The sequence below is a fragment of the Brevibacillus migulae genome (genome assembly GCF_004521915.1).
Lineage (GTDB): Bacteria > Bacillota > Bacilli > Brevibacillales > Brevibacillaceae > Brevibacillus_F > Brevibacillus_F migulae.
The window spans coordinates 343,245-400,915 of the sequence record NZ_SDKD01000001.1; the positions used below are offsets into that span (position 1 = coordinate 343,245).

General features: G+C 51.2%; 55 protein-coding genes and 1 pseudogene (2 of these 56 cut by a window edge). 45 read left to right on the plus strand and 11 right to left on the minus strand.

Annotated features, from left to right (window positions below):
* The 5 genes from galE to EIZ37_RS01645 form a co-directional block, all read left to right on the plus strand.
* A protein-coding gene (gene galE / locus EIZ37_RS01625) for a UDP-glucose 4-epimerase GalE (protein ID WP_134682795.1) crosses the window boundary here: on the plus strand, positions 1–495 show its 3' portion. It extends 510 nt beyond the left edge of the window; only the last 495 of its 1,005 coding nucleotides appear in the window; the start codon falls outside the window, past its left edge; its stop codon occupies positions 493–495.
* Positions 492–1,604 carry a M24 family metallopeptidase gene (locus EIZ37_RS01630; RefSeq protein ID WP_205683762.1) on the plus strand — a complete coding sequence of 371 codons (1,113 nt, stop codon included), beginning with the start codon at positions 492–494 and terminating at the stop codon, positions 1,602–1,604. Before galE ends, EIZ37_RS01630 begins: the two co-directional genes overlap by 4 nt.
* Before the next feature lie 10 nt (positions 1,605–1,614).
* Complete coding sequence (locus EIZ37_RS01635) at positions 1,615–2,844, plus strand: ROK family transcriptional regulator (protein WP_134682796.1); 1,230 nt, start codon at positions 1,615–1,617, stop codon at positions 2,842–2,844.
* A gap of 171 nt (positions 2,845–3,015) precedes the next feature.
* Positions 3,016–3,501, plus strand: a complete 486-nt coding sequence (locus EIZ37_RS01640) for a GNAT family N-acetyltransferase (RefSeq protein ID WP_134682797.1) — start codon at positions 3,016–3,018, stop codon at positions 3,499–3,501.
* 239 nt (positions 3,502–3,740) lie between these two features.
* Complete coding sequence (locus EIZ37_RS01645) at positions 3,741–4,478, plus strand: cyclase family protein (RefSeq protein WP_134682798.1); 738 nt, start codon at positions 3,741–3,743, stop codon at positions 4,476–4,478.
* A 100-nt stretch (positions 4,479–4,578) separates the two neighbouring features.
* Here the strand turns inward: EIZ37_RS01645 and EIZ37_RS01650 are convergent, their stop codons facing one another.
* The 5 genes from EIZ37_RS01650 to EIZ37_RS01670 all read right to left on the minus strand — a co-directional run bounded on the left by EIZ37_RS01650 (position 4,579) and on the right by EIZ37_RS01670 (position 8,869).
* Positions 4,579–5,109, minus strand: coding sequence for a hypothetical protein (locus EIZ37_RS01650; protein WP_235827859.1), 531 nt, complete (start codon positions 5,107–5,109; stop codon positions 4,579–4,581).
* A gap of 143 nt (positions 5,110–5,252) precedes the next feature.
* Positions 5,253–6,110, minus strand: a complete 858-nt coding sequence (locus tag EIZ37_RS01655) for a sugar nucleotide-binding protein (RefSeq protein WP_134682799.1) — start codon at positions 6,108–6,110, stop codon at positions 5,253–5,255.
* Positions 6,111–6,125: 15 nt separating this feature from the next.
* Positions 6,126–7,358, minus strand: coding sequence for an MFS transporter (locus EIZ37_RS01660; RefSeq protein WP_134682800.1), 1,233 nt, complete (start codon positions 7,356–7,358; stop codon positions 6,126–6,128).
* A 138-nt stretch (positions 7,359–7,496) separates the two neighbouring features.
* A complete protein-coding gene (locus tag EIZ37_RS01665) occupies positions 7,497–8,399 on the minus strand; it encodes a hypothetical protein (protein WP_134682801.1) in 903 nt (300 codons plus the stop codon).
* Entirely contained in the window at positions 8,390–8,869 is a 480-nt protein-coding gene (locus EIZ37_RS01670) for an RNA polymerase sigma factor (protein WP_134682802.1), read from the minus strand. Before EIZ37_RS01670 ends, EIZ37_RS01665 begins: the two co-directional genes overlap by 10 nt.
* Positions 8,870–9,083: 214 nt before the next feature.
* Here EIZ37_RS01670 and EIZ37_RS01675 point away from each other — a divergent pair, with 214 nt between their 5' ends.
* From EIZ37_RS01675 to EIZ37_RS01685, 3 genes are all read left to right on the plus strand, one after another.
* Positions 9,084–10,718, plus strand: a complete 1,635-nt coding sequence (locus EIZ37_RS01675) for a GAF domain-containing sensor histidine kinase (protein WP_134682803.1) — start codon at positions 9,084–9,086, stop codon at positions 10,716–10,718.
* 113 nt (positions 10,719–10,831) lie between these two features.
* Positions 10,832–11,506 (plus strand): response regulator, encoded by a 675-nt coding sequence (locus tag EIZ37_RS01680; RefSeq protein ID WP_134682804.1) that lies wholly within the window; start codon positions 10,832–10,834, stop codon positions 11,504–11,506.
* A gap of 169 nt (positions 11,507–11,675) precedes the next feature.
* Complete coding sequence (locus EIZ37_RS01685; RefSeq protein WP_167568602.1) at positions 11,676–13,124, plus strand: YheC/YheD family protein; 1,449 nt, start codon at positions 11,676–11,678, stop codon at positions 13,122–13,124.
* A gap of 13 nt (positions 13,125–13,137) precedes the next feature.
* Here EIZ37_RS01685 and EIZ37_RS01690 read toward each other — a convergent pair whose 3' ends face one another.
* A complete protein-coding gene (locus tag EIZ37_RS01690; RefSeq protein WP_134682806.1) occupies positions 13,138–14,277 on the minus strand; it encodes a YheC/YheD family endospore coat-associated protein in 1,140 nt (379 codons plus the stop codon).
* Positions 14,278–14,501: 224 nt separating this feature from the next.
* Here EIZ37_RS01690 and EIZ37_RS01695 point away from each other — a divergent pair, with 224 nt between their 5' ends.
* From EIZ37_RS01695 to EIZ37_RS01720, 6 genes are all read left to right on the plus strand, one after another.
* Positions 14,502–15,041: an NADPH-dependent FMN reductase gene (locus tag EIZ37_RS01695; protein ID WP_134682807.1), complete on the plus strand. Its 540-nt coding sequence runs from the start codon at positions 14,502–14,504 to the stop codon at positions 15,039–15,041.
* A 21-nt stretch (positions 15,042–15,062) separates the two neighbouring features.
* Positions 15,063–15,740 carry a VOC family protein gene (locus EIZ37_RS01700; RefSeq protein ID WP_134682808.1) on the plus strand — a complete coding sequence of 226 codons (678 nt, stop codon included), beginning with the start codon at positions 15,063–15,065 and terminating at the stop codon, positions 15,738–15,740.
* 200 nt (positions 15,741–15,940) lie between these two features.
* Positions 15,941–16,927 (plus strand): ABC transporter ATP-binding protein, encoded by a 987-nt coding sequence (locus tag EIZ37_RS01705; RefSeq protein WP_134682809.1) that lies wholly within the window; start codon positions 15,941–15,943, stop codon positions 16,925–16,927.
* Entirely contained in the window at positions 16,927–17,772 is an 846-nt protein-coding gene (locus tag EIZ37_RS01710; RefSeq protein ID WP_205683767.1) for an ABC transporter permease, read from the plus strand. Before EIZ37_RS01705 ends, EIZ37_RS01710 begins: the two co-directional genes overlap by 1 nt.
* Complete coding sequence (locus tag EIZ37_RS01715) at positions 17,772–18,578, plus strand: ABC transporter permease (protein ID WP_134682811.1); 807 nt, start codon at positions 17,772–17,774, stop codon at positions 18,576–18,578. Before EIZ37_RS01710 ends, EIZ37_RS01715 begins: the two co-directional genes overlap by 1 nt.
* Positions 18,579–18,692: 114 nt before the next feature.
* The gene (locus EIZ37_RS01720) at positions 18,693–19,712 is read left to right on the plus strand and encodes an ABC transporter substrate-binding protein (RefSeq protein ID WP_167568620.1); all 1,020 of its coding nucleotides are present in this window, start codon (positions 18,693–18,695) and stop codon (positions 19,710–19,712) included.
* 51 nt (positions 19,713–19,763) lie between these two features.
* Here the strand turns inward: EIZ37_RS01720 and EIZ37_RS01725 are convergent, their stop codons facing one another.
* Entirely contained in the window at positions 19,764–20,378 is a 615-nt protein-coding gene (locus EIZ37_RS01725) for a hypothetical protein (protein ID WP_134682813.1), read from the minus strand.
* 184 nt (positions 20,379–20,562) lie between these two features.
* Between EIZ37_RS01725 and EIZ37_RS01730 the strand changes: the two genes are divergently transcribed.
* Together EIZ37_RS01730 and EIZ37_RS01735 are read left to right on the plus strand one after the other, a co-directional pair.
* Positions 20,563–21,021, plus strand: a complete 459-nt coding sequence (locus EIZ37_RS01730; RefSeq protein ID WP_134682814.1) for a cupin domain-containing protein — start codon at positions 20,563–20,565, stop codon at positions 21,019–21,021.
* Between the two features lie 27 nt (positions 21,022–21,048).
* Positions 21,049–21,612 carry an FAD-dependent oxidoreductase gene (locus EIZ37_RS01735; RefSeq protein WP_134682815.1) on the plus strand — a complete coding sequence of 188 codons (564 nt, stop codon included), beginning with the start codon at positions 21,049–21,051 and terminating at the stop codon, positions 21,610–21,612.
* A gap of 190 nt (positions 21,613–21,802) precedes the next feature.
* Here the strand turns inward: EIZ37_RS01735 and EIZ37_RS01740 are convergent, their stop codons facing one another.
* Positions 21,803–22,327: a hypothetical protein gene (locus EIZ37_RS01740; RefSeq protein ID WP_134682816.1), complete on the minus strand. Its 525-nt coding sequence runs from the start codon at positions 22,325–22,327 to the stop codon at positions 21,803–21,805.
* A gap of 161 nt (positions 22,328–22,488) precedes the next feature.
* Entirely contained in the window at positions 22,489–22,617 is a 129-nt protein-coding gene (locus EIZ37_RS26505; protein ID WP_268898730.1) for a hypothetical protein, read from the minus strand.
* Positions 22,618–22,727: 110 nt separating this feature from the next.
* Between EIZ37_RS26505 and EIZ37_RS01745 the strand changes: the two genes are divergently transcribed.
* Positions 22,728–23,705, plus strand: coding sequence for a LacI family DNA-binding transcriptional regulator (locus EIZ37_RS01745; RefSeq protein ID WP_134682817.1), 978 nt, complete (start codon positions 22,728–22,730; stop codon positions 23,703–23,705).
* Positions 23,706–23,752: 47 nt separating this feature from the next.
* Here the strand turns inward: EIZ37_RS01745 and EIZ37_RS01750 are convergent, their stop codons facing one another.
* Entirely contained in the window at positions 23,753–25,531 is a 1,779-nt protein-coding gene (locus EIZ37_RS01750) for an SH3 domain-containing protein (protein WP_167568604.1), read from the minus strand.
* Between the two features lie 15 nt (positions 25,532–25,546).
* Entirely contained in the window at positions 25,547–26,512 is a 966-nt protein-coding gene (locus EIZ37_RS01755; RefSeq protein WP_134682819.1) for a hypothetical protein, read from the minus strand.
* Between the two features lie 439 nt (positions 26,513–26,951).
* Between EIZ37_RS01755 and EIZ37_RS01760 the strand changes: the two genes are divergently transcribed.
* The 28 genes and pseudogenes from EIZ37_RS01760 to EIZ37_RS01895 form a co-directional block, all read left to right on the plus strand.
* On the plus strand, positions 26,952–28,670 hold the full coding sequence (locus EIZ37_RS01760) for a VWA domain-containing protein (RefSeq protein WP_407921107.1): 1,719 nt from the start codon (positions 26,952–26,954) through the stop codon (positions 28,668–28,670).
* A 13-nt stretch (positions 28,671–28,683) separates the two neighbouring features.
* Positions 28,684–32,073 carry a tubulin-like doman-containing protein gene (locus EIZ37_RS01765; protein ID WP_134682821.1) on the plus strand — a complete coding sequence of 1,130 codons (3,390 nt, stop codon included), beginning with the start codon at positions 28,684–28,686 and terminating at the stop codon, positions 32,071–32,073.
* 20 nt (positions 32,074–32,093) lie between these two features.
* Positions 32,094–34,445: a hypothetical protein gene (locus EIZ37_RS01770; RefSeq protein WP_134682822.1), complete on the plus strand. Its 2,352-nt coding sequence runs from the start codon at positions 32,094–32,096 to the stop codon at positions 34,443–34,445.
* A 25-nt stretch (positions 34,446–34,470) separates the two neighbouring features.
* Positions 34,471–35,757: a vWA domain-containing protein gene (locus EIZ37_RS01775; RefSeq protein WP_134682823.1), complete on the plus strand. Its 1,287-nt coding sequence runs from the start codon at positions 34,471–34,473 to the stop codon at positions 35,755–35,757.
* A 6-nt stretch (positions 35,758–35,763) separates the two neighbouring features.
* A complete protein-coding gene (locus tag EIZ37_RS01780; protein WP_235827860.1) occupies positions 35,764–36,402 on the plus strand; it encodes a beta-mannanase in 639 nt (212 codons plus the stop codon).
* 12 nt (positions 36,403–36,414) lie between these two features.
* The gene (locus EIZ37_RS01785; protein ID WP_134682825.1) at positions 36,415–37,680 is read left to right on the plus strand and encodes a TRAFAC clade GTPase domain-containing protein; all 1,266 of its coding nucleotides are present in this window, start codon (positions 36,415–36,417) and stop codon (positions 37,678–37,680) included.
* Positions 37,680–40,184, plus strand: coding sequence for a GAP1-N2 domain-containing protein (locus EIZ37_RS01790; RefSeq protein ID WP_134682826.1), 2,505 nt, complete (start codon positions 37,680–37,682; stop codon positions 40,182–40,184). The genes EIZ37_RS01785 and EIZ37_RS01790 overlap by 1 nt, the downstream gene beginning before the upstream one ends.
* A 122-nt stretch (positions 40,185–40,306) precedes the next feature.
* Positions 40,307–40,558, plus strand: a pseudogene (locus tag EIZ37_RS26300) (terminase B); the annotation flags it as partial.
* A 107-nt stretch (positions 40,559–40,665) separates the two neighbouring features.
* Positions 40,666–41,226, plus strand: a complete 561-nt coding sequence (locus EIZ37_RS01800) for a papain-like cysteine protease family protein (protein WP_167568606.1) — start codon at positions 40,666–40,668, stop codon at positions 41,224–41,226.
* A gap of 18 nt (positions 41,227–41,244) precedes the next feature.
* Positions 41,245–41,913: a hypothetical protein gene (locus EIZ37_RS01805; RefSeq protein WP_134682828.1), complete on the plus strand. Its 669-nt coding sequence runs from the start codon at positions 41,245–41,247 to the stop codon at positions 41,911–41,913.
* A 182-nt stretch (positions 41,914–42,095) separates the two neighbouring features.
* Positions 42,096–42,413, plus strand: coding sequence for a helix-turn-helix domain-containing protein (locus EIZ37_RS01810; protein WP_134682829.1), 318 nt, complete (start codon positions 42,096–42,098; stop codon positions 42,411–42,413).
* Between the two features lie 118 nt (positions 42,414–42,531).
* Positions 42,532–42,849: an IS3 family transposase gene (locus tag EIZ37_RS01815; RefSeq protein WP_167568608.1), complete on the plus strand. Its 318-nt coding sequence runs from the start codon at positions 42,532–42,534 to the stop codon at positions 42,847–42,849.
* A 98-nt stretch (positions 42,850–42,947) separates the two neighbouring features.
* Entirely contained in the window at positions 42,948–43,763 is an 816-nt protein-coding gene (locus EIZ37_RS01820; protein WP_134682831.1) for an IS3 family transposase, read from the plus strand.
* On the plus strand, positions 43,744–43,854 hold the full coding sequence (locus EIZ37_RS26680; protein ID WP_167568610.1) for an IS3 family transposase: 111 nt from the start codon (positions 43,744–43,746) through the stop codon (positions 43,852–43,854). Before EIZ37_RS01820 ends, EIZ37_RS26680 begins: the two co-directional genes overlap by 20 nt.
* 936 nt (positions 43,855–44,790) lie before the next feature.
* Positions 44,791–45,876 (plus strand): carbohydrate kinase, encoded by a 1,086-nt coding sequence (locus EIZ37_RS01830; protein ID WP_134682898.1) that lies wholly within the window; start codon positions 44,791–44,793, stop codon positions 45,874–45,876.
* 19 nt (positions 45,877–45,895) lie between these two features.
* On the plus strand, positions 45,896–46,810 hold the full coding sequence (locus EIZ37_RS01835; protein ID WP_134682899.1) for a pseudouridine-5'-phosphate glycosidase: 915 nt from the start codon (positions 45,896–45,898) through the stop codon (positions 46,808–46,810).
* 252 nt (positions 46,811–47,062) lie between these two features.
* Positions 47,063–47,452 (plus strand): tautomerase family protein, encoded by a 390-nt coding sequence (locus EIZ37_RS01840; RefSeq protein ID WP_134682833.1) that lies wholly within the window; start codon positions 47,063–47,065, stop codon positions 47,450–47,452.
* A gap of 88 nt (positions 47,453–47,540) precedes the next feature.
* Positions 47,541–47,963 (plus strand): SRPBCC domain-containing protein, encoded by a 423-nt coding sequence (locus tag EIZ37_RS01845; RefSeq protein WP_134682834.1) that lies wholly within the window; start codon positions 47,541–47,543, stop codon positions 47,961–47,963.
* A gap of 33 nt (positions 47,964–47,996) precedes the next feature.
* Positions 47,997–48,461: an SRPBCC family protein gene (locus EIZ37_RS01850; RefSeq protein ID WP_134682835.1), complete on the plus strand. Its 465-nt coding sequence runs from the start codon at positions 47,997–47,999 to the stop codon at positions 48,459–48,461.
* A gap of 16 nt (positions 48,462–48,477) precedes the next feature.
* Entirely contained in the window at positions 48,478–48,957 is a 480-nt protein-coding gene (locus tag EIZ37_RS01855) for a GNAT family N-acetyltransferase (RefSeq protein WP_134682836.1), read from the plus strand.
* A 166-nt stretch (positions 48,958–49,123) separates the two neighbouring features.
* Positions 49,124–49,717, plus strand: coding sequence for a YdeI/OmpD-associated family protein (locus EIZ37_RS01860; RefSeq protein WP_134682837.1), 594 nt, complete (start codon positions 49,124–49,126; stop codon positions 49,715–49,717).
* Positions 49,718–49,906: 189 nt separating this feature from the next.
* Positions 49,907–51,766, plus strand: coding sequence for a cache domain-containing sensor histidine kinase (locus EIZ37_RS01865; protein ID WP_235827861.1), 1,860 nt, complete (start codon positions 49,907–49,909; stop codon positions 51,764–51,766).
* Positions 51,738–52,493 carry a response regulator transcription factor gene (locus EIZ37_RS01870; RefSeq protein WP_134682838.1) on the plus strand — a complete coding sequence of 252 codons (756 nt, stop codon included), beginning with the start codon at positions 51,738–51,740 and terminating at the stop codon, positions 52,491–52,493. The genes EIZ37_RS01865 and EIZ37_RS01870 overlap by 29 nt, the downstream gene beginning before the upstream one ends.
* Before the next feature lie 100 nt (positions 52,494–52,593).
* Entirely contained in the window at positions 52,594–53,886 is a 1,293-nt protein-coding gene (locus EIZ37_RS01875; RefSeq protein WP_134682839.1) for an ABC transporter substrate-binding protein, read from the plus strand.
* Positions 53,887–53,960: 74 nt separating this feature from the next.
* Positions 53,961–54,653, plus strand: coding sequence for a hypothetical protein (locus EIZ37_RS01880; protein WP_134682840.1), 693 nt, complete (start codon positions 53,961–53,963; stop codon positions 54,651–54,653).
* A gap of 2 nt (positions 54,654–54,655) precedes the next feature.
* Positions 54,656–55,594: a carbohydrate ABC transporter permease gene (locus EIZ37_RS01885; RefSeq protein ID WP_134682841.1), complete on the plus strand. Its 939-nt coding sequence runs from the start codon at positions 54,656–54,658 to the stop codon at positions 55,592–55,594.
* On the plus strand, positions 55,584–56,441 hold the full coding sequence (locus tag EIZ37_RS01890) for a carbohydrate ABC transporter permease (protein WP_134682842.1): 858 nt from the start codon (positions 55,584–55,586) through the stop codon (positions 56,439–56,441). The genes EIZ37_RS01885 and EIZ37_RS01890 overlap by 11 nt, the downstream gene beginning before the upstream one ends.
* A 16-nt stretch (positions 56,442–56,457) precedes the next feature.
* On the plus strand, positions 56,458–57,671 hold the 5' portion of the coding sequence (locus tag EIZ37_RS01895; RefSeq protein WP_134682843.1) for an FAD-dependent oxidoreductase. It continues 127 nt past the right edge of the window; only the first 1,214 of its 1,341 coding nucleotides appear in the window; its start codon is at positions 56,458–56,460; its stop codon lies beyond the right edge, outside the window.

The following is a 57,671-nucleotide window of genomic DNA, read 5'->3' on the forward strand; positions in this document are numbered from 1 at the left end:
GCGGGGGCCCATCCGGACGGAAAGATCGGGGAGGATCACCAGCCGGAAAGCCATCTGATTCCGATCGTACTGCAGGTAGCGCTCGGACAGCGAGAGCATATCGCGATCTTCGGCGATGATTTCCCGACCGAGGATGGCACGTGCATCCGCGATTACATCCACGTGATGGATCTGGCACAGGCGCATTATCTCGCCGTAGAGCATCTGCGCAAGGGCGGAGCGACGGAAGTCTTCAATCTGGGCAACGGCAGCGGCTTCTCTGTGAAGCAGGTCATTGAAAAAGCGCGTGAAGTGACCGGACACCCGATCCCTGTGAAAGTAGCCGAGCGCCGTGCAGGCGACCCTGCGATCCTGATCGCCTCCAATGAAAAGGCGAAGCGGGTATTGGGCTGGAAGCCGCAACACGAAGACCTTGGCACCATCATCGAGAGTGCCTGGAAATGGCATTCGGCTCATCCAAACGGTTATGCGGGCGAAGGGAGCGAGGCAAAATGAGCAGACGTGCAGTAATGGAAACTCGTGTGGCGAAGATACGTGCATTTATTCAGGAAAAAGGGCTGGACGGGGTGCTGCTGCGCAAACGCCGCAATTTTTCCTGGCTTTCCGGAGGCGGCCATGCCCATATCGTCTTATCCTCGGATCTGGCAGTAGCGGATCTGTTGATCATGCCCGATCAGGTGTACGCCGTGACGAGTCAAATGGAAGCAAGACGGATTCAGGAAGAGGAGCTGGCCGAGCTGGACTGCACATGGGTCACCCCGGAGTGGATCGACGGGACCGAGAGCAGCCTTCAGGAGCTGTGCGGTGATAAGCGGATCGGCTGCGATGTGATCCCGTCTACTGTCGGGTTGGCAAATGGAATCGACCTGACTACGGAGATTGCCGAACTCACCTATGTGCTGGATAATGGAGATCAGGCGCGGTATCGCGCACTGGCCCAAGATGCGGCCAAAGCCTTGGAAAAAACATGCCGCGAGATTCAGCCGGGCATGAGCGAATATGAGATGCAGGCGCTGCTTGCGGCCAATGTCATCAAAAGCGAATTGGTTCCTCACGTAATGCTGATCGCGACCGATGAACGAATCTTTCAATATCGTCACCCGATTCCTACTTCGAAAAAGCTGGAGCGCTATGCGATGGTGGTGCTTTGTGCGGAACGGGGCGGCCTGATCGCCAATGCGACCCGATTCGTGCACTTTGGCGAGCTTCCGGACCAGTTGAAAGAAAACCGGGAAAAGCTCGCGCAGATTGACTTGGCGATGAATCTGGCGACAAGACCGGGAGTGGCGATCAAGGACGTATTTGCCCGCGGAATGGAAGCCTATAAGGAAGTCGGCTATCCCGATGACTGGCGTTTCCTGCATCAAGGTGGGCCTACCGGCTATGCGACGCGCGAGTTTATCGTCACCCCGACAAGTCCGGGCGTGGTTCAGCTTGGTCAGGCATTCGCCTGGAATCCGGCGATTCGCGGCGTAAAGTCAGAGGATACCATCCTGGTAGGACCAGAAGAGAATGAATTTTTGACCCATACAGGGGAATGGACGTACTTGAGCGTGAAGAGCGGGGAGCGCACGTATCTTCGTCCGGATATCTTGATACGCTAGGAGACTGATGATGGCGCAAGAATTTGAAACAGGAAGTTTTCATCGGATGAAATCCCTGAACAAGTCAACAATCCTCAATGTGATTCGGCTGCAGGGCCCGATTTCCCGAGCTGAGATCGCCAAGCTGACGAAGCTGACGCCCCCGACTGTGACCAATATTGTCGGAGAGCTGTTGGAGTCGGGACTGGTAGTGGAAAGCGAGCTGGGCGAATCATCCGGTGGGAGAAAGCCGATTATGCTGCGCATCGATTCCGCACGCTATACGGTGATCGGCATTTACGCCGGGGCAAAGCGGGTGCGAGGCATCATGTCCACCTTGGACGGACAGGTGGTCCTGCATGGAGAAGAACGGATACCAGTGGAGCCGGACGCACAGACCTTCCTCGGGATCCTTCATAGCGTCATCCGCAAGCTGATCGAACAAACCGATCCTGCTGTCCATACCGTGCTCGGCATCGGTATCGGGATGCATGGTCTGGTCGATCCGCATCAGGGCATTTCCATCTTTGCGCCGAATCTGAATCTGCGCAATCTTCACGTCAAGGAAAGTGTGGAAAAGGAATTTGCACTGCCGGTGGAAGTAGACAACGACGTACGCGCTTTGGCACTGGGGGAAAGCTGGTTTGGCCAGGGCAAGGGCTTGGCCAATTTCATCTGCGTCAACGTGGGGACAGGGGTAGGTGCCGGGATTTATCTGGAGGGGAAACTCTTTCAAGGGGCCTCCTACACAGCGGGCGAGATGGGACATACCACGATCGATGTGCACGGTCCAAAATGCAGCTGCGGCAACTATGGCTGTCTGGAGGCGATTGTCTCCGGTCCCGCGATCGCTTTGCGAGCGAAGCAGGCGATCGCGGAGGGCAGGGAAACCTTGTTGGCCCAGTGGCAGGAATCCGGCGAAACCATCACCGGCGAATTGGTGTATCGGGCGGCGATGCGAGGCGACGAGCTATCCAAAGAGCTGCTAGCCCGAACAGGCGAATACTTGGGAGTCGGACTCGCCAATCTGATCAACACCCTGAACCCTTCTCGAATCATTGTCAGCGGCGGTGTCTCCAAAGCAGGCGGGCTAGTGCTGGAGCCGCTGCAAAAGACGGTTGCTGCACGCTCGCTGCAGTCCTCTGCCGAAGCTGTCACCATCGTTACCAGCCAACTGGGTGAGCATGCCATGGCGATCGGAGCGGTTACGCTGTTTCTGGAGAAAATGTTTACTCCGGCGGGAGCAGCGGAAATTTCATAAAGGTTAGTTGGGGGCATTATCAGCGGTCATTCCTTTGCGGGATTTGCGTATGGTAATGCCTTTTTCTTTTAGAGAGAGGCCTTGGTGCAAGGGTAACCATTTCTTTTTTCATACGTATAAGACATTGACTGACCGTATGCGTATCTAACTGGCAGGATGGAGGAGAAAGGATTGTTGATCAGGCGATATCATGAAGCGGACATTGATCCCATTGTCACTTTATTTTATGAGACCGTACATACCGTCAACAAGAAAGACTATTCGGAAGAACAACTCCATGCATGGGCTTCACGAGAAGAGGAGAAGCAAAAGCGAGAGAGTTGGATGAAATCTTTGCGTGAAAATCTCTCTTTTGTCGCTGAAATTGATGGTCAAATCGTTGGTTTTTCTGATATGAATCGGCAAGGATACCTAGACAGATTATTTGTACATAAAGATTATCAAGGGCAAGGGATTGCTTCCGCTTTGGTGAGCAGGCTAGAATCCGAAGCCGCAAAATTGCAAATCCATGAAATTGACACGGATGCCAGCATCACCGCGAAACCCTTTTTTGAAGCGAAAGGATACAGCGCCATCAGGTCCCAAATCGTTGAGCGCAATGGGACGCAGCTCATGAATTACAGGATGAAGAAACGGCTAAATGAAGGGATTCAATAGTTGAATAGCGCTAGACAAGAATGCAGGCAGCCAAGGACATGATTATCATTCCAAGAGGCTGCCATTATTTGTGTTGATCTATTTCCTAGATTAACTGGAAAGGCCCATTCATAAGCTCTCTGGACAAAAGCAGCTGCATTCGGGGAATGGCTTTTCTGATTAATCCGCTATTTACACTCGGAATTAAATGAGGTAAAGTATGTAATCATTTGTAAAAATCAGATAAATGAGGTGGACAGATGTCAAACGACTTGATTCAAGCCATCACTTTATTAAAAGGGAAGGAATGGGTGGATCTGACCCATACATTCGGCCCGGAATCTCCCCACTTTTCAGCATTCGATGCTGCGGAATTTACGACCTTGTTTACCCATGATGATGGCTTTTTTGCGCAAAAATTCTCTTTCCCCGGACAATATGGAACTCATCTGGACGCACCCATTCATTTTGTTCGCAATAAAAGATACCTGGACGAAATCGACCTGAAAGAGCTGGTATTGCCGCTTGTCGTCATCGACAAATCAAAAGAGGCTGCGGAAAATCATGACTTCTCTTTATCGGTGGAGGATATCTTGCAATTCGAAGCTGAGCACGGCCCAATCGAAAAAGGATCATTCGTTGCCCTGCGCACGGATTGGAGCAAGCGTTGGCCAGATGTGGAAGCCTTCAATAACAAGGATGCGGAAGGCAATAACCATGCTCCCGGCTGGTCGCTTGCCGCTTTGAAATTTTTATTTGAACAGCGGCAAATCAAAGCGATTGGCCATGAAACGTTTGATACGGATGCGAGCATCGACTATCAAAAAAACGGAGCACTGCTAGGAGAATATTATGTACTTGAGCAGGATACCTATCAGGTTGAACTGCTTACAAACTTGGACAAGGTACCGCCAACAGGTGCGATCATCGTGAATATCGTTCCGAAGCCGGAAAAGGCATCTGGTTTTCCCGTACGGTCGTTTGCGATTCTTCCTTGATCTGACATACGGTTCTCTCATGATTTGCATGGAAATGGCAGCGACCACGCATTCGTTTGCGTGGTCGCATATGTTATCTGTCAAATAAGCAGTGGCATGTTTACCTCGCTTTCCTTCTCCAATGAAAGCGACGCCAATCCAGTTCTTGGTCATTTATGGGTTTTGCTTTGGGCAGTTTGAACTTTCCGTCCTGCCACAGCTGAAAAAGATAGATGATAACCGCAAAACCGACCATCATAGCAACAATAGCTATAGTAGGCAAAGTCGATTCACTCGAAACAAGCCCCATCCGTTGCCATACCGGGTAAACGATGTACATAAATAACCCGTCCAAAAGTATATTGACAGTCAAATACATCCAAAATTTTCCGAAAGTAAAATGGAACATCCAAATAACGATAACCAAATATGCTCCATACACCCAAGGAACCGGGACGACTTTATCCCACCCGAACAGGCTGGAACCTGACTCTTTCCACCATCCGTAATGGTAAGCTGCTTGATAGGCTAAGGTATGAATAACGGTCATAAACAGAGCGACTGGCATGTACCTGCGTACAGTATCCATTTTCAAAAAAGATAAGGACGCCCAAGGCAATAGCAAGAGTGACCAGAGAATAATCTGTTTCATGTCCTTAATACCCCACATTAAAATTTATGTGTAGTGTTACTCCCGGTTCCTATTTATATTCGATTCATTAACGGACGAAAGCACAATAAAACAGCGACAGGCTAAGCTTCATTTTCGAGTCCGTATAGGATTAACAACCTCGGCTAATATTGTCCTGTGACAAGTGGCGCACAACCGAGTTCCTCAATGACTTGATCGTGCGTGATCACGTATTCGCTTGGCCACTCTATCTGCGAGCGAAGGGCAAAATACAGCTGGTTGTCTGGCGGTGGGGAAGGGACACTAAGCTCCTCCTCCTGAAAAGACACGTCTGCAAAGCCCCAGCGCTCGATCAATCGTTTGGTAAAAACGGCGTCGGATACAATATCCTCCGTTGCCAGATGAAAGGTGCCAGACCGCTCTTCGTCCATGAGCCAGCGGATCTGTTTGGCCAGCATCGTATCGGTGTTGATCGTTCTCAGGAGGTTATTGTAGATGACGATCGGCTCACGATTTTGGATTTTTTCCAACAGCCCCTTGATTCGCGGTGAACTGATCCCGTATATCGCCGGGATCCGTACAATGGTGAGGGCATCGCCCAATGTTGTACGCATGACCTGCTCGCACGCCAGCTTGTATTGTCCGTAATCCGTAGCCGCAGCGGGAGGATCCTGCTCGGTGACCGGAGCATCAAAGCAAGCATCGTACACATTGGTGGTGGAGCAAAAAATCATACGGCCGCCATTCGCTTTCAAGTAATCCGCCACGCGCTCGTGAAACACCATCTGGTCCGCGTACTCTCCATGCAGGGAAAGGACGGTGTAATCGGGTTTTACCTCTTCCAAGAATGATTGTAAAGCTTCAAGGTGTTCCAAGGACAGCTGCTTGGTTCGTTCCTCAGGCACATGATTCGGTTTACGCGTCAGATAGGTGCCGTACACCTCGTATCCTCGCACGGCCAATTCCTTTGCCAACGCGCCGCCAATGGTGCCGCTTGCCCCAAAAATAATCACTTTTTTCATCCAATAGACCTCCTTTTATCTTTGGGCTGCACGAGAAGATGGATCGATAGAAGCCCCTTTCGCAAACACAAGGGAAAGGACAGATACGATCAGAAGCAGAAGTCCTCCCAGAAACGTGGTGACGAGCAAGAAACTGCCAGAGGCCGTTGCTCCCCCGAGCATTACGCCAAGCAGAAGAAACGACAGGGTCACAGTCTGGAACAAGGCCATCCCTCTACCCCGCAGATGCACGGGCACTTGCATCATGAACAGACTGGCCAGCGGGAAATTCAGAAAAGCGTGGAAACAGCCTAGGCAGAGACACCACACATATACAAGGCCAAGCCCCCATAATTGTTGCAAAGCGGGGATTGCGTTTGCCAGCATCATGCCAGCTCCCATCAGTCCCATGCCGAGGAAAAGAACAGTGGTGGCCCGCAGACGCCTTGCTAGCTGAACGCCGAGAAACGCTCCGAAAAACGCTCCGGCCCCGTAAGTACCCTCCAACAATCCGAAGTGAAGTGCCGGAACGTGAAAGACATGCAGCAACAGCACTTTCAGATTGGTCGTAAATAAGCCGAGCACAAGCATAATGGGAAATAGCAGAAGCAAAATCAGGCGCAAAGCCGGGATGGAGCATATGTCTCGCAAACCACTGAGCAATGCATGCCAATAAGGAGGGGAGGCTTGCGACCGTTCGCTGCGGGCGCCAAATGTGAAGATGCTGAACAACAGCGCGGCCGAACAAAGATAGCTTGCGGCATCCAGCAGAAAAATGGTGCTGATCTGACTGTAGGCCAAGAGAAGCCCGGCCAAAGAGGGAGCGAGCAAGCCGATCGCTGAGGTGGTAGCTTGAAACAAGGCGACCCCCTCGGGGATGCGATGCTGCCCCACCAATTCGGGGACAGATGCGATGCGCGCCGTTTCAAAAAAAGCAGTGCCGATTCCTTGCATCACGACGAGCAGCAGCAACAGCGCCAAGGAGTCCTGTGCCAAAATCATGAACAGCACCATTAGCATGCGGTAGAGATCGCCAGCGATCATGATCCAGCGTCTGGAGAAACGCTCAAGCAAAGGACCGATGAAAATCCCCAGCACGGCTATGGGCACCATTTGGGCAAAGATCGCCAGACCGACCAGAAAAGGGTCATCGCTTGCCGTCGCGACGAGGTAAATCACAGCGGTTTTCGTAATTCCATCCCCGATGAACGATATGACGACGGAGAGCCAGTAGCGGAGGTAGTTGGAATCACGCAACAGGGCCAGCATGGGAGTCCTCCTTTTCTTCGTGAATTTGAATGTGTACAAACGTACAATATTTATGTAACGTAAAAATATTTTATTACGTAATTCGTTCCTTTGTCAAACGATAAAAAAACTCCTGCCGAGTTGACAGGAGTAATTGGGTTAGTCGTTGATTGGGAAAGCGATCTGCAAATCATTCAGTACTTTTTCCGGGAGTGTAGGGGACACTGGAGACACATGAAAGCTATAGCTGTCTTGCTTGGAAACGACATATCGGTATGATACTTTGTCCGTCCCGATTCTTTCCCGCCGATCGTCATAGGTGGCAAAATCAGGTTGAAGCCAGAGCGAGCCAATCCGCATTTGAGGGCTGGAGACAACTAGCGTTAGGGTATCCTTTGAGTAGGTAAATGAATGAATCATTAATTGTAGATGATCCAGAGAAACCGTTTTTGGATACTTTTCATTGAGTGTCAATGCAAACTGTTGAACGTCTTGAGGAACCATTTTTTTCTTTACGAAAACATAAGGAATATGAATGGACATCGCCTCTGGAGGTGCTTCGAATTTCTTTTGTGAGATAAAGGTGTAAACATATTTCTCATCTCTAACTACTTCTTCTTTATTCACAAACAAGTACTTTCTGCCCATTTCATCAACCAAATACGGTTCTTCGAGCGATGCCCAATAGTGTTCCTTCAAATCTAAATCAACCGTTACCTTTACATACGGAGGTGCCACTGTTACGTTCTCCAGGGTGATTTTATTCAGCAGGGACTCCTTATCAGTAAAATGGAGGGATGGTAGCGCAGGTTCTTTGTTTGAAGCCTGGGAAGATAGTTTCATTGTCTGCTCAACCAATCCTTTCCCCTGGGGAAACAGCAGCGTGATGGCGATCAGTAAGCATAAGGGAACGGCAACATAAAACAAAGGCTGTCTTCGTTTCGCGGGTTTCATGACACGCGTATGAATCCGTTCCTCCAGCTGGTCTATATTGGCCCGTTGTCGCAGACTTGGCGTATTTACGACTCTAGCAGAATCCCGCAGCAACTTGTCTATGTCCATGCAAACCCCTCCTTCTCCAATCGTTCCTTCAACTGCTTTTTCGCCCGGTGCAACTTGGTGTAGACAGCATCATGAGAAATGCCCAGAATCGTTGCCACCTCAGCTACCGTCAGATCCTGATAGTAATGCAAGAGAATGACTTCCCGATAGTTGGGGGACAGAGACAGGACGACACGTAGAACCTCCTCTTGCTCAGGAGCGCTCATCTCGGAATCATCCTGATAACCCGCCAGCTCCTCATTGATATTTCCGAAGAGAATAAAGCGGCGGAACCAGCTGGATCGCCGATGCATCTTGACTTCATTCACTGCGATTTTATAAATCCAGGTCTTCACCGAGCTCTCATTTCGAAAGCTGCCCATATGCTTGTATACCTTCACAAACACTTCCTGCGTCAGGTCATCGGCGATCGCGTGATTTTTCAGCAAAAAATAGATAAAACGCTGTACCGGGCGCAAGTATTGCTTCATGATTAACTCAAACTGGATGTCTTTTGCGTATTCAAGGGTTTGCACTTGTTCGTAAATAGGAACCCCTCCTTTCTATCCTTGTAGATGCTGCAAGGAGGCAAAATCTTACAGTCCTATTGTAACGAATGCAAAAAGCAAGTCCATTCGAAAGAGACAGCAAAGGCGAATTCGTTGTAAAATGATACCAAAGACAATGAACGGAGCGGTCAAGCCCATGGAACAAAAGCGGGAACGCGAAGGACGAATCGAAGAGCTGCGCGCCTTGAAGGAAATCGCCGAGACGCTGAACAGCTCACATGACATGAAGGAAATGCTGGAGGCGGTCCTGCGGAAGCTGCTGGAAGTCACCGGCTTGCATACTGGCTGGGTCTTTCTCATGGAGGAGGAGCCGTGTTATCTCCATGTCACCGATGTAAACCTGCCGCCAGCCCTGTCCTGGGAGGATAAAAAGCCGATGCGCTGCGGCACGTGCTGGTGTGTCGACAAGTATTGGGGAGGCAGGCTGCAAAATGCGGTCAACATTATCAATTGCAAGCGCATCGATGACGCGATCGAAAATAATTGGGGCGATACCCAATGCATCTACCATCACGCTACGGTGCCGCTGAAGGCTAGCGGCGAATGGTTTGGACTCTTGAACGTCGCTTCACCGGGTAAAACGCTGTTTACGGATGAAGAGCTGGCCTTGCTGGAGTCGGTCGCCTATCAGATCGGGACGGCGATCAAGCGGACGAAGCTCTACCAGGAGCAGCAGCAGCGAGCCAGCTATTATACCAAGCTCGGGGATATCGTCATGCAGCTCGGTCATGTACAGGAGCTGAACAAAATCCCCAGCGAAGCGGTCAAGCTTGTCGGTCAGCACTTTCCCTGGCTGGCTGTCGCCTATTTTGCCCAGGAGGCTGATTCGCTTTCATGCCGTGCCTACCATGCGGATGGTCAGCTGGCCAATGAATGGCATGTGATCCGCGGGCAAGAAGCGGGGCTGGTGCGTGAGGCCATGCAAAAAGGAAAGCTGGTCAAAAAGACGGCCATCACCGAGCCGCTTCCAGCACTGCGCGCAATCGGCTTGCCCGCCTACCAATCGGCAGTGGCGGTGCCTCTCAAGCAGCGCGGTCAGACGTTAGGCGCACTGCTCGTCCTGAGCGGTAAGAAGAATGGCTTTGCGGAGAATGATCACGAGATCCTGCTAGCGCTGTCCGAGCATATTTCCATCACGCTGGAAAACGCCAGGCTCAATCAGCAGCGAAGCGAGCTCGGCAGATGGGAAGAGCGCAATCGGTTGGCCCGGGATCTGCATGATTCCGTCTGTCAGAATCTTTTTTCCCTTTCCTTGCTGTCGCGAGGCTTGGAATCCGTTTTGCAGGATCCTGATCCAGCCGTGGCCCAGTCGTTGCAGGATATCCAACAATTAACCGAGGATTCCCTAAAAGAGATGCGTTCGTTAATCTGGCAGCTGCGGCCAGCGGGACTGGAACAGGGGCTGGTCACGGCCTTGCGCACCTATGGCGAAAAATTGGGGCTGACGATCGCAGGAAATCCCGAGAAGCTCTACGAACTCCCGCGCGCGATCGAGGAGACGCTGTGGCGAATCGGACAGGAAGCATTGAATAATGTGAGCAAGCATGCAGGGGACACCCAGGTGAAAGTGGTCCTGCAAATCAAAAATGGCCGTGTCCAGATGGAAATCCGCGATAAGGGAAAAGGATTTCCCATGTCCAATCAGGGAAGAATCGATTCGCTCGGGCTGGTCAGCATGCGGGAGCGCACCGAGATGCTGGGAGGTCTGTTCCAGGTGGAGAGCGAGCCGGGACGGGGAACCACCGTGCGGGTCTCGATTCCCTTTTATTAGTCGATAGGAATTTGCAAATAACTCCATCGGCATCATCGCGAGGCTCCGCCAAAGACTGGGCAAAGCCAAGTTTTGCTTATGCTGTATGGGAGCAGGAAGGGGAAAGAAAAACGATGAGTATCCGTATCTTGTTGGTCGATGATCATGCCGTGGTGCTGCGCGGCCTGCATTTTTTTCTGGCGACGCAAAAGGACTTCACGATCATCGGTGAGGCGCACAACGGAAAAGAAGCGTTGGACATGGTGGCGGCGAGCAAGCCGGACGTGGTTTTGATGGACCTCGTCATGCCGGAAATGGATGGGATTGAAGCAACTGCGCAGATCCGCAAGCTGTACCCGGATGTCAAGGTGTTGGTGTTGACCAGCTACAATGATCAGGACTATGTGCTGCCGGCCTTGCAAGCGGGCGCTTCCGGCTATTTGCTGAAGGATATGAAGCCCGACCAGATCGTCGAGTCCATCCGTGGTGCGCTAAGCGGCAATACGCAGCTGCACCCCGATGTGACGCAAAAGCTGATGGCGCAGATGAGCGCGCCTCTCCCAACCGTTACCCCGTCCGAAGGGAAGCCTGCCCAAACCGCGCCGTCCGTATGGGAAAACATCACCAAGCGGGAACGGGAAGTATTGATTCTGATCGCACAGGGAATGAGCAATAAGGAGATTGCCAGCGTTCTTGTCATCGCTGAAAAAACAGTAAAAACGCATGTGAGCAGTATTCTTTCCAAGCTGAATCTTGCGGACCGTACGCAGGCCGCATTATTTGCAGTGAAGAACGGCATGCTTGAGTAAGCAAACAGGGAGGTTCCTCGCCAAAGGGACCTCCCTGTTTTTCATGTCGATGATATCCATAAAGTCCTCTTCTACTCGGCATAAATACCCAAGCGTTGCGACTACCGCCTCATATACTAACTACAGTTCGAACCGCCATGGATGTGAACGGGGCAGAAGGAGTGATCGAGTGAAGCGGGTATTGGGTATCATGACCACCAGACTGACGAATATTGAACGGTTTCAATCCTATCGGGATAGAGCATTGCGCTGCGGATTTGATGATTTGATCGTATTTAGCCCTCTGAACGTCAATTTGCGCTCACGGCGCATCCGTGCCTTCCAATACCGGTATGGTCAATGGATACAGGGCATGACTGCTTATCCAAGCATTGTCTATGATCTCGGCTATTATAAAAATGAGGCTGCGTTAAAAGTAAGAAACTTGAGTGGGATGAGATTTCTTGCGGATTTATTGGATCATAAATGGATGGTACAGCGCTACTTGTCTTCCTCACCTTCCTTGCTTCCTCACCTGATCCCCACACGGTCATGGAACCAAGCAGACGATGCTCTTTCGATGATGGAGCTCCATCAGAGCGTGATGCTGAAGCCGATCAATGGGGAGAGTGGCTATGGCATCAAGCGACTGCGCCTGATAGACGGACAGTATGAATTGACGGAAAATGTGGGAACCACGATGCATTATCCACCTGCGGAGATCAAATCCGTGCTGGAAAAAATCAGGAAAACAGAAGGATACATGGTCCAGAAGTGGCTCGATATCCGCAATGTTCAAGGGCAGGTGTGGGATTTCCGCGTCTTGGTCCAAAAAGATGATCAGGGAGCGTGGCAATTTACCGGAATGGTTGGACGTTTGGGAATACCGGGTTATGTAACTTCCAATCTGGAAACGGGCGGAACGGCGATGGAAGCGAAGGCGTTACTTGAATCCCAGCTCGGTGGACCGCTGGCGGAAGACCTCCATGCGAAAATGATAGAACTCTCCCTGCAAGCTGCCGCACATCTGGAGCAAGCGGCACAGAAGCAACTGGCCGAGCTTGGTCTGGATTTTGCCATCGATAAGGAAAACCAGATCTGGCTGATTGAAGCAAATGCAAAGCCAGGCAAAAAGATTATGAGATATGCCGATCCCTCATTGGAGGTATATGAACGCAGTGTCATTTTACCGATGAAAAGGGCTGCCCATCTCCTCCAATCAGCCAGGAAAGCTCGGCCATCCCGGAGGAGGCGTGCGGAAAAGATCAACAGCATCATCGCGGACGGTATGGCCTACCTCGGTACTCCTTATGCATACGGATGCGGGGCAGGACGAACCGACCTGTTTGACTGCAGTTCGTTCACCCAGCACCTTTTCCGCATCAATGGGGTCCGCATGCCCCGTACCGCAAGGCTTCAGTGCATGATGAAAGGGAGAAAAAGGGCAAAAACGAAGCTGAGAAGAGGAGATCTTGTCTTTTTCACAGTCAGAAGACACGGAAAAAGAAAGGTGGGACATGTAGGGATATGCCTTGGCGACAATCGCATGCTGCATGCCTGTAAAGATCATGGTGTCGCCATTGAACATATCTTTTCATGGAAGTTCCCCTTCTATAAAGCGATCCGATTGCCTCTCTAGCCTGAGCTGATCCCTAAAGGGAGTCCGCCTGCATTGCGCCAAGCAAAAACAAAGCGTATTGCAACGGCCGACGCACAGCCAGCCGATACAAATGCTCCTGCCCCATTTGTTTGAAAAGATTGCGCGCAGGCATCGCGTTTACTTCGATCAGCCAGACAGCTCCCTGTCGATCAATCCCAATATCCAGCCCAAGCTCCATCATGGGGCCACAGTTGTCTTCGATCGTCTTGGCAGTCTCAAAGGCCAAGGTAAAGCACTCGCTGACGATGGCTTCCACACGTTCGTGGCCAAACAACGGGAGCAAAATCTTGTGTGTGAGAATGCCCCTTCCTCCTCCATGCAGGTTGGAAGTCGGGCTTTTTTTGCTTCCAATCCGCATACCATGCCCGGTTATTCTCCACATGCCCTGCTCATCCTTTTGCATCAGCAAACGCATATCCGCGATGTGTCGGGAGACGATGTCTAGCTGTAACCCCTGCTGGATCAAAAATTCTCCATCGCTTACCCAACGCTCCAGCCATTCGAAAAGTCGATTCCATGAACTGATCTTTCCATGTTTCATCAGACGATTCCGGTTGCGGCTGTGAAACAGAAAGTTCCCATTTTTCATTTCGAGACGGACGATGCCTCGCCCACCTGTGCCTTTTAGTGGCTTTAGATACACCATTTCATGTTTTTCCAGCATGCGCTGAAGCTCTTGAGGGCTGTAGGCTAGCGTTTCCGGAAGCCGCGGACGGAGAAAATCCGCATGCATCAGCATGCCATGCAACCGAAGCTTGTCAGGCAAAAAATGATTCGCAAAACGAAAAAGAGATTGTTGGCGCAGGGTAAAGTACGGTTCGAGTTCTGCTGCGGATTTGGATAGATAATGGTGGCGGTCGATCACGATGTCCGGCCAAGGAAATGTTTTCTGGACCCATTTATCTGTGTATACGAAACCGGTGATCTTTCTTTCCGCAGCCAGCACGTCCTTTGGCGAAAACAAGTAAACGATCGCCCCCAGACGCTCTCCTTCTTTTAATAAGCTGCGAAAAAAAGCAGGTTCTTCAAAAGGCTTCTTGCTGTGCAGGGTCAAGATGCCGATAATCGGACGATTCAACGTCTCCAATGAACTCACCTGCTTTCGTGAACGTGGCAGTTTGCTCTTCCACACTATATTGTTTCCTCATTCTCCGGGAACGGCGAGTGACCGTGCACTGTCGCGTATTTCTCTTCTGCGATCGTGGATGTAAGACTTTGGTCGTAAGCAGGTCCGCCCCAAAAAGCGGACTATTTTCGTACGCTTTTTCGGCCAATCTGCCGACGATGGATCGATCTGGAAACGGCTACAATGAGTACAGAAGAAAACGAAAACCAAAAACGAATGGAGAATTGATCATGAAAATTATGGTGCTCAACGGTTCCGCCACCAAACAATCGCATACACGCGGCCTATCCAAAGCCTTTATCCAGGCACTGTCCAGCGAGCAGGTAGAGCTGCTGACCTTTGACGTGGGCGTCGATATGCTGCCGATTTTCACAGGCAGCCCGGAGGATCGGGAACATCCGGCGGTACGCAAGCTGCAGGCTTATGCGGAGCAAGCGGATGGCTTTGTCATTACGACGCCGGAGTATCACAATTCGATGAGCGGTGCTTTGAAAAACGCTCTCGACTATCTGGGCGGACGCCAGTTTAAAGGAAAGCCTGTCGTAATCGGAGCAGCGGCCGGCGGGGGGAAAGGCGGCATCAATGCCTTGAACAGCCTGCGCCAAGTACTCCGCGGTGTATATGCATTGGTACTGCCGGATCAAATCGTAAGCGACCCGGATCAGCATGATGAAAAGGCAGATCTGGTCCAGTGGGATGCACGGGAGCGGGTGAACGGGATCGCCGCCGAGCTCCAACGTGTCACCAAGCTGCTGAGTGCAGGCAGATAATCAACGAGGATGTGTTGGGCCATGGAGATTGTGCAGCTCTCTTTGCAAACCGCTTCCCTGCAAGCAATGAAGCACTTTTATGAAACACAGCTAGATTTCACATTGCTCGCGGAAGAAGCAGATCGGTTCACTGTCGCGGTAGGAAGCAGCCGGCTGGAATTTTGGCAAGCGCCTGCTGGGAGCGAGCCAACCTACCATATCGCTTTCCGCATTCCGGAAAACAAGTGCGAAGAAGCGCTGGAGTGGCTGAAGCAGCGAGCAAAAGTGCTTGCCAATGAAGAAGATGGCGAACTGGTCCACTTTACGCATTGGAACGCTCATTCCATCTATTTTCATGATCCGGCGGGCAATATTGTGGAATTGATCGCGCGGCACAATCTGCCCAATCGCTCGGATCGTCCCTTTTCCTCATCGGAGATCCTGGGACTGAACGAAATCGGACTTCCCGTCGATGATGTATGGGAAACCATCGAGCGTTTGCAGCTTACCACCGGGATCCCGGTATGGAGGGAGCCGAGTGCAACCTTTGCCACTATGGGGGATGAGCATGGCTTGCTGATCCTGGCCGCCAAGGGCCGCAAATGGTTCCAGAGCCAGCTTCGGGCGGAAGCCTACCCGATGCACATCACCTTGCGCGGAGAACGGAGTTTACACGTGCGAATGAAGGAATATCTATTCGAATTTGTGCCAAAAGCTTGAACATTTTTCACCAAATCCCGAAGCGGTTTCGTCGCAAATGACGCTCGCTTCGGGGTTTTCTTTTGTTCAAATGGCCCCTTAGGGAAATCTCACTTTCCGACATATGGGGAAGTCCAAAATGTCGTTATTTACAAAATGTAACTTCGATTGATATAGTTACCTAGTATTGATTTGAAATTATCGGAAAATGAGAGATTGCCATGAAAACGATTATTCATTTGCAAAACGTTGAAAAGCAGTTTGCTGACCAGGTCGTCATCCCGCCGTTTTCGCTTGAGATAATCGGAGGAGAATTCCTGACACTGCTCGGGCCCTCCGGCTGTGGAAAAACGACTCTCCTGCGCATGATCGCGGGCTTTGAACAGCCTTCGTCGGGGGAGATTTTCCTCGATGGCAAGCCGATCAAGGACGTGCCTGCTTATAAACGGGACATGAATCTGGTCTTTCAGCATTATGCATTGTTCCCGCATATGTCTGTGGAAGACAATATTTTGTTTGGGCTCAAAATGAAAAAGGTGCCTTCCGCCGAGCAGAAGCGTAGACTGGATGAGGTGCTGACACTGACGCATTTGACGGAGCTGCGCAAGCGCAAACCTGCCCAGCTGTCCGGTGGTCAGCAGCAGCGTGTCGCCATCGCGCGGGCGGTCATTAATAACCCAAAAGTGCTCCTGTTGGATGAGCCATTGGGCGCGCTGGACTATCAGCTCCGTAAAAATCTGCAGCTCGAGCTGAAAAATCTGCAAAAAAACCTCGGCATCACGTTTATTTACGTGACCCACGACCAAGAAGAAGCGATGTCGATGTCAGACCGGATTGCGGTCATGAACCGAGGGGTCATCGAGCAGCTGGGAACACCGCAGGAAATTTATCTGCGTCCGAGCAGCTTGTTCGTTGCCAAGTTTATCGGCGAAAACAATATTTTCTCGCAGGAAAACAGCCATCTGGCCGTTCGCCCGGAGAAGATCAAGGTATACAAAAAGGATGCCAATCCGGAGCTGCACCAAAAAACCGGAGAGATCGTCGATGTCGTCTTTTTGGGCAGCCTGCAAAAAGTGTTCATTCGTCTGGATGGCTCGGAAGAAACGATCGTGCTGGCTCATGAAAACAGCGAAGCTACGCATGCATGGCAAGCGGGGGAGCGTGTGGGAATCGGCTGGGCGTTGCAGGATGAGGTGAAGCTGCCTTGATCAATCGTACCAAGTGGCTCTCTGTCCCAGGTCTGGTTTGGCTGGGCATCTTCTTCTTTATCCCGTTGCTGTTGGTCACGGTGCTGTCCTTTATGGAGCGCGGCACGTACGGGCAAGTTGTCTATTCCTTTACCCTGCAAAACTACGTTCGTTTTTTTGATCCGCTCTATGTAAGCATCCTGTTCGACACGCTGGTGGTCTCGGTATTGACCACGCTGCTGTCGCTGATGATCGGGTACCCGCTGGCCTACTATATCGCCCGCATGGATAAAAAGTGGCAGCATACGTGGCTCTTGGCGGTCATGATTCCGTTCTGGATCAATTTCCTGGTCCGTTCCTACGCCTGGGTGGTCATCCTGCGGACGCAAGGAGTCGTGAACACATTCCTGCAGTCGCTGGGCCTGATCACCGAACCGCTGCCGCTGCTTTACAACTTTGGCGCGGTCATGCTGGGGATGGTGTATACCCTTTTGCCGTTCATGGTATTGCCGATCTATGTATCGCTGGAGCAGATGGATCGCCGCAAGCTGGAGGCTGCCTATGATCTGGGAGCGACTCCGTTGAAGGCTTTTTGGCACGTAACCCTGCCGCTGACAAGGCCCGGCATCGTGACCGGCAGCATCCTCGTGTTTGTATCCTCCATCGGGATGTTCGTCGTGCCGGATGTCATGGGAGGCGCGAAGTCGGCGCTGATCGGAAACGTGATTCAGAATCAGTTCCTGTCTGCACGCGACTGGCCGTTTGGCTCTGCGCTGTCCATCATCCTGATGCTGTTGTGCATCGTGCTGATCTTTCTTTACTACCGCGTCATCCGTGTGCAAGAGCGTGAAGGAGGGGTGGAATAATGGGAGGATCGCGCCGAAGCCTTTTTTCTGTCTATTCATGGGTGGTCATGATCTTTCTGTACCTGCCCATCGTCATCCTGATGCTTTACTCGTTCAATGACTCGCGGATCAACGCGGTGTGGACCGGCTTCACCTGGAAATGGTATCTGTCGCTGTTTGAAAATCGACAGGTGATGGATGCCTTGTCCAACAGCCTCGTCATCGCGATCACGAGCAGCATCATCGCCACTGCGCTGGGCACCTTGGCTGCTTTGGCCCTCCACCGCTTTTCGGACAAGTGGAAAGCGGTGATGAACGGATTGATCTACTTGCCGATTATCATTCCGGAAGTGCTGATGGGATTATCGCTTTTGGTGTTATTCAGCCAGATCGGGTTTCCGCTTGGGAAGCTGACGATGATCGCCGCACACGTCACCTTTGGCATCTCTTTTGTGGTCGTGATCGTATCCGCACGCCTGTCGGGGATGGGGGACGAGCTGCAGGAAGCCGCGCAGGATCTGGGGGCGACTCCGTGGCAGACGTTTCGCCATATCACCTTGCCTGTGATCGCACCGGGGATCGTGGCAAGCCTGCTCTTGACCTTCACGATGTCGCTGGACGACTTCATCATTTCGTTTTTCGTAGCGGGCCCCAATTCGACGACATTGCCGCTGTATATTTACGGCTTGGTAAAACGGGGAGTATCGCCTGAAGTGAATGCGCTCTCCACTTTGATGATTGCGGTCACGATCCTGCTCTTGCTGATCTCGGAGATTTTCCGCCGCAAAGGGATGGCCAAGGAATCCAACAGTCAACTGCCGATCTAAACGGGTCGACATGATAAACCAAAATCTCCGCCAGCCGATTCCACTGGGGACGGCTGTGACGGACAAATCAGGGAGGTCTGGGAATTGAAAAAAATCAAAGCGTTGCTTGCAGGCATGTTGGTCTTCACCCTCGCGCTGGGTGCAGCAGGATGTTCTTCTTCGGAGGAAGAAAAAGTGCTCAACATCTACAGCTGGGCAGATAATTTCAATCCTGATGTGATCAAGGATTTTGAGCAGAAGTATCAAGTGAAAGTGAACTATGACGTGTTTTCCAGCAACGAGGAGATGCTCGCCAAGCTGCAAGCAGGCGCATCCGCGTATGATCTGATCCAGCCATCCGATTACATGGTCAGCACCATGATTCAGCTGGGGCTGCTGGAAGAGCTGGATAAGGGCAAAATCCCGAATCTGGGCAACATGGTCTCCACCTTCAAGGCGCCTGCGTTTGACCCGGAGAACAAATACTCCATCATCTATACGTGGGGTGTGACCGGGATTGCCTACAACAAAAAATATGTCAAAGACGAGATCGACAGCTGGAGCGATCTGTGGAATCCAGCCTACAAAGACCGCGTGATCATGCTGAATGACCCGCGTGAAGTGCTGGGCATGTCCCTGATCAAAAACGGCTACTCCAACAGCACCAAGGATAAAGCTGAGCTGGAAAAGGCGTTCAACGACCTGAAAACCGTCGTGCCGGGCGTGATCGCCTTTGACACTGACAATATCAAGCAAAAAATGATCGCGGAGGAAGCATGGATCGGTACCGTCTGGTCCGGTGACGCGGCCTTCATCAATGAGCAAAATCCGGATGTGGAATATGTGGTGCCAAAAGAAGGCGCGACGATCTGGGCGGACACCCTGGCGATTCCAAAAGGCGCAAAGCATAAGGCCATCGCGGAAGAGTTCATCAACTATCTGATGGACCCGGAAGTCAGCGTGAAAAACTACGAATGGGTCGGCTACAGCAATCCGAACGAAAAAGCGTATCCGCTGCACAGCGAAGAATATCGCGCCAACAAGATGATCTTCCTGGATCAAAAGGACCTGGAGCGTACCGAGTGGCTGATGGATGTCGGCGAGGTACTGCCGGAGTATGACCGTTATTGGACTGAGCTGAAAAGCGGTCGGTAATCGATCGTTGCCATAGAAAAAAGCTGAGAGGCTAGCTGCTCTCAGCTTTTTTTATGCGTGGAATTCAGTTCCCTTAATCCTGACACCATTGGGATCGATCAGGTTTGCTGAGCGCAATCCATGGATGACCGCTTCTTTGATCGCTATTTGTGAGCCCACACTTGAACAGATGCTTGGAACCGGCATGCCAAACAAGCGTTCAAGATCTTGCTCGAGCCCCTGGGCTTTTGTTTCCAGCAAGAGATGTTCGAGGTAAGCGGGTTCCACACCTGGATCTACGACATCCGTGTGTATTTGCAGTTCGATACGAAATCCGTAGGGAGTGTGAATAAACGTACGTCGTTCTCCTTCATCGATTTCCCAACGCAACTGGTTTGCGTTTGTGCAAATTTCGGCTTGATCACGTGAGGAAACCAAAAAACCAAGATGGTCAAAGCGAACCTGTTTACCGTAGCCAAACGTGATATTGACGTTGCCCTTCCTTGCCTCAATGATCCGAAAAAGAATCGGCTTTTCCCGGAAATCATCCCAAGTCAGCGGAGGATCGAAATGCTGAAACTCGCCCTGGTATTTTCCGACACGCTGGGTGATGCGAAATCCATTGGCCACATAGAAAGCTTCCGTTTCTTCCACAAAAGGCGTCCAATAATGATAGTGAAACAGCATAATGTCACCTCTTTCGAAACATTCGTGCGATTTGTTATACAAAAAATGGTATTTCCTGCCCTGCTCTTATGCTATGATGAACCTACTATCGACTAGGGGGGATGTATGATGAATACAAATACTCATGTTAATCATACCGGACGGACAGAGGCTAGAAAAGCAAAGATTAGGGAGGAACAAAGCAATGAGAAAAGTCTTCAATACGGAAGCGATGCCCCTTGAATTCACAGAATCTTACGGCAAAAATGCGACTACACTTTACCTGGGAGAAGCAGCCGGGAGCGAAAAAATCTATGTGAACATCGACCGGATTCCGCCAGGAGCGAAAAGCGCCAAATACCACAGCCACTCGCGACAAGAGGAGTTTTTTATGATCCTGAGCGGCACGGGCACATTGCGGATGAACGGAGAAGAGCGCGCCGTGAAAAAAGGAGATTTCGTCTCCAAACCTGCTGGCAAGGACATCGCTCATCAATTTATCAACACGGGTGAAGAGATGCTGGAGATCTTGGATGTGGGGACAAATGAGCAGGGAGATATTGCATACTATCCAGACGAGAATGTATACTTAGTACGTGGAACGGGTATCGCGTTTCAAAAAGATCAAGCACTGAAGAATTGGGATTCAGCCCCCAATGAGTAGAAAATAGCCAAACGGGAGGGATTTTTCATGTACGATGTAGCGATTATTGGAGCAGGTCCAGCGGGGGCTTCGGCAGCGCTGTTTACGGCGAAGGCAGGGAAGAAAACGCTTGTGATCGACAGTGACCAAAGCATCACCAAACGGGCGTGGGTGGAAAATCATTACGGTGTGGAAGAGATCACCGGTCCGGATCTTGTCGCGATTGGGAAAAAGCAAGCAGCGAAATTCGGTGCAGAGCTGATCGAAGGCAAAGCGCAATCGATCGAAAAGCTGGAGGACGGTTTCAAGATTGTAACCGAGAATGCTACATATGAAGCGAAGCATGTCATTCTGGCGACAGGTCTGATGGCCGATCTGGCAGAGGCATCGGGAATCGAGACGAAGCCAGGGACAGAGCCGCGCATCAAAACGGTAGTCAAAGCGGATGCGGAAGGAAAGACCAACATCCCGGGAATCTGGGCAGCCGGAACCGCTGCTGGGGTAAGCGTGCATACGATTATCACGGCGGGTGACGGGGCAAAAGTCGCGATTAACGTCATCAGCGAGTTGAACGGAGAGCGTTACGTCGACCACGATGTTTTAAAATCGTAAGAAAAGCAGCATGCATGCTGGTTTCGGCGGCAAGCCATACTATGGACAATGCAGCATATATTCCCTTTGAGGAGGATCACGCCTTGTCCAAGAACAACAACACCGAAAAGCGCCCGACGACAGCTTCGGCTGGATCGCGCGCAACGCCGCCGAAAACGAACGAAAACACCACCCATAATCTTCGCAAGGATTAAGAGCCGATGTTTCGGCTCTTTTTTGCGGAATGGGCATACCCCCCTTTGGGAGCGGGCAATCGGCGGTATTGGTCATTCTTTTCCAAGACACCGCGGATATACTCCACCAGGCTGTTCAATGCTTGCTGGTCTTCTGTAAGCTTGCAATTTTCATCATCCCAGTGTAGCAACCATACTTTCCCATTGGCCTGGACTTTTAACGAGTATGTATGAAATGGAACCTTCATGCAGGGCTTTAGCCATGGTTTCAAATCCCAGACTTTATCATGAAACAGGTTGATTTTTGCCATTTCTTTGTAAATGGACTGCATCTCTTCCTTGCTGAGCGTAAAGGGTACGGTGAGCGGAGGCTCGGTTACCATATCTTTCGTGTAGGACTGGTTGAATGTGTTCAACGTGTTTTTGGCGTCCACCCCGTAGGATAGGGAAAAAGCAAAGTCCTCCGGCATTGGCGCTGTCATGACTTGTTGGGATGAGACGGTTTCAAAATAGCTTTTATAGATGGATGTCCCCAAAATCACACATAAACACAACCATAAAACAGCATCTCTGGAAATCCGCAACGCAATCACCTCGTCGATAATGACGGAAGCAGATGGAAAAAGTTTCAAATGAATCGACCATAGGACTACCCGCGGAAGCATATTTCCCCTAAAATAAAAAAGGCTGCATCTACCGCAGCCTATTGGTTATCACGGTCCCAGACAGACTCTTCGAGCACATCCTTTGTCGGTGACAGCGCGTATGCAGCAGCCAACAATTCTGTCAGGCACAGCCCGATGATGATCAAGAAACCCTCCAACATGACCATACCACCACTCCTTTATAACGGTCTCACCCCTACCTTACAGGCTGAAACGCGTTTCAGAGCAAGCAGAAAATTGCAAACCGTGAAATGAGTGAAAAGGAAGCGATTCAACCATGGCAAATATCCGGGATATCGCGAAGCAGGCAGGTGTTTCCATCACCACCGTTTCCCGCGTGCTGAATGATCACCCTTATGTAAGCGAAGAAAAAAGGGCAGCGGTCTTTCGAGCGATGCAAGAGCTGCAGTACCGCCGGAATATCAACGCTGTCCATCTGTCCAAAGGGAAGACCAATATGATCGGTGTGGTCCTGCCGACCATCAATCATCCTTATTTTGGGGAATTGGTCGACGGGATTGCCGAAGCGGCTATCGAACATGGCATCCAATTGATTCTCTTTCAAACCAACTATGAAACGCATAGAGAGCTCGAGGCGCTGGAGCAGCTGCGCGGATCGGTGGTAGACGGAATCATTTTTTGTTCGCGAGCCATCCCGCTGGACATGCTTACAACCTTCAAGCACGATGGACCGATTGTATTATGTGAGGACGTGGAACAACCGTATTTTCCGAGTGTTTCGATCTGCCATGAGAAGGCATTTCGCTCAGGCCTGGATTATTTAACATTAAAAGGCTATGAACGAATTGGCTATTGTATTGGCAGAAAAGACACCGCCAACAGCATGAAAAGAAGGAAAGCCTATGAGGATAAGATGCGGGAGATCGGCAGGGAAGTCAGGGAGGAATGGATTTTTGACCGCTGCATCAACATCGAAGACGGGCGGCGTGTCATGAGGGAGTACCTCGCATTGCCCGAGAAGCCCGATGCCTTTCTGGTTAGTGCCGATCAAACGGCAGCGGGAATGGTACATGAGGCAAAGCAGTTGCGAGTAAGCATACCTGAGGATTTGGCGATCTTGAGCTTTGATAATCACCCGATTGCCGAGCTGATGGGTATCTCCACCATTGAAATCCCTACTAGAGAGCTGGGCATCCAGGCATTTCGCACGTTTTTCAAGCATCTTCATGATCCGGATACGCCCATTGAAAAATTGATGCTGCCCTATCGACTCATTGAGCGTTCGACCATATAAGACGGCTCCGCCAGTGTACGGCGGAGCCATTCGAGCTTCAACAATTATTACGGGAGCTTGATCCAATATTCCCCGATATCAAAAGCAACCTTAATCCAGCCATCCTGCTTTTCGATCGCTTTCACCACCGTGCCGGGCTCCAGCTTGCCCATAACCTCATAATCATCGCCAGGTCCGCTACGGATCAAAGCTTCCTCTTGCAGGAAGTATTCATTTTCGGCAAGAGGTGGTGCGGAATCATTCGATGGAGGGGTGTCTTCGCTGCCAGATGAATCCGAAGGCTCAGACGACTCTACGGGGTCATTTGCCGGTTCCCCCTCTTCGTCTGCAGGAGGCTCCAGCTTTTCCTTCGCTCCATCATAGACAAACTGATCGTCCTTCCAGACATAATGGGCAATTTCTTGCTCGCCATCCCCCAGCGGATTTGTGACGATCAATTTGCCAGGCGCTTCGATCGTCAAGTCATCCGCTTCCATAGACAGCACGGGCTTCCATGTACTTTCCCCCACAGCAAAGCCGAGATAGCGAGTGCTTCGTTTTTCCCCTTTAGCCCGAATCATCACGACAAACGTGTTGTTTTCAAGCAGCTGGTCTGTATAGGTAAAGTTGAGAACATCCAGATCTTTGTCTAGGGTTGTTTGATATTGGGTCACACTGCCATCGTCATTGAGCCGGGCGTAAAACAATTCATGTTCATCGGAAAAGGCAATCGCATAAACCTCTTTGTCTTCCTTTTCCTTGGTGGCCATCGTACGGATCCATTTTTTATCGGGATAGGCTTTGTCCAGCATCCGCATCGGATCGTGGATGATCCACTGCTTTTCCGCTTCATCGATGGCGTCTGACGTATTCGTATAGGCAGACAGCTCTCCATAAAGTTCCAGCGCTTTGTCAAACAGGTTCCGCTCCATGAACGATTGGGCGCGTCCCAATTCTTTTTCCATTGTCTCCTCAATCAGGCGTTTCACCTCTGAATCCGTGGAGAAAATCGAAAAGAGCCGTTCATAATCCTTGGCGTGCTGGATGAACGAGGCGAGGTCATCCTCGCGCAAATCCAACTGCAGCACCCGCCGCCCTTGCTTCTCTGCGATTTCTTGCAGCCAGACCGGCTCTATGCCCGCTTCGCCATACCGTTTCCAAGAATCATACAGGGTCGAGATCACCTGGACAAATTCCTGCTGATCCATCAGGTAGGCGAATTTATCCCGGTCGTACTCGCGAAAGCGCTTGGCCAGCTCCTTATCCTTTGCATCCTGATCGCCAAAAAAGGAGTAGGGGATCGCCGTGAGCACGGGAAGAAAGCTTTCATCTTCAAATTGATGCCGGTTCAAATTTTGCTGCATGTGTTGATAGGCTTGCTCTTTTAATTGGATAAACTTCCCAGACCATTTCTTATCTAATTCAAATGTTGCGATGATACTGTGAAAATATTGCGAGCTCGGACGATCGTCGGCATAACTCTTTTTGATCTCCAAAAAATGGCGATAGGGAGACAGGAGCTCTGCAGGATCTTTCACAGCGGCAGTGCTTTCCAGTTGTTCAGCAAGCGCCTCTGCTTCCTCCCGAGCGACAGTGAGCGAAGACAGCTCATCCTCAAGCTGTGCGCCTTTCGTTTGGATGGAAAAGGGCAGTGAAGCGAGCTTGTAAAAGCGTTCCGCCTGGGCATAATCTTTTTTTTGAAAAGCGGCTTCCGCAGCGTCCATATAACGCAGCTTTTCCACTGTGGCATACAGCTTGTAACCGACAGCGCATAAGGCAAGCAATGCCAAGACAAAGAGCAGATTACGCACCCGCAGCGATTGGCGATAGGAAGCGAAGACAATCATTGGCATGCTCCTTTTCTAAGGTTGCGGCTGATCCGCCGGGTTGGTCCATTCATGAAATTCCGGATCGAACGCATGCTTCGTCATGATGAGCGACTGCGTGCGGGCGTAGAGTTCAGGCCATTCTCCGGCCGGGCGGCTCTTCAGCAATTTGGCGAGGCGAAGCAACCGTTCCTTCGGCAAATGCTCGAGCATATCCAAGAGCAGGACCTGATACCGATCCACATAGGCTTTCATGCGCAAGGCGGCGCTGGCAGCATGGGTCAGAACCTCTACCCCATGCTCATGGCCCCTGATTTTCTCACGATGCAGCAGGCAATAATCTAGGACACGCTTTTTCAAGAGCGCAGGCTTGAGCTTGGCTACTTCCCGCAAATACGTGATAAAGTCTCGGTCATAGCGGGAGGGGATCAAGGTATCCAGCTCCAGATCCATATCTTTGCGCAGGATGAAATGATTGAGGTACATGATCTTGCGGATTTTCACGGTATCGTCATGCAAAAAGTGACCGACTTCCCGCAGCTTTTCGTAGGCATCCTTGTATCGGGAGGCCTTGGCATCCGCCACAGCCTGCTGGATATGGCGCAGCAGGGCCTGACGGATTTTGGTGCCTTCACCCTGCAGATAGCGGTCAAGCAGTGTCATTTTCTCGACCTCGGCAAACTGCTGCTGCATGAGGCGGAAACCGATCAACAACAGCAGGGAGGAGACAAGGCTGACAATCAGTTCGGTCATTGTGCTCGATACAAAGACAGAGAATGACAACAAGACGATCAGACCAAGCAGCTGAATCTGGCGGTTGCGCCGAGCCAGCCGTTGGGTGATGGCTTCGACGGGAATGTAGGAATGCTCGCGGCCGCACACATCGCAATGGGGCTGCCACAGGACGGAAAAGTTGTCGCAATGCGGGCAATATTTCAAACGAAGGTAGTGATAACGCGGCTTTTCACTTTTTCTGAATTGAATGGCTAGTTTTTTGTTCATGTGCCTCACTCTCATCATTCAGATTTTCCAAAAGCTGGCGGTCGATCGAGGCTTCATTCAGCCCGCGTTTTTTACGCCTATACAAAATGACGTATCTTCCGCCAATTAGTAACAAGATCAAAGCCAAAACGGAATAAGTTAGCATAGGGACGCTTCTCACCTCTTTTACGATGATATCATTCTGTCATATTTCGACACAAAGTGAAACGTAGTCCCACCCATGCTCGTATTACAGGTATATAACGGAAATATCATTTGCTAGAAATTGACGGGGAACGACAGCAGTAATGTAGAATGGAGTGGAAATGTTGCACTATATTGCACATTTTACTAAAAAAAAGAGATCAAATCGATGCCATACTAGCACGACGGAGGGCAGCACATGCGTCAAAACCTTTTCAAGAAAAAAGTCCTGATTCTCTCATTTTGTTTCTTGCTGATGTTGATGGTAGGAATGCCAGCGCCTGGTTGGGCAGCGGGCAGCGGCAATCTCGATGCCGTATTGGTCGTGGATGTGAGCAATTCCATGACCCAGAGCGACAAAAACAAGTTGAGCAACGAAGCGATGAAGATGTTTATCGATATGACGTCGCTATCCGGCAACAAGATCGGAGTGGTCGCGTACACAGACAAGGTCATGCGGGAAAAAGCGCTGCTGAAGGTAAACACACAGCAGGATAAAGAAGAGATCAAGTCCTTTATCGACAGCCTGCAGAAGGGCGCCTACACCGATATCGCCGTGGGGGTGCAGGAAGCGGTCAAGATTTTGGATGCGGGCCGCGATCCGGCCAATGCGCCCATGATCGTCCTCTTGGCAGACGGCAATAACGATTTCGATGAAGCGACAGGCCGGACCCAAAGCGATTCGGATCGTGAGCTGCAAGCCGCCATGCAAAAAGCAAAGGCAAATGGGTACCCGATCTACACCATCGGGCTGAACGCGGACGGCACCCTGCAAAAGCAGGTGCTGCAGCAAATTGCTTCGGATACGCAAGGGAAATTTTTCGAAGCGACCGAGGCCAGCCAGCTGCCGCAGATTCTCAGTGAAATTTTCGCGGATCACCTGAAGCTCAAGGTCGTACCGGTAAAAAATCTGGTCGGCAGCGGGCAATATGAGGAAGTCACCGTTTCGATTCCGAATGGAAATGTACTCGAAGCCAATATTTCCGTGATCTCCGGACAACCTGTCGAGGTGAAGATTGCCGATCCGGCGGGCAAGGCAGTGAGCATCCCGTCGAGTCAAGCCCAGATCATGCGTTCGAAGGCATACTCCCTAATCAAGCTGAATCAGCCGGCACAAGGAGACTGGAAGCTTCAAATCAAAGGGGCGGCGAAAGACAAAATCAATATCTCGCTCGTGTTCAACTACGATCTGGCCCTGGTCATGGAGCCCGTGCCTGCGAAAAGCTATCAGGCCGGGGACAAGGTGGATATCAAGGCCTACTTGGCGGCAAACGGAAATCCGGCTAGTGATGCAGCCTTGTATCAGCAAATGAAAGGCTCGCTGGTCGTGAACGATCTGACCTCCCAGCAGACTCAGGAAATCGCCTTGACCAATACAGGGAGTGGTTTTGAAGGAAGCTTTACGATTCCCGAGGCTCATCGCTACGAGCTGAAAGTAAAAGCGGATGGCAGCAGCTTCAATCGGGAGACAGCTCCCGTGCTCGTAGATGCGGCACAGGGAGCGGCCACAGCGCCAGAGGCAGTCCCGAACGGAACCGCGGAAGAGCAAGGTTCTTGGGGTCGAATCGCAGGCTGGGCAGCCGGCGCGCTGGTGGTCATCGCTCTTGGCCTCTACGGCTGGGCTGCCTACAAAAAAGCGACAAAGGGCTTCATTGGCCAGGTGGCCATCGAGATTCGCGATGAGGAGACTGGCGAGCGCACAAGCCCGCAGTATAAGAAGCTGAGCTTGTTCAAAGGCAAGGTGAAGCTGCATCAGCTGCTGTCGCTCGCGCCAGAGTTCCAGGAGACCGAGCAGGTCATTTTATTGCCGGGCGCCAACGATACCTTGATCCTACAGAACCGTTCCGCTTGCCGGATTGAAAAGGCAGGCAGAGTCATCGACGCGGCCAAGGGCAAGGAGCTGAAGAAAAACGACCGAATCAAGATCTCTCTGCAAAAGGTGAACAAGTCCATCTACGTCGACTACATTGTATAAGGAGAGGATTCCCATGAAAGCAATTGTAAGAGAACATATCCAGCAATTGGACGTTTCCCTTGGCGGAGGAATCGTCAGTGAAAAAATACGCGTAAATACGATTGATAACCCGATGCTGGTCATTGGCTTGGGCGGAACCGGGATCGATGCCCTGCTTCGCTTAAAATATCAAGTGAATCGCCGCTTCCGTTTACCGGAGGATCCACTGACCAAAAAGAAAAAGGAGAAGCCGGATAATATCGAGTTTCTCGCCTTTGAAACAAATGAACACGACCGAAACAAACGCTACAAAGGAATCGGGCTTGATCCGATCACGGAGTACGTGCTGCTCTCCAATCCGGAGATCGGCGGGGTACTGCAAAACCGCAGCATTTTGGAGCCATACATCACCGACTGGCTTTCGCCGGAGCTGACGATTACCGACGGGATCAACGGTGCGTCCGGGATCAGGCAGGCAGGACGTCTCTTGCTTTTCACGAAAATCAATCAAGTGGTTGCGACGATTGAGAAAAAAATCAAAATGCTGACAGAAGGCACCAACAAGAAGCTGATGGTCTTCATCCTGACCGGGATCTCCGGGGGAACCGGCAGCGGCTGCTTCCTCGACATCGCCTACATCGTGCGCGGCATCATGGAGAAGGAATTCGGCAGCGTGGGGGTAGACAAGGTGAACACGCTCGGCTATCTGTTCACGCCGGATGTGAACCTGTCCAATAAGAGCCTGAGCCCGCACACACGCGATTACATTATCAAAAACGGCTATGCCGCCCTGAAAGAGCTCGACTACTGGATGAACGTCGACGAGCGCATGGAGCGCTTCAAGCAGCAGTACGGCAATACGCTGACCGTCCATTCGCCGATGCCGCCGTTCAATCTGGCGCATCTCATCTCGGCGACCAATCTGGAAGGCAAGCCGCTGGAAAATGCGTATGACTACTGCATGAATGTGACGGCGGAAAACATCACGAACTTCATGGCGAATGAAGAGAAGCAATCGGGCGAAGAGTTCGCGATTCACGACTATATCAGCAACATCCGTACGAATATCAACCAGATGCCGAAAGCCTATGCAGCCAACTACCAGTACAATGTCATCGGCGCTTCCTCGGCTGTGCTGCCGATCGAAGAGATGACCACCTATCTGGCTTACCGCCTCTTTAAAAAGATGGAGAAAATGTTCAACGTCTCTCCAACTCAGGAGGATGTGGAAAAGCTGGCGCGCAAGCTCGGCTTTGACATCGATTCCGTATCGAGAAAATTCGAAGAGCGCGTGCCGGAGCCGCTGCCAGGCTATGAAAACAGCGAGCGCCTCAGCTACAACAACGTGATCAAGATGCAGGTCGTCAGCGTCGATACGGAGTTGGAGCAAGGCTATCTGGCAAAGGCGCGCGAAGCCTATATCAAATGCAAGAAGCAGCTGCCAGGAGAGTTGATCGGTCAATTCGGAGAGGCGATCACCAAGGTGTTTCTCCATCCGGAGCAGGGGCCATTCTACGCCTCGAGACTGATTCATTCCGATAAAGGCTTCTGCATACTGAAAATGATTTCTTCCTATATCGATAGCTTGAAAGCGAACCTCGAATCGTTCCAACAGGAGATTGATGAAATTCGCGATGTAGCAAACGAAAAGCTGGGCGATGCCCGCAGTGCGTTCATCTCCAAGGACAAGAAGAAAAACGCGTATATCGAAGCGAAAATCACCGAGTACCATATCCGCGGCGATCAGGAAAAGCTGGAGCAAATGATCGAGTTTTACGAGGATCTGTACCGCCTGCTCAATCAGGAAAACAATCGGATTTACTCCGTCTTCACGGAAATCCTGAATGCGCTCAACCAGATTTTCGAGAAAAACGGCGACATCCTGATCAACGGCGAAGAAGAGACCGACCGTTCCGGCAATCGGACCTATTACTGGAATATCGTCAATGTGCCCGACATCGCCAAGGTGATCAGCAACATCATGGACGGAAAGGACACCGATGATCTGATCCGCGAGTTTACCCAGGAGCTCTTGAAGCGCTCGGACAAATGGGTGAAGGAGCAGGAGGTCGACATCGTCAGCTCCATTTCCGACTTCCTGAGCGACGAATTTGGCGATCTGATCACCAAATCCATGGAAGAATTCCTGCTGATCAAGTATGGACAGGACGAGACGATCGACCGGATCGTAGAGCGCAAAATCGCGGGCAAGCTGGACGAGGAAGCCGTGCCGGTGTTCCATCTGAGCAACAGCATCGGCAATCTCCATTTCCCATCCTGGGGCTTCGTCTCCGTCCCGGTGAAGGCGCCTGGCATTTTGAAAGGGATCAAAAACTATCAAAACACCTCGATCAGCGGCTCGCGCTTTACGGTGAAAGAGAGCGAAGTGAAAAACCGGATCTTCTGGCTGAATACGAAAAACGGGGTGCCGCTCTTCGTCTACACGCCGCTGAAAGTGTACGAAGAAAGCTATGAACGTACGATTCTGGACAAAGAAGGGATCGGGCGCCATCTGGTGCAATCCGACAAGGACAACTGGACGTATCTGCCTTCCCCGATTCCGGAAAAATCGTGGGGAGAAACCTACGAGAATGATCGCGTCCGTGCTTACAACAAGCAGATCCGCGAGCTGTTCAAACGGGCGTTGGAGCTTGGCATCATCGTGGAAAGAGGCGCGGACAGCCAATCCAGCAGCCGCTATGAATGCATCATGACCAAACCATTCTCGCTTTCGACTGTGCTCAGCACATACAAGCTGACTCATGCAGATGGCAAGCCGAATCCGGGCGAAGTAAAACGGGCGCTGCAGGGGCTGAAAGGCTATCTGGAAGGCGGCTTGGAAAAAGAAGCGGTGCGCCCGATCTTTGGCAGTGTGAACGAAGAGATGGCGATGGAAAACCTGATTCGCTCTCCGCAATTGATCCGCCTCGTGCGCCAAGAAGTACGGAGCCAAGAAGAGATCATGGCGAAAATCGCCGAGCTGGAAGCGACCATCGGCGCCCTGCAGGGAGAAGAAGCCTTGCTCGACTTGTTCCTCGAGGTGATGTACACCGGCACGATTTGCAAGCGAGGTGCGCAGTACGTGTACGATCGGGATGAGGAAGAAGAGGCTTGGGAGCCATTCGTCAACCTGATGAAAACGAACAAATATGTAGAATATGCGATCATGGAAAGCATGCGTGCGCTTGAGCCGAAAAAGACGAGCCTGCTGAAACGCAAAAGCGGACAGCGCAGCGCAGAGATGACCGCTGCGGAAGATACAACGGCATTGGTCGCCAAGCTGGAGGAGCTCGCGGCTTCCGTCAAAGATTCCCGGGATGCCCTTGAATATGATCGCGGTGATCTGGTGAACGGCGAGGAAATGTACGATTTCTACAAACGCGCCTACTCGAAGCTGAACGATATGATCAAAATGCTGAAATAAAAGAAAGGCGAGCAGGTGGAATGATGAAGGAGCTCATCCAACAATTTGCTTTTGACTATGAACGAGACAGCGATGGCCGGCTGTCTGTAGAGGATGAACAGCGAAGCATCCACCATCCGGTAGTATTTTTGTTCATTGGCGAAAAGTGCTCGACGATTCTGGAACGTCTGGCAGAAGGCAATGACATGGAATGGAATAACGCCAGGGCAGTACCGTACATCCATGTGACCACGAAGGAAGCGATCGCCAGGGACAACGTTTATTCCTTTGCTTGGGAATTGCCGCCTTTGGACAAAAAAAGCTTGCGCCCGGAGATTCACCGTGCCTTCTTGCAAACAAAAGAGCCGCTGATTCAGCTGAATCGGTTGATCCGCAGGGTCAGCGGGCATCTGTCTCAGCACGGCTCATCCTATAGCTCGGTGCAAACAGTAAATCTGGCGGTAGTGACACAAGCGGATGATCCGCTGAATGTACTGCTGCCAGAGCTAACCTTGCTCGCCACCAGCATCCTGCAAGAGTCTTATAAAAACGTACAGATCGATCTGTACGTTTTGCTGCAGGAGTGGCAGCAGGAGGCACACTCCAGCTATGCCCAGGCACTTGCCTGCGGTTTTTTGCGCGAGCTGGATGGCTACCAGCAGCAGGACTACCATTTTTCCGCACCGCTGCTTGTGACCGAGGACGGGATCGAATTGCCGGTGGAGCATACGCGCGGACCATTGTTTAACCTGGCTTATGTGCTCGGGGACAAGGATGAGCATGGCGTGCTCATCGCGAATCAACCTGAACGGCAAAGCCGTCTGATCTCCAAGCTGGTCCTGTTGAAAAACCAGACGCCGAGTCCGGAGCCGCAGCAAAGCGACCGTTACAACCGGATGCAATTTTGGCGCAGCGTCACGACGGCCGATCGCAAGCCTGCCTACGCTTCGGCGGGGCTTTCCCGCTTGCGGAGGCCGAATCAGGCGATCGCGATCACGGTGCTGGACGCTGTCTATAAACGGATGCTGGAGCGAATGGAGGATCCCGCAGATATCGATCACGATTGGCTGCGTGCCATTCTCGGGCTCGATGCGGCCTCGCTGTCCAGACGCGTGCAGAGCGTTTTGCCTGAGGTAGGAAGCCTGGAGGAAATGCATGGCTTGATGAGCTACGAGCGTCCGTATCGCCAGATCAGCGAGCTCACGGTCAAGCAGGCGGAGCTGGAGCTGTATGCGGGGAGCGCCCAGCAGTTTTTTGAGCGTCATTTTGTGGAGCGCGCCCGAAACGGTTTGAGCTTAGAGACATTGGGCCAACGACTGCGGAAGCGCTTGGAAGAGGCGGTGGTCGCGGACGATCGCTACGGATTGTTCGCAGCTTATGAGGTCACCCGTGAAGCGGAGCAGGGAAAGGGCTTGTTTGCCGAGCTGCAAAAGGCGCTGCGGGATACAGGCAGCCAGTTGGAACGGGCCAAACTGGAGCTGGCCGATTTTTACCAACAGCCTGCGTATACGCTGGAGCTGCCCAAGCTCGGATGGTTTGCCCGTGACAAGCAGCGGCTTCAGCAGTTCAACAGGGAGCTGCTGACGCAAATCTACGGACGCAAATATGACATTTTGTATCTGGAGCTCTTGCAGACCTTGCTGGAAGCATACAGAGCGGCCCTGTATGAGGCTCATCAGGAATATCGGGCACGGGTGGAGCGATTGTACGATTTTCGGAAGCTGACGGGAGACATCGCTACAGACAGCGTGCGCCGCGCCTCGGCGGACATCGGACGCAACATCCCCGAATATTACGGCACGATCGTATCCAAGCTGCTCGATTCGCTGGAAGCGAAGTACGGCCCGCGCTTTTATTTTTCCGAGCGCTTTTCCTTGCAGCCCGAATGGGAGGGGGAAGGCGCCAAAAGCTGGCTGGATCGCTTCACCCTGTTTTGCCGCACGCAGCTCATGACACAAGCCCCTTTCCAGCAGAGCTTTGAGGAAGAGCTGCTGCAGCGGACGAATGTCATGACCGAGTACGGCAATCAAGAGGTGCTCACCCGCGGTGCATTATTTGCCGAGCTTTTTCGCCGGATGGAGGAAGAAGCGGCAATTCGTGTACAGCTGCTCCAATTCACCCAGAAGCACCGCTATGAAGAAGCCTATTATTTTGGCGATACCGAAAGCGAATGGGTCCGTTATGCATTGGAGCGGGATCGCGAGCTGCATGCCTATAAGCTCGGGTGTATTCATCAGCAACGCAGCAGCGGCATTGAAAAGGTGAGGCTGATGGGCGGATTTCATCTCGATAATCTGCAAATCTATCAAATCGGCCGAAAATACTATGAGTCTTATCAGGAAAATGGCTATTGCTTTCATCCGGAGCACCTTGCAGGAAGAAAGAGTTCCTAATTCTTAGAGAGAGGAGGCGGTGGAGTTGCGGCAACGAAAATGGAACGCACTGATGATTGGGGCAAGTCTGGTAGGGACCCTGATCGGTTTTGCGGTTGGCGAATGGCTGCTCCTCCAGTTTTCCCAGCAGTGGCCGCATTGGGTGTTGATCGGATCCTATTTCGGGCAGCTTGCCTTTTGGATTGGCTTATTGGCAGTGCTGGCCGAAATCATTTCGCCGCGCCTGAACGGCATGGGGTGGAAACAGCGCTACGCGGGCAACTCGTGGAAAATGCTTGTACCAAGCACACTTGTCATGCTCTTTGCAGCAGGAGCTTTGCTGCAAGCGATCTATGGCTATACCCTCCAGCGCAACGGTTCGGCCGAAAATATCGTCCTGCTGCTCGATGTCTCCAGCAGCATGAATTCCAATGATCCCAGCGGTCAGCTGTTTCGGGCAGCGACCAATCTGGTAAACGTGATCGATGATGACAAGCGCATTGCGGTCATTGCTTTTAACAGCAAGGCTGATTTGCTGCAGCCTCTGACTGCGCTGGACAGTGATCAGACGCGTCAGTCCATCATCCAAAAGCTGAGCGGATACGAGAAACCAGATGGCGGCACCGATTTTAACGAGGCGCTGAAGCTGGGGTTTGCCCAAATCCAGCCTGTGCAGCAAGAAAACAGCATGATGGTGCTGATGTCGGATGGACACAGCAGCGTGGATTACGAAGAAGTAGTGGCACCGCTCCAGCAAGCGCATGTACCGGTTCATACGGTGGGGATGAGTGCGGCGGATCGGGATGGAACCGAGCAATTGAAAAAGATCGCGGAACAGACTGCCGGCGGCTACTATGATGTGGCCGATGCCAGCCAGCTGACCGGGATCTTCGAGCATATCTACAAGACGAGCCAGGAAGAACGGCACCTGGTCGGCGAGCGTACAGGCGCATTGCAGGACAGCCTTCTGTACGGGGCGCTGCGCGTCATCAGCCTCCTGCTGATCGGAACGCTGCTGGGGTTGTCCCTGGGTCTTGTGTTTGACAACAAATACTTGGCACAAAGCTTCATGATCGGGGGAACCATCGCGGGTCTTCTGGCAGGTTTGCTGCTGGAGAAGGGGCTGAGCGGTTTTGCTTTTACGGACGCGTTGGATCGGATGTTTGCAGATGCCATTCTTGGTATCATCGTTTCTCTTTTTGCTGCATTGATCCCGATTCCGACCGAGATCACCCAAGGGGGGCGAAGCAGCTTCCGCCCAGGACGTTTTGCTTCGGGCAAAAGCTTCCGTAAGCCTGAGAGCTTCAGCTCCCGATTTGACTCACAGGAGTAGATGGACGTGAACTGGAAAGAAGAATTCACCCCGAAGCAAGAAATACGCAAGGTCCAGGCCGCGCTGCACGAGGGAGAATGCCTGATTCACTGGCACTGGCCGCAGGATGTTCCTTGCGTGTATATCCACAAGTCCTCCGCAGACGCCGTTTTTCATCCCGAAGAGGCAAGCTTGGCGCAAATGAAGCTGCTGACCCGTGAGGAATACAAGACCAATGGCGGCTACCGCGAACGGATCGAGGGCGTCGGACGTTACGCCATCCGCATTTTTCCCTGCGTGATGGAGGAGGGGCGTCCGCGCATCCTGCTGCAAACCAATGATGAAAATCGGATCGTGATCCGCAGCGGCAAGTCCAAGGTCCGCTATCAGCTCAAGCGAAATTCGGGCTGGTTCAGCAAAATGCAGACGGTGCAAATCCGCATTCACACAGAGGTGCCCATCCCCCGGGAAGCGCTCTGTTATGTGAAGAAAACAGGGGAGTATCCCTTGCATAAGGACGATGGAATCCAATATGCGTTTCTGCATGATTTCGCCCCAGGCTACAACGTATTGCCCGAAATTCAGATCGGAAAGCACGATTACATCCGTCTCTTTTTTACAGACGGCAAAAGATACGGGGAACTGTACGAGTTGATTCCCGAATAGGAGAGAATCGGTATGTTTACATTCTTGAAGCAGCTCTTTGACCGCAAAGAGCCGGAAATGGAGCGACTGCCGTTTTACGACATCGTCTGCCCGTACTGCTTCGCGAAATATGCGCCCGATCAGGTGGTCTTCCGGGCGACGCATCATCGTGAGGATGACGAGGACTACGCGTTGCAGGAAGATGAGATGCTGAATCAGTATCGGGACAAGTTCGGACTGGAGGCAATCGAGGAGCTGGAGGCCGTCATTGAGCCGGATTCGGTGCCAGAGGAGTACCATCTGATCGTGGATGATGTGCTGGTTGGGCTGACCGATCGCTACGGCAAGGTGACGAAGCGCCGCCTCTGCCCGCATTGCCACAATGAGCTGCCGATCACTGCAGGAAAGGCACCGAGCAACATCATCTCGATCGTCGGGGCTTCGCAGGTCGGCAAATCCGTCTACATGACCTCGCTGATCCATACGCTGCAGCACAGCACGGCCAGCCGTTTTGACGCTGCCTGCATGCCTTTGAATGCCGAGATCAGCCGCCGCTTTCGCGAGCAGTATGAAGCGCCGTTGTTTGAGCGCGGGCAGCTGCTGGATTCTACGCAAAAAGAGAAGCGGCAGGAGCCGTATATTTTCCAGTTCATTTTCAAGGATCCGTCGAAGGCGCCGCTCTCGCTGGTCTTTTTTGACGTAGCAGGGGAAGGCATGGTCGATCGGGACTACCTCGACCTGTATGCGGCCCATATCAAAAATTCGTCCGGCATTCTGTTCCTCGTCGATCCGCTGCAAATCCGCACGATCCGTGACAAGATTCGCATCCACATGGGCGATGAAGAAGGCGAGTTTACGGCTCGCTATGATGAACCGCGAGAAGTGTTGATCACGCTGTTTGAGAATTTTATCGGGTATCAGCAGCAGAGCAAGACGGATATCCCGACAGCCATCGTCCTGACGAAGAGCGATATGCTCCATTCCTTGAAGGAGGAAGACAGCGATTATATCCGTCCCAACAGCAATGTGTTCCGCAATGTGGTACACAGACAGGTGCTCGATCTGGTCGAGTTCGAGAATATCAATGGCGAGGTGCGCCGCTTCATCGAGAAGGTCGACCGGCCGTTCAAGGATGCGCTGGAGGTCTACTTTACCAACACCGCCTATTTTGCCGTGTCGGCTTTGGGCAGCAATCCGGTGGAGCAAAAGGTCAGCGGGCTCGTCACGCCGATCCGCGTGGATGAACCGTTTATTTGGCTGATGCACCAGCTTCAATACATCAAGGGGAGGGAGCAGTAGTGCGCCAACCCATCTTGCAGCAATATTACACCCGTGCCCGGGAAGGCGTTTTCCGCACCAACGAAGGGTATGACACCATCGCGAAAACTCCGCAGCTGGAGAATAGCTTCATCAAAAAGACCCTTCACCCCTTTTGCAGCTATGACGCACCGAAAGAACTGCAGGAACGCAGTGAAAAGGATCTTACGCAGTATCCGCAAGCCTTGTTGCTTTTCTACAGTGAGTCAGGAGAGATGGTGCTCGGGCAGAGTGCCTATGTGGGAGCGGATTTTACCGGACAACGCAATACGTTTTTCAGCCACAATTATGTGATACCGCCTTCCCGGCAGGAGGAGTATTGGAAGCATCCTGCGAAAATTGCGGGAGCAGCGGGTTTCGTCACCCAGTACGATCCCTCATCAGGAAAGTCTCTGCCCGAGCTGGAGGATATCCCGTACCGCGATAGGCTGGCAGGCAGCAGCGCCAAACGGATGCTGCAGCAGCTGGGTATCGAGGAAATGACATACAAGCGGCTTTTAGCTGCTGTGATGACCGCGGTCGCCGGGAAGAAAAAAGTGTTCGTGGTGCCTTCGTGTGACGTCAGCGGAATGGCGGAATGGGCGAGAGTATTGCTCCAGGTAGTATATGCAGGGCTTCCCTATGCCCACCGCCGCCGTTTTGGTTTCCTCACTTATATGAGTGAACCGGAGAGCCGCAAGCATCTGCATCTGATGGTAGTACCGCCCGGCAGCCTCCGCCCGGGTGATGCGGCCATCGACAAGGAGTTTCAGTTTGATTTTGCGGCCAATCGCTTTTCGCATGCCGAGCTTGCTGGCGGTATTCCCTACTATCTCGATTTTGTCTGGGAGCACTTGGATGAGGCGGAAGAGCTGGACCGTTATTTCCTGTTTGCCGAAGAGGTGCTGGCAGGGGCAGATCCGGCGAAAGCACTGGGCCTGCCAACCTATCATGAGCTGGCTGTCCTGTACCTGACCGAGCGGGGCAAAGCCTATCCGTATGAGCAAAACAAGGCTGCTATGCATCATCTGCTGGTGCAATATTTGGGGATTCAAGGCTTGCCCAACAAGGCGCGGTTGCATGCGTTGTTCGGCGGGCTGTTTTTGGGGGAAAAACAAGCGCTTGCGGCAGGACAGCTGCCCGCGATCGAGACGGTCAAGGCGGTCATCGATTACGCTTCGCTGGTGGCGGAGACGCAAGATGTGAAGGAATACTTGCGTTATGTGCTGGAAGTGGTGATCAGAGGCTACGAACGCGGCGAATCCGGCTGGATGGAGGAAATTTACGGACATGCGCAGCGGGATGCCAAGCTGTTTCGCCCATTGATGATGAGCATTATGACCAGTGAGCAATTGGCCAAGCCTTTGTTTCTGGACTATCTCGACAAAAGGCTGCTAGCCGTGAAGGATGTAAACGGATTGCTGGAAGAGCTTGCTTTTTGGCTGAAAAGAGTGCCGCCGCTCCGGGAGTATCGGGCCTTTTTCGCAAGTATGGCCAAGCGGGTAGATCCGGTCATGAAAGCAGAGCCGGACCAAGTCGGGAGCATCCTGCGTCTCCACAAGCGTGTAGAAGAAAGCGGTGTGTCTCCACAAGCGGCAGCGGAATTCCTCGATGCGGCAGATGCAGCCATGCTGCGGACATTGCCCATCGAAAAGCTGGCAGTACGTGAGATCAGCCAGCTTGGTGCGTTGCTGCAGGAGAAGCCGAAGCACTTTGCGCAGAATCTGGATTGGACAAGTCGGCAAAAGCTCGAGCTGCTGGCCACGATTAGTCAGCTCTGGGAGGAGCCGCAAGCTCTTTCTGTGGAAGATGTGTTTGAACAAATGGATCAAGACACGATCACGCAGCTCCAAGGGATCTTGCTGCGGCAGCTGCGAGAGGCAGACTGGGAGGAAAGCGTCTACACACTGCTGCCGTTTGCTTTTTATCGGGAAGAAGGGGAGTGTCGATATGATCCAATGCTTCGTTTCGTATTGGAGCAAGGCGGACGGGAAGGGCTGCCCGGCTTTGTCCAGTGGTCATTGAGGCAAGAGGAATTCGTCACGGGAATGAGGCTGAAGGCGAGCTATCGGCAAGCGCTCAAATCCCACTTTTTGCTGGAAGATCGAGATGCCTTGCGAAAAAAGGCAACGAGATTGGCTTGGTATGCCATCCGCCACACGGATCTGCAGAGGCTGTTGGAGGAAGTAAGAGACGAAACGGCAAATGGCCTGGTCCGCTTTTTTCGCAAGCCTGCGGGCAAAACGGTCATCATCATGACCGGGCTGCTCGGCATTGGAGCGATCGGAGCTGCCGTCATGCTGGGAATGCAAAAATCGGTTCCAGTCGAGGAACAGCCGCCTGTAGATCAGCCAATCCCGGCTGCACCTGTCTACTATGGCCCGCCGATCCCGCAGCAGGGAGGAGCTCAGCCATTGTCACCAACCGAGAATGGCAGCGGCGATTCCGTGTCACCTTCTCCTGAGCTTCAACCAGAGGAGCAGAAGCAAGCGCCATCAGCCACATAAGCTTACTTTGTACAATTCCATGCAGAGACTGTCGGAGTTTTCCGCAGTCTCTTTTTTCGGTGAGAATGCCATACAGGTTTGAAACAGATGGGTTAGAGGTGACTAGATAGAAAGGTTTATAGAACTTTTCTGCTCATTTTCAGGGGCAGGCGAATGGGATCGAGCTGCCGGATGATGAACGGCTGATAACGCAACTGAACCAGAGAAAGTACCGGATGACCAGCCGAGGGAAGATTGCTCTGGAGCGGAAAGAGGACATGAAGAAGCGTGGCCTAGATTCTCCTGACCGCGCGGATGCCGTAGTGTTGTCGTTTGCAGAAATCAATTCGAATAACCCACTTTTTTTGCTGGAACAGCTTCACGCGAGTGAGTGAGTTTTAGGGAAAATTGAACAAATAGTAAAATTGTGAAAAAATGTAAAATACAGTTTACAGCACTAATGCCATTTGTTACCATTTATCCAAAGGGAGGTAATGAAAAAATGTTTAAAAAGAAAATCGCAGTAGCATTAATGTCTTTAACTGCAACAGTATCTATGACGTCACAAGTGTTTGCTGCTCCAACTAGTGCTTCGCTTGGTGTTGATGATGAATTGCAGCAATACAACCAGTGGTGCTGGGCTGCCTCAAGTGTTTCAATTCTTGATTATCTTGGAACCGATATTACTCAGCTCCAATTTGTGACTGCTGTTAAAGGTCAAAGGGAGAATTCTCCTGCAACTGATTCCGAGGTCCAAGATGGTATGGAGGAATTCGGATATCAAAGTACCCTTGTAACCGATATGATTTCATGGGACAGTGTGAAGACCGAAATAGGTACGAATGAGCGTCCAATCTACGCAGGGTGGTCTTGGAAGGATGGAACTGGTGGACATGCTGTTGTATTGGATGGCTATGATGATGGTGATGACAATTATGTCGAATATATGGACCCAGGTTATTCAGATCATTTTATTGAGGAATTTTCATGGTTTAGAGGAAAATATAAAAGTACTTCTGATCATATTTGGGATGGAACTATTTATAAAATAAAAGAACAATAATAAGGAGTGAAAACAAGCATGAAAATTAATTCCTCTATCTTAAAAATTCTGTCTATAATGTTAGTGATAATTGCAGTGTTCAATGCTCCTGTCTTTGCAGAGAACGACGATAAATCTAAGGTTCCAGATCAGGTGCAAAGAGCAGCAGAGGATGGCCTAAATTTTCTTAAGTCGAAGTTCGCTGAAAATCCTGCAAGATATGGGTTTGACAATGAAAAGGATGTTCGTGATTTAAAATTGGGTGATGGATATCAACTTAAATATGTAGATGCAGAAAAACTGAAAAAAGATAAGAAAGGAAGTTTATTAGGTATATCAAATCAAGTTGATGTTTGGCAGTTTACAGCTGACTTAGATGGAAATCCAAAATCCTATATGCTTGTTGCGAATATCGATGGAAAATACAAAGCGGTTCGATTCGGTGGAGACGCGACTGAATATGGAAAAGCAATTAAGACATTTAAAAATAAAACAAATAAGAACCCCGAAATAGTTCAAGTGGGTAATGAGTACTTTCTAGTAAATAAAGAAAATAATGAAGAGCAGGTTTTGGGAACAGGCTCGAAAAATGCAAGTATCATGAAGAAAGCATCAACCGACTTTGTGAGTTCATCAACACTTGTCAAAGAGCTTCAGGAACGTCAAGAGGAGAATGAAAAAAATAAAGGACGAGGTTTTAGGAATTAGATTATAAATGTTTCAAAATTCCCCAAGCAAACTTGTGAAGTGCACCCCTTAAAGTAGACATTGGAAAAACCCCCCTGGTTTTCCGATGGGACTGACCCCCTGACATGAGGCAAATCAAAACACCTTCAAGAGAATGCGACCATGTCGTAAGATATGGACACAACCTTGGAGGTGTTTTTACGTTGGCAACAAGAGTTAGTTATCCCGTAGAAATCAAAATGAAAGCAATTGAAATGCGTCTGGCAGGTGTCACCAAAAAGCAGATCATGAGGGAGTTAAATATTAAAAATAAGGCTCAAATACAACAGTGGATGCGTTGGTATCGTAACGGAGATATTCATCGTCTTCAACAGCCTGTAGGAAAGCAGTATAGCTATGGCAAAGGCCCAATGTACGATTCTGAACTTGAACAAGTCAAAGCAGAGAATCGTTTTCTTAAACAACAGTTGGACCTGTTAAAAAAGTTAGAGGAGTGGGAAAGGAGGTGTCACCAGAAGTAATCGTACCTTGGATGGAATCCATTCGTGGACAAGTAAGTATTAGCCAAGCTTGCGCGTGGCTTGGTATACCTCGATCTACTTACGTTGGAAAGCTACATACGAGAAAAGAAACGAGGAGTTGATTGTAGCAAAGATTCGTCAACTCTGTATTCAACATAAGTTTCGTTACGGCTACAGAAAGATCACAGCGTTGATGCGTGCTGAAATGTCGATTAATCACAAACGTGTACAACGTATCATGCAACGTGAACAACTGCAATGCCGAGTAAAGGTGAAGAAACGCAAAGCAACGGGTCAACCTTCTTATGTAGCAGATCATCTTCTCCTGCGCCAATTTCATGTAAATGCTCCCTTGCAGAAATTAGTGAAAGGTTGGACGTATCGCAAGATCATGGAACATTTGGGGATACCGGATAGACATCTCCTTAAAGTGTAGATGAGGAAATATAAACAACTTGGTGAATTCGGACTTTTGTATCAGCGAGGTCACCGTGAAGAATATATTGACCAAGACCGATATGTCCAAAAGCTGAAATGGGAGAACACCATGTTAAAAAAGTGTTGGGAAATCTGGAGGCGGGAGGTGCAGCTCAAAAATATGCCACCATCAAGAAAGCAGCTAGCGAATACACGATCAGTGAACTCTGCAAGTTGTTTGGTGTCTCAAGAAGTGGATACTACGCCTATTTGAAGCGACAAAACATGGATCGGGACAAGCCTTTGAAAGAATTAATCCAGGCAGTGTATAAGAAGTACGATGGCAAATATGGATATCGACAAATCCAGCTATTTCTTCTCCAAGATCATGGCGTGTGGGTAAACCATAAAAAGGTACTGCGTCTCATGCAAGAAATGCGGTTACGTTCTCGTGTTCGCCGCAAGCATCGCTACTACTATGCTGCATCCAAAGGAGGCCGAGTCACAGAAAATGTCCTACAGCGCAATATTGAAGCAGACGCCCCCAATCAAAAATGGGTAACGGATGTTACACAGTATCGTGTTGTAGATACCTGGTTGTACCTTTCGGCCATTAAGGATTTGTTTAATAGCGAGATTGTGGCTTATCACATGGGAGTTCGTAATGACAATCAACTGGTCCTACGGACCTTTGAAAAAGCTTTTGAAAAGACGAAAGACGTGACTGGACTGATCGTTCACAGCGATCAAGGATTCCAATACACGTCCTACGCTTACCATGACATGCTGCCAAAGGTTGGCGCCCAAATCAGCATGTCTAGAAGAGGCAATTGTTATGATAATGCCTCGATGGAGAGCTTCTTCTCGCATCTAAAAACGGAAGGGCTCTACCCTTATGATATCCGAAGTATGGATGGCACAAAGGCGAATTGAGGAATACATTCGATTCTACAACCAAAATCGTCCACAGAGAAAATTAAAAAAGCTGACACTTGTAGAATTCAGGCGTCAGCATGCGGCCTAGCGGCCGGGGTTTTTCTTACTGTCCACTAAACGGGGTTTTGACCATTTTTTATAATTTGGTTTACAAAAGGAGGTGTAACTATCATGAGTTGGTTTTATTGGATACCTTAGCGGCGTAATAAGAGCGCTGGGGGAAGCAGGCACGCGGGTACGCAGAGCCGCAGCGGAGGGGCTCACCCATTCGACGCGCTCCGAAGTTACGTCCCCAACCAGGTTCAAGTAAAAGTCTACAAGCAGATGCGCGACGGAGTACCGATCATCGGTGTAGGGATCCAAAATCTCAGGCGACTTATCGGCGTTCCCAAGATTGTTGTCGGTGCTCCAAATTCACGTCGACAAAAAGAGTGGGACAACTGGGCGAGGTCAGTTAAGGTCGGCAAAGTCGGGAAGGGGTTCGGGACGTTCGCCTCTTCATTCGTGGATGGAATGATTCAGAACGGCTTTAGCGCGGCCGAAATAGTTCCGTATCGGTCCAGGACTGAAATCTATGCACTGCTTCCAATTGTCGCGGAAAACGTGGTAGAAAAAAACGGAAGACCTCACCGTACATACAAGCGAAAAGATAGGTAAGAGTAAAACGAAAGCGTGTCTACCTTTTCTTTCCTCTTCGTCAGCTTAGGCTTACAATATAGTCACGAGAGAGAGGGAAGAACGGGACGGACGGAGTCTTTGTCACACTTACAAAGATGGAGCTGCCAAAAACGGTACACGCTTGTTACGCAACCAATGCATTGAAAGCGCTTCCTCAAAAAAGCGCAACGTACCGTTTTGGCAGAGGATCCGAACAGTGCCACCTCCATGGCGAGTGGGGCAAGAACTTAAGTCGGTCCGTTCATAGGCGATGAAACAAAAGTTTCTTTACAAACTTTTGTTTTGGTGATAAACTTTTGTTTACAAAGCGGAGAACGGCAGAAAGGAGGGGTTACACATGGAACCTTTGGGAAAAGAGTCGCTCATTTTACAATATATCCGGATCAACCCCTTTATCAGTCAGCAGGAGCTGGCAGAAAAAGTAGGCATCTCACGCTCAGCGGTTGCAGGGTACATTGCGAACCTGACCAAACGGGGCGTGATCAAAGGCAGAGCCTACATCATGAGCGATGAGTCATCCATCGTCTGTATCGGCGGCGCCAACCTGGATCGAAAGGCATTAAGCAAGCAGAAGGTACGGCTCCACTCCTCCAATCCGGTAGCCGTAACGGAATCTTGCGGTGGCGTTGCCCGCAATGTCGCTGAAAATCTCGGACGGTTGGGCTGGCAGACGTCGCTCATCAGCTGTGTCGGCGACGATCATGAAGGCAAATGGCTGCTACAAGAAACCAAGCTCCTCGGTGTTGATGTGAGCGGTACCTGGACGATGCCGGGAGAAAGAACCGGTACGTATACTGCTTTGCTGGATACCGATGGGGAGATGGTCATCTCCATGGCCAATATGGATATCTACGACCGTTTTACCCCTGACATGCTGGCCGAGCGTTGGTCACATCTGGCTGCAGCAAAGGCGGTATTCGTAGATACCAACTTGCCCGCCGAATCGCTGCAATATTTGATAGAACGCTGCCATGCAGAGGGAATTTCCCTGTATGTAGATCCGGTTTCTTCTGCGAAGGCTGCCAAATTGCCAGAACGATTGGACGGCGTGCACACGATTTTGCCGAATCGCGAAGAAGCAGAGGTCCTTGCAGGCATGAAGATCGAGACGATCGAAGACTGCCGGGTGGCGTGCAAGCAAATTCGAAAACGCGGTGCCGGCAGTGTCGTGGTGACGCTTGGCGAGCAAGGCATTTGCTTCGCCACGGAAGACGGCTTTGAGCATTTCCAGCCCGAGCCCGTAGAAGTGGTAGATGTGACGGGAGCGGGTGATTCCTTTGCTGCAGGCTTTTTATACGGGATGGCGGCTGGAGAGTCGTTTACGAGAGCATGCAGGCTGGGGCTTGCCGCAGCCAGCTTGACGCTGCAAACGGAGCGCTCCGTATCACCGCTGCTGCAAGCCGAACGCTTATACCATATGATCGAAGCATAAATAAAGGAGAGAAACCATGATGAAACAATATCTCAGTTTTACGGATGAAGTACGCGAAGCCCTTGAAAAGAATCTGCCGATTGTGGCATTGGAGACCACCATCATTTCACACGGGATGCCATATCCCCAAAATATCGAAATGGCAAAAGAAGTCGAGCAGATCATCCGTGACAATGGAGCGGTGCCGGCAACGATCGGGCTGATGGACGGAAAGATCAAGATCGGCTTGACCGATGAGGAGCTCGAACGGTTCGCTACCGATCAATCGGTCGAAAAAGTAAGCCGTCGCGATTTCCCTTATATCCTGGCAACCGGAAAAATCGGGGCGACAACCGTAGCTGCCACTATGATTGCAGCTGAAATGGCGGGCATCAAAGTATTCGCCACCGGAGGAATCGGCGGCGTGCATCGTGAAGGCGAAGTCACCTGGGATGTTTCCGCAGACCTGACGGAGCTGGCACAGACCAGTGTCGCGGTCGTTTGCGCAGGGGCCAAATCGATTCTCGACATCGGACGCACACTGGAGTACCTGGAGACGCAAGGCGTGCCGGTAGTCGGCTACCGCTGCACGAAGTTCCCTTCCTTCTATTCCCGCGAGAGCGAGTACGGCGTCGATTTTACCTTGGAGACACCGGACGAAGTCGGCACTTTGCTGGATACCAAATGGAAGCTGGGCCTGCAAGGCGGACTGGTGATCGCCAACCCGGTTCCAGAGGCTGACGCGCTGGATTACGGGCAAATCGGCGCGGTGATTGAAAAGGCGCTGGCAGAAGCCAAGGAAAAAGGAATCAGCGGGAAACAAGTGACTCCGTTTTTGCTGGACAAAGTAAAGCAATTGACAGTTGGCAAGAGCTTGCAGACCAATATTGCTTTGGTGAAGCATAATGCGCAAGTGGCTGCCCAAATCGCGGCTGCCTATCAGGCGAAGCAATAAGCATTTCTTACAACACCCCAACGTTCGCTTACATGCGGACGTTGTTTTTTTTAGTCGATAGGAATTTATAAAATTCCCATCGACATAAGAAAAACTAAGCTCCGCCAAAGACTTGACGTAGCCAAGTTTTTCTAATGGTGAAAAGGGGCGATTGGGAACGAATCAATCAACATTTATGGTATCATTTGGGTATTGGTTTTCCCATTGGGACTGGTTGAGAAATGTTGAGATGAGAAAGGTGAGATGAGGAGCATGGCTCAAGTAAAGATTTTTGGCGTAAATGACCGTTTACAACCTATCAAGAGAGAATTATCGGACACCATTCATGCATGCATCGTGGAGGCGCTGCAATATCCGGTCGATAAGCGATTTCATCGATTTTTTCCGATGGAAAGAGAAGACTTTTTTTTCCCCGATGACAGAACGGAAGCCTATACGATCATTGAAATTAGCCTTTTTGAAGGGCGTTCCAAAGAAACGAAAAAACAATTAATCAGGCTGCTTTTCGAACGCATTCACCGCCAATTGCAGCTTTCCCCGCAAGATATTGAAATCACCATCTTTGAGACGCCAACATCCAATTGGGGGATCAGAGGGGTGCCCGGGGACGAATTGCAGCTTACCTATCAAGTCAATGTATAAGCACGCAATCGGATGCCAATGCGCTTCAAGAATGTATTTGGTGACTATTACCGAAAATATGGCTAAGTAAGCTGATGGGAGCTCAGATATGAAGCTGCAAGTTGACGTCGACAGAAGAATCGCTAAGCCTGTCAAGGAAGTTTTCGAAGCAATCGTATCCCCTGAAAAGATGTCACGCTACTTTATTTCCAGTGGAAGCGGCAGGCTTCAAGAAGGAAGAACGATCGTCTGGAAATGGGATGATGTAGGTGCGGAGTTATCCATCAACGTTTTGAAAGCAGAGGACGACTGCATCTCTTTTTTATGGTCAGCCAGCGGGGTGGAAACCACGGTAGTGTTCACGCTGACTCCACTACATGAAAGCGCTGCACTGGTCCGGGTACGTGAGGACGGCTGGGAGAGCGATGAAGAAGGGATCAAACGATACGGGCAGCAAATGCATGGCTGGGTGGACATGCTTCTCTGCATGAAAGCTTTTCTCGAGTACGGCATCAACCTAAGGAACAGGTAGCAATCTCATGTTCCGGAAATGGAGAAATGAACGATGGAGCCAATTACCGTGCCAGACCTTTCAACAAGACCGTTTCGGCTGACGGTGGAACGTACGATGAACGCTTCACCGGATGTGCTTTACCGCGCGTGGACAACGGAATTCGACCGCTGGTTCGCCGCGCCGGGGACCGTCATTATGCAGGGCGAAGTGAACACCGCCTTCTTTTTTGAGACCGTCTATCAATTCGAGACGCATAGTGAGGCACAGCGCCACCCGCATTACGGGCGTTTTTTGCGACTGGAGCAGGACCGATTGATCGAAATCACGTGGGTGACGGGAGCCGGTGGCACCAATGGGGCGGAAACGGTTGTCACGGTCGAGCTTGAACCCAAGAGCGGCGGCACTCAACTGCGTCTGACGCACGCGGGATTTGCGGATGAGAACGCCAAGAAGCAGCACGAAGAAGCGTGGCCATTCGTATTGGAACAGTTGGACATGAAGATGACAAATAGGTAAACCGGGGCGATTTCGAATGAATGTGGTGAATGCAACAAGAGCGGACATAGACGGCTGGTTAGAGCTGGCCGCTGAGGTCGAATATCTTTTTGGTCCCATGGTAGAGGATCCACAGTTTATTCAGGCATTGGAGAAAAATATCGAGCGGAAAACGGCATTTTGTGTGCGGGAACATGACGGTTTACCTGGATCCCGCTTGCTTGGCGGGGTTTTCTTTTCTGCCACACATGCCCCCCTATACAAAATCGGGTGGCTGGCGGTGTCATCAAAAGCGAGAAACAAAGGAGTCGCAACCGCGCTCGTTGGCCATCTGTTGCAACTGGTCGCGGTCCCCGCTGAAGTTTCCATGATCACTTTTGGGGAAGACGTCGCAGATGGCAGAGCTGCGAGAAATTTTTATCAGAGACTCGGGTTCATCCCTGTTGAACAGTCCATACCGAATGGACCAGAAGGAGGATCACGTCAAATATTCAAATTAATGATGACAAACAAATGACAGTGGGAAGAAACTTATCTCCCTTATTTGGCGTATTTTCATAAGAGTGTTAGTTTTTGGGCAATACTGTATAATTACCGATGCTCCTTGACCTTTACCTTGGACAACCACCGGTTCTGGTTCCGTTGCCTGGAGCGATACAAAAAATGGAAGAAGGTGTTCCTTGATGACAAACAGCAAAATGAATCCGAAAGTTGATGAATTTTTGGGGAAAGCCAAAAAGTGGAAGGAGGAATTTGAGAAGCTGCGAAGTATCGTCCTTGACTGCGAGCTGACCGAGGATTTTAAGTGGATGCACCCTTGCTACACGTTTGATAACAAAAACATCGTGTTAATACATGGATTTAAAGAATATTGTGCGCTTCTTTTTCACAAAGGCGCCCTGTTACAGGATACCCATGGGATTCTGGTCCAGCAAACGGAGAATGTACAGGCAGCGCGCCAGATTCGGTTCACCAATATTCAACAGATCGTCGAGATGGAGTCCATCTTGAAAGCTTATATTCATGAAGCCATTGAAGTTGAAAAAGCCGGTCTGGAAGTGAAACTTAAAGAGAATTCAGAATATGAGATTCCTGAAGAGCTTCACAATAAATTCACTGAAATCCCTGCCTTGAAAACGGCTTTCGAAGCATTGACGCCGGGACGCCAAAGAGCATACATACTTTATTTTTCTGAACCCAAGCAATCCAAAACCCGTGAGTCAAGGGTTGAAAAATATGTGCAGCAAATCCTCGACGGAAAGGGTTTGAAAGATTAGGATATCTCCTTGAACGAACAGGGGCTTATGTGCAAAACGTAAGCTCCTGTTTTTCGTGGGGGCAGTACACATTCAGCAACCATCTTTACGAAAATAATTTTATGTGCAGGTAAAAGGAATCCCCTTCCCGCTGATCGAAATAAGCAACATTTTGCAAGCACAAACGCAAAGCGATAGGAGGGGATCCCATTGTCAGAGCCGCCGCAAAGACTATCCGCTTTTCTGCCGCGAATCACGCTCCGCACGAAAATGCTCACGCTGTTTTTATGCCTCATTGCTATCCCGCTCAGCCTGCAGGGCATGATCACCTACAGCAGATTCTCCACCTCTACGGAAGCCAGAACCGTCGAATACACATCGCAGATCGTCCATCAAATCAATCAAAACCTGGATCGAAATCTGGCGGAGATGAAGCGCCTCTCTTTGACCCCGCTCTATGACAACAGCATCATCGCGATCTTGAAAGAGCTGCGTGCGAATCAAGAAGCTTCCTTCTTTCTCTCTTCGGACAAACGCCAAAAGATGTTCCTGTATATTTCCAGCCTCACTTACAGCAGACCCGAAGTAAAAGGCATCCAGATCATCTCCGCGAATGGAACCGTGTTTTCCAATCTGGACCCTGCGACGGTGTCCTCCAAGGTAAACCTGCGACAAGAATCATGGTATCGCAGGGTGATCAAGGGAAATGGCGCGGCTGTCATCATTCCGCAGCATCATCCCGGCTACTATTTGGATACGGATCAGCAACCCTACTTCGCTGTAGCTCGTTTACTGCGTGAACCGAATACCAATGAACCGCTCGGGATCATGAAAATTGATCTGAAAATGGACATGATTGAGCAGCTTTTCGTCAATATGCCGTTTACCAAAGAGGGCAGCGTCTTAATCGTGAATAAGCAATCAGAGCTGTTTTATGAAAAACAGAATCGGGACGGGACACCCGGTTATCGCTCTTTGCTGCGCGAGACAGAGTGGCTGTATTCGCGAGACACCCAGCCCTTGGAATATCATGGCCAACAGTATTTACAGATTGATCATGAGTCAGATGCTACCGGCTTGAAGGTCATCAGTATCATTCCGCGCGAGCTGCTGCTGCAGGAATCGAAGGATTTACGAGATTTTACGGTCCTGATCGCTGCCATCTTCCTGTTCGGTGCTGGAGGGTTAGCCGTTTACTTTGCGTATTCGCTGAGCAAGCCCTTGGTCCGCTTGAAAGAAAAGATGTCGCAGGTGGAAAAAGGGAACCTGCATGAGCGCGTGCCGGTGGCATCACGGGACGAAATCGGCATGCTCGGCGAACAGTTTAACCGCATGGTCGGCGAGATGAATCGACTCGTCAATGAGGTGTATATGATCAGTTTGCGCGAGCGGGAGGCTGAGCTTGCCGCTTTGCAGAGCCAGATCAACCCGCATTTTATCTACAATACCTTGGAAGCGATCAACATGATGGCGATCAAAGCTGGAAATTTCGATGTATCTGACATGGTGTCATCCCTCGGGAAATTGATGCGTTATACAGTCGATCGATCGGATGGGTTCGTGAAGCTGGCAGATGAAATCGAATCGCTTCGTTCTTACATTCGGATCCAGCAAACACGTTTGGGAGAACGGCTGCACGTGGAGATGGCGGTAGACGAAGAGCTGGTAGGAGCGTACATCCCCAAGCTGCTGCTGCAGCCGCTGATCGAAAACGCCATCTATCATGGCATCGAAAATCTGGAAGCCGGGGGGACGATCTGGTTGGCCGTCACACGTCATGAACAGGAGCTGCGCATCACAGTAAAAGACGATGGGAAAGGGCTGGATGATCATGAGCTGGCCAGATTGCGCAGGCTCATCCATATCCCTTTTCACCAGCTTGAGGAGGAGAGAAACGGCCGGAATGGAACGGCATTGCGCAACATCAACCAACGGATCACTCTTCTATACGGGGAAGCTTATGGACTCGAGGTGAATGGCTCACCGGGGAGAGGAGCGCAATTCTCATTGAGCATACCGATCACACAAGGGGGACGCGGATATGTACAAAGTGCTGCTGGTGGAAGATGAGCGGGTCATCCGGGAAGGGATGAAAGCATTGATTGAGCAGGTAACGAGCGAATTTCGCGTCATGGCCGAAGCGGAGCACGGCAAAGAAGCGCTGGAGTATCTGCGTACGGAGATACCCGATCTGATCGTGACCGATATCCGGATGCGCGAGATTGACGGCCTGACGATGATCGGCAAAATCCGGGAGATGTATGAAGAGCTGCCGATTGTCATCATCAGCGGCTACGGGGATTTTCAATATGCGCAAAAGGCGGTCAAGCATGGGGTGGCCGACTATCTGTTAAAGCCGATCGACCGCATCGAGCTTGCACAGACGCTTGAAAAGATCAAACAGTTCCTGGACCGCAAACGGCACCTGACCGCCAAAACGGGACAAGATGACGCTGCAAAAGACGAGCGCCACATCATCAGAAAAGTAAAGGAATATATCCAGAACCATGCCGATGGCGACTTGCGCCTGCAGACATTGGCCGACGTCATCCATTTGCATCCGATCTATCTCAGCCAGCTCTTCAAGCAGGAAACGGGTGAAAATCTCTCCGATTATGTCACCAGCGTGCGCATGAACCGGGCCAAACAGCTGCTGAGGGAGACAAGCCTGAAAGTGTATGACATCTCCCGGCTGGTCGGCTACCAGAGCCCCAAGCATTTCATGCTCATCTTCAAAAAAGAAGTGGGGATGACTCCGGGAAGCTATCGGGATCGCGCAGTCAGTGAAGATCTTTAAATCCCGTACCAAACCTGTATTTCAAGTGATTTATCTGAATATTACACAAACTTTATACTGATCCATAACGAGAGAAAACGCAAAAAAAGGGGGGCATTCGATGAAAAAGGCAATTGTCATGGTGTTAACGGTATTGATGGCAGCGTTTACATTCGGCTGCAGCAATACGGCGACCAGTCCCAATCAACCGGCCCAACCAAGCAATGAGCCGGTAGAGCTGACCTTCATGACTTGGGGCAATCAGACGCACCTCGAGCTCTATGAGAAGCTGATCCAGCAATTTAACCAGACTCATCCCAACATCAAAGTCAAGCTGGAGTCGGTTCCATTCCCTGATTATCAGCAGAAAATCACGGTATTGGCAGCAGGACAGGAGCTGCCTGATCTCGGGTGGGTGTCGGAGCGGATGGTTCCGCAATTCATGGCGAACGGCATCCTCGAAGATGTATCCGATGTGAAAGAGGACGCCGCATTCAAGCTGGATGACATGATCCCGTCTACGCTCGAGCTGTTCCAAAAGGACGGCAAATTGTACGGACTTCCTTTTTCCACCCCGCCATCTGTGATGTTTTACAACAAGGACCTGTTTGACAAGGCAGGCCTGAAATCGCCCAATGATCTGGCGAAAGAAGGCAAATGGACGTGGGAGGAATTCGAAAAGGCGGCGAAGGCGATTACCAGCGGCACGGGAGCAAGCAAAGTGTATGGGGCCAACTTCTTCCGTGATTGGAAAACATGGATCCTGCTCTCTTCCTATGCATGGTCCAATGGCAGCGGTCCTTTCAACAAAGAGATGAATCAATTTACATGGAATGATCAGTATGGCGTGGAAACCCTCAACATGCTGCAGCGCATGATGTTTACAGACGGCTCGCATCCGAAGGCTGGCGAACAGGTTAGCTTTGAAGCAGGAAAGATCGGGATGTTCTTTGATGTATACAGCTACGTGTCCAAAGCCCGGGCGATTAAGGACTTCAAATGGGATATCGCGCCGATGCCTTCCGGTTCGCAAGGCTCCGCGCCGATGCTGGGGCAGGCGGGGTACTCGATCTTCAAAGGGACGAAGCATCCACAGGAGGCGAAAGAGCTGCTCAAATTCCTGGCCAGCGTGGAAGGAATCCAAGCGACATCATCCTTCTTCGTGCCACCGAGACTGTCCGTGCTCAACTCCGATCAATTTTTGAACCAGCCAGGCAACCCCGATCCGGCGCATATCAAGCAAGCGGTGATTGAGGAAATGCCGAAAGCTCGTTTGCAGCCGGGACATGTGGAGTGGCAAAAAATCGACAACGCGATCCTGGCAGGTTTTGACCAGTTGTTTGGCCAAACGGCACAGCCAGAGGATATCGTAAAAACGATGGAAGAAAAAGTGAATCCGCTGTTAAAGCAATAGGACGTTGATAGAACAAGAGAGTCACGGCGGTCTGTGCCTAGCAGATCGTCGTGGCGAAAAGGGGGAGCAATGCGATGAACCGATTCGAGCAGGCACTTCAGGACAAACCATTTCTCCTCATGGTTAGCCTTCCGCAAAATGATGTAGAGCTGGCAAAAGCGGCGATCGCGGAAGGAGCAGATGGGCTTAAAGTGCATATTAATGTGTTTCATCGAGCCAGCGGGAATCGCTTTGGACCACTCTCCCACTACGAGGAGCCATTCAGAGCGATTCGCGATCTGTTTGAAGGGCCATTTGGCATTGTGCCCGGCGGATCGATCAATGAGGTGAATCCGACAGAAGCAGAGCAATTCGCTTCTTATGGCATCGATTTCACCTCCATTTACGGGCATCATCTGTCTCCGGCTCTATTGAAGCTCAGCGGGGTAGCCAGCACATTTGCGATCCATGATCAATTTGATTTGAATCTGCTGGAAGTGGCAAAAGACTTTCCGATGACAGCATTGGAAGCATCGGTGATCCCGGGACGTGAATACGGAACACCGCTGTCTTTCGCTGATTTGCTGAAGTACCGATACCTCGTCAAAAAGGCGCAGATCCCGGTCATCGTGCCGACGCAAAGACGGGTCACGCCAGCGGATATTCCGGTGCTGCGGGATACTGGTATTCGTGGTCTACTCGTGGGAGCAGTCGCGATGGGAAAAACGGCGGATGAGATACGCAGGACGATCGCTGCTTTCCGACAGGCCATCGATCGGGAGGAATAGGCATGGACAGCAACTTGAATCTACCCCTCGCTCCGCAAAAGGGCAAGACAAAGGCAAAAGCCAATCGCATGAACCGGGAAGCCAACTTCACTGGCTGGCTATTCATCAGTCCGATGGTCCTCGGGTTTGTACTGCTGCTTTTGGGGCCGCTTTTGATGGCGTTTTACATGAGCCTTACCGATTGGCCAGTGCTTGGCGAAGCACATTTTATCGGGCTGGACAATTATCGGACGATTTTTCAGGATCGCGAGTTTTGGCTGGTCATCGGCAATACCTTTACCTTTGCGGCTGGGCTTGTCCCGCTGAACATTGTGTTGGCGCTTGGCTTGGCACTGCTCTTGGCGAAAAAGATGCCGGGCATTGGCATTTTTCGGACCGCCATTTTCGTCCCGGTGATGACCTCGCTGATCGTCTGGGCGATCGTCTGGAAGTACATGTTCGCGACGGATTCCGGCTTTATTAATCAGATCCTGCAGCTGTTCGGCGTGACTGGTCCGTCGTGGCTGTATGATCCGCAGCTGGCGATGCCGGTGGTGATCGTGACGAGCGTACTGAAAAATGTCGGCTTGAACATGGTCTTGTTCATCGCCGCCCTGCAGCAGGTGCCGACCCATTTGTACGAAGCTGCGCGTATGGACGGTGCCGGACGTACCCGCCAGTTTTTCCAGATTACAATCCCGATGATCACGCCCACGCTGTTTTTGACCACCTTGTTAACCATCATTGGCTCTCTCAAGGTATTTGGCCAGATCTATGTGATGACCCAAGGCGGCCCGGATAACAGTACGAAGGTGCTCGTCTACTATATTTGGGAGAAAGCATTCAAAAATTTCGAATTCGGCTATGCCTCGGCGCTGGCATTTGTCCTCTTCTTCATCATCATGGTCTTTACGCTCTTGCAGTGGCAGTTCAGAAAGAGGTGGGTATTCCATGAAGAGTAAGCGTCCTGCGTTGCCAATCGGCAAAGGCATCGGCATCGGTTTCTATTATGCCGTGCTGGCGGCTGTTTCCTTGTTGATGCTGGTCCCTTTTTTATGGATGCTTTCCACATCGTTAAAAGAACCCGCCAAGATTTTTGTCTTTCCGCCCGAGTTTTTTCCGTCATCGATCCGCATTGAAAACTACACCGAGGTCTTGGAAAATACGCCGTTTCACTTGTTCTATTGGAACAGTCTCTATATCGCCGTTCTGGTCACGATCGGGACGATTTTCTTCGCCTCGCTGGCAGGCTACGCGTTTGCGCGGATTCCATTCAAGGGGCGCAATCTGGTGTTCCTGATCCTGCTCAGCACGATGATGATACCGAATGAAGTGACCTCGATTCCGATGTTTTTGTTTATGCGTATGCTGGGGTTCATCAATACCCACGTACCGCTGATTGTGCTGCCCATCTTCGGAGCAGGGGGGATTTTTGGCATATTCGTGATGCGGCAATTTTTTCTGGCGATCCCGAAAGAGCTGGAGGAAGCCGCGATGATTGACGGCTGCTCGCGCTGGCGGATTTATTGGAGCATCATGCTGCCGCTGGCCAGACCCGCGATCGCTACGTTGACGATCTTCACCTTTTTGACGAGCTGGAATGATTTTTATGACCCGTTGATCTTCCTCAATGATCGCGAGCTGATGACGCTGCCCTTGGCCTTGTCATTGTTTACGGACGAAGCGGGCACGGCCTGGCACCATCTGATGAGCGCTTCGGTGATGGCGACACTGCCGCTCTTGATCGTCTTCTTTTTCGCGCAAAAGCAATTTATCGAGGGTGTCTCCATGACGGGAATGAAGGATTAGAAAGGATGGATAACGGATGAATCGTGTGATCGAAGCAGATGTCGTCGTGGTCGGGGGAGGCCCTGCCGGAATCAACGCCGCATTGGCAAGCGGGCGAGTGGGAGCAAAGACGGTCCTGATCGAGCGTTATGGGTTTCTCGGCGGGATGTCTACGGCAGCGCTGGTGTATCCATGGATGACCTTTCATACGGAAAAAGGGGAGCAGGTGATCCGCGGGATTGCCCAAGAGATTGTGGAGCGTTTGCAGGAAAGAGGGGGCTCTCCGGGACATTTGCGGGATACGGTCGGCTTCGTGCATACAGTCACGCCGTACCATCCGGAAATCTACAAGCTGCTCGCAGTGGAGATGCTCAAGGAAGCCGGGGTGAAGCTGTTGGTACACAGCTTTGTGGATACCCTGGAAAAGGACGGCGAACAAATCACAGCGGTGCAGCTCACGAGCAAATCCGGGCGGATCCAGGTCAAGGGCAGGATGTTCGTCGATGCAACGGGGGATGCGGACCTCGCGTATCTGGCGGGAGCGCCTACGCTAAAAGGGCGGGGCAGCGATGGGCGTACACAGCCGATGACCATGAAATTCCGGATGAGGGGCGTCGATCTGGATCAGGTGAAGCAGTATATGCTGGAGCATCCGGAAGAGTTTTATCACAAGACGCCGATTGCGGAATTGCCTGGGTTGCCGCTCACCGGTGTGCAAGGATTCTACCCCCAATGGAAATCGTCCGGGGTACCGATCAATCGCGATCAAGTCTTGTTCTTTACCGGTCCGGAGAAGGATGAGGTCTTGATCAATTGCACGAGGGTGCAGGGATTGGATGGCACCGATGTCGAGGATCTGACAGCGGCCGAGGAGGAAGGGCGCAGGCAGGTGTTCATGATGTCTGAATTTTTGCGCAAGTCGATCCCGGGTTTTGCGCAAGCCTCCATCTCCGCTGTCGGCGCGCAGATCGGCATCCGGGAGACGCGGCGGATCAACGGTGAATATAGCTTGACCATCGAGGACGTCGTACAGGGGCGAAGGTTCCCGGATGTGATCGCCCGCAGCGGCTATCCCGTGGATATCCATGACCCGTCTGGCAAAGGGGTGGTTGCCGCAGACATCGAGGGGGAAGGGGCCTACGATATTCCTTACCGCTGCCTGCTTCCGAAGTCTGTCGACAATCTCCTTGCGGCAGGCCGTTGCATCTCCACCACGCACGAAGCGCTGGCGACCACAAGACTGACCCCGAG

What these genes read in the sequence shown, in the direction of transcription:
- EIZ37_RS01630 (WP_205683762.1), top strand. Translation starts at nt 492, where the DNA reads ATGAGCAGACGTGCAGTAATGGAAACTCGTGTGGCGAAGATACGTGCA.
- EIZ37_RS01635 (WP_134682796.1), top strand. Translation starts at nt 1,615, where the DNA reads ATGGCGCAAGAATTTGAAACAGGAAGTTTTCATCGGATGAAATCCCTG.
- EIZ37_RS01645 (WP_134682798.1), top strand. Translation starts at nt 3,741, where the DNA reads ATGTCAAACGACTTGATTCAAGCCATCACTTTATTAAAAGGGAAGGAA.
- EIZ37_RS01650 (WP_235827859.1), bottom strand. Translation starts at nt 5,109, where the DNA reads ATGAAACAGATTATTCTCTGGTCACTCTTGCTATTGCCTTGGGCGTCC.
- EIZ37_RS01655 (WP_134682799.1), bottom strand. Translation starts at nt 6,110, where the DNA reads ATGAAAAAAGTGATTATTTTTGGGGCAAGCGGCACCATTGGCGGCGCG.
- EIZ37_RS01660 (WP_134682800.1), bottom strand. Translation starts at nt 7,358, where the DNA reads ATGCTGGCCCTGTTGCGTGATTCCAACTACCTCCGCTACTGGCTCTCC.
- EIZ37_RS01665 (WP_134682801.1), bottom strand. Translation starts at nt 8,399, where the DNA reads ATGGACATAGACAAGTTGCTGCGGGATTCTGCTAGAGTCGTAAATACG.
- EIZ37_RS01670 (WP_134682802.1), bottom strand. Translation starts at nt 8,869, where the DNA reads ATGAAGCAATACTTGCGCCCGGTACAGCGTTTTATCTATTTTTTGCTG.
- EIZ37_RS01675 (WP_134682803.1), top strand. Translation starts at nt 9,084, where the DNA reads ATGGAACAAAAGCGGGAACGCGAAGGACGAATCGAAGAGCTGCGCGCC.
- EIZ37_RS01680 (WP_134682804.1), top strand. Translation starts at nt 10,832, where the DNA reads ATGAGTATCCGTATCTTGTTGGTCGATGATCATGCCGTGGTGCTGCGC.
- EIZ37_RS01695 (WP_134682807.1), top strand. Translation starts at nt 14,502, where the DNA reads ATGAAAATTATGGTGCTCAACGGTTCCGCCACCAAACAATCGCATACA.
- EIZ37_RS01700 (WP_134682808.1), top strand. Translation starts at nt 15,063, where the DNA reads ATGGAGATTGTGCAGCTCTCTTTGCAAACCGCTTCCCTGCAAGCAATG.
- EIZ37_RS01705 (WP_134682809.1), top strand. Translation starts at nt 15,941, where the DNA reads ATGAAAACGATTATTCATTTGCAAAACGTTGAAAAGCAGTTTGCTGAC.
- EIZ37_RS01715 (WP_134682811.1), top strand. Translation starts at nt 17,772, where the DNA reads ATGGGAGGATCGCGCCGAAGCCTTTTTTCTGTCTATTCATGGGTGGTC.
- EIZ37_RS01720 (WP_167568620.1), top strand. Translation starts at nt 18,693, where the DNA reads ATGTTGGTCTTCACCCTCGCGCTGGGTGCAGCAGGATGTTCTTCTTCG.
- EIZ37_RS01725 (WP_134682813.1), bottom strand. Translation starts at nt 20,378, where the DNA reads ATGCTGTTTCACTATCATTATTGGACGCCTTTTGTGGAAGAAACGGAA.
- EIZ37_RS01730 (WP_134682814.1), top strand. Translation starts at nt 20,563, where the DNA reads ATGAGAAAAGTCTTCAATACGGAAGCGATGCCCCTTGAATTCACAGAA.
- EIZ37_RS01735 (WP_134682815.1), top strand. Translation starts at nt 21,049, where the DNA reads ATGTACGATGTAGCGATTATTGGAGCAGGTCCAGCGGGGGCTTCGGCA.
- EIZ37_RS26505 (WP_268898730.1), bottom strand. Translation starts at nt 22,617, where the DNA reads ATGGTCATGTTGGAGGGTTTCTTGATCATCATCGGGCTGTGCCTGACA.
- EIZ37_RS01745 (WP_134682817.1), top strand. Translation starts at nt 22,728, where the DNA reads ATGGCAAATATCCGGGATATCGCGAAGCAGGCAGGTGTTTCCATCACC.
- EIZ37_RS01750 (WP_167568604.1), bottom strand. Translation starts at nt 25,531, where the DNA reads ATGATTGTCTTCGCTTCCTATCGCCAATCGCTGCGGGTGCGTAATCTG.
- EIZ37_RS01755 (WP_134682819.1), bottom strand. Translation starts at nt 26,512, where the DNA reads ATGAACAAAAAACTAGCCATTCAATTCAGAAAAAGTGAAAAGCCGCGT.
- EIZ37_RS01760 (WP_407921107.1), top strand. Translation starts at nt 26,952, where the DNA reads ATGTTGATGGTAGGAATGCCAGCGCCTGGTTGGGCAGCGGGCAGCGGC.
- EIZ37_RS01765 (WP_134682821.1), top strand. Translation starts at nt 28,684, where the DNA reads ATGAAAGCAATTGTAAGAGAACATATCCAGCAATTGGACGTTTCCCTT.
- EIZ37_RS01770 (WP_134682822.1), top strand. Translation starts at nt 32,094, where the DNA reads ATGATGAAGGAGCTCATCCAACAATTTGCTTTTGACTATGAACGAGAC.
- EIZ37_RS01785 (WP_134682825.1), top strand. Translation starts at nt 36,415, where the DNA reads ATGTTTACATTCTTGAAGCAGCTCTTTGACCGCAAAGAGCCGGAAATG.
- EIZ37_RS01800 (WP_167568606.1), top strand. Translation starts at nt 40,666, where the DNA reads ATGTTTAAAAAGAAAATCGCAGTAGCATTAATGTCTTTAACTGCAACA.
- EIZ37_RS01805 (WP_134682828.1), top strand. Translation starts at nt 41,245, where the DNA reads ATGAAAATTAATTCCTCTATCTTAAAAATTCTGTCTATAATGTTAGTG.
- EIZ37_RS01820 (WP_134682831.1), top strand. Translation starts at nt 42,948, where the DNA reads ATGGGAGAACACCATGTTAAAAAAGTGTTGGGAAATCTGGAGGCGGGA.
- EIZ37_RS26680 (WP_167568610.1), top strand. Translation starts at nt 43,744, where the DNA reads ATGGCACAAAGGCGAATTGAGGAATACATTCGATTCTACAACCAAAAT.
- EIZ37_RS01835 (WP_134682899.1), top strand. Translation starts at nt 45,896, where the DNA reads ATGAAACAATATCTCAGTTTTACGGATGAAGTACGCGAAGCCCTTGAA.
- EIZ37_RS01840 (WP_134682833.1), top strand. Translation starts at nt 47,063, where the DNA reads ATGGCTCAAGTAAAGATTTTTGGCGTAAATGACCGTTTACAACCTATC.
- EIZ37_RS01845 (WP_134682834.1), top strand. Translation starts at nt 47,541, where the DNA reads ATGAAGCTGCAAGTTGACGTCGACAGAAGAATCGCTAAGCCTGTCAAG.
- EIZ37_RS01850 (WP_134682835.1), top strand. Translation starts at nt 47,997, where the DNA reads ATGGAGCCAATTACCGTGCCAGACCTTTCAACAAGACCGTTTCGGCTG.
- EIZ37_RS01855 (WP_134682836.1), top strand. Translation starts at nt 48,478, where the DNA reads ATGAATGTGGTGAATGCAACAAGAGCGGACATAGACGGCTGGTTAGAG.
- EIZ37_RS01860 (WP_134682837.1), top strand. Translation starts at nt 49,124, where the DNA reads ATGACAAACAGCAAAATGAATCCGAAAGTTGATGAATTTTTGGGGAAA.
- EIZ37_RS01870 (WP_134682838.1), top strand. Translation starts at nt 51,738, where the DNA reads ATGTACAAAGTGCTGCTGGTGGAAGATGAGCGGGTCATCCGGGAAGGG.
- EIZ37_RS01875 (WP_134682839.1), top strand. Translation starts at nt 52,594, where the DNA reads ATGAAAAAGGCAATTGTCATGGTGTTAACGGTATTGATGGCAGCGTTT.
- EIZ37_RS01880 (WP_134682840.1), top strand. Translation starts at nt 53,961, where the DNA reads ATGAACCGATTCGAGCAGGCACTTCAGGACAAACCATTTCTCCTCATG.
- EIZ37_RS01885 (WP_134682841.1), top strand. Translation starts at nt 54,656, where the DNA reads ATGGACAGCAACTTGAATCTACCCCTCGCTCCGCAAAAGGGCAAGACA.
- EIZ37_RS01890 (WP_134682842.1), top strand. Translation starts at nt 55,584, where the DNA reads ATGAAGAGTAAGCGTCCTGCGTTGCCAATCGGCAAAGGCATCGGCATC.